Origin of the sequence: Corallococcus sp. CA041A (assembly GCF_003612075.1) — a bacterium.
GTDB classification, from domain to species: domain Bacteria; phylum Myxococcota; class Myxococcia; order Myxococcales; family Myxococcaceae; genus Corallococcus; species Corallococcus exiguus.
The window spans coordinates 1-56,174 of record NZ_RAWF01000014.1 but is presented as its reverse complement, the minus strand read 5'-3'; the positions used below and the strand labels follow the sequence as shown (position 1 = coordinate 56,174).

Below are 56,174 nucleotides of genomic sequence, written 5' to 3'. Positions count from 1 at the left end.
AGCGACGGATGCTGACGGCCAGGACTCCCGCGCCGACGTCAGCGGAGGAGGGGTCCTCCCAGCCTCCTGCTCCGCGTCCGGCGCGCGCAATCGAAGCCACCCCCCAGGAGTTGGAGACCCACCTGCGCGCGCACCAGGGAAAGGTCGCGGAGGTCGCCCGGCACCTCGGGTGCTCGCGGCAGCAGGTGTATCGGTGGATCGAGGACTTCGGGCTCGAGCTGGACCACTACCGCGTCCCCCCGCCGCGTCCCGGTTGAGACTTCCCAGAGGGTCCCATGCGTTCTCTGCTTCCCCTGTCGATGATGGCCTTGATGGCGGCGCTGAGCGGCCAGGACTGTGCCGTGCCCATCGCCTCCGGGCCGCGGGCCCAGGCCTCCCGCCCGGCCACGCCCCTCCAACCGGATCACGTCAACCCCCAGGCGCCCAGCCCTACCGGCTGGACTGGAGTCGATGGCGGCAGCGTCTTCTTCCGGAGACGGTTCGACGGTGTCGTCGGCATCTGGACGGGCAGCGATGAGCGGCCCTATCGAATCACCGAGGTCCCGCCCGTGGACCCGTGCCTGCCCGCGGTCCTTCAAGACGCGGGCGCCAGGCTCAAGTTTTATACCGTGACCGATGTCGCCCTGAACCGCAACGTCTGCGCCGGCAAGGGCTATCGCACGCAGAACCCCAATGAATGCTCACCGGACGCGGGCGACTTCTATCAAGGGAAGGCCGTGATCATCCCCGGCTGCTGGATGCCGGATGGAGGCTTCAACGACGGAGGCGGCGACGCGCCCTGTTTCACGGCGAGCTGCACGACGGGCGCGGTCGGCGTCTGCGCGCACTGGGGCTACCTCCCGGATCAGGAGTGGGAGGGAGGCCCCCCGCTCGCGCGGCTGTTCCAGGCGTGTGTGCGGGCCGCGCGCGCCGACTACAACGGTGACGGCGAGCCCTTCACGTGCCAGGGCACCTACGTCGACTTCGTCGACGGCCATGGCATCCAGACCCAGGACACCTTCGACGGCGGAGGGCTCCCGCCGCTGCTCTTCGAGGCCGCCTGGAACGAGCAAGGCGCCCTGCCCTTCGGGGTGATGCCAGGCGGGGGAAGTTGTCTGCGGCCGCGTTACGCCCCCGCCCCCCTCTCGAGCATCCACGGGGCGCCAGGAGCGCACCTGAAGGCGAGCTACGACTGCCAGCAGCCCGGCAAGGCGGGGACCCCCTTGAGGGAGTACTTCGATGGGGGCGTGCCCTTCCTGTTGCTGACCCAGACCTGGAAGAACGAGTACTGCGTCACGGACGATGGGTCGGGGGGCGGGCTCCGCACCCGTTGTCCCGCGTGCGGCGGGGATCCCCTCGGGCCGAAAACCTGTGAGGGTGGGAACTGCGCGTTTCCTCCAATGCCTTGAGCGCCTCCGGCCCGGAGGGCTGGGAGCCTCCCCCAGCGTTCGACGAGTACCGCCTCATCCGCCTGCTGGGCCAGGGGGGAATGGGCCGCGTCTACCTGGCTGAAGACACGGCACTCCAGCGGAGGGTCGCCATCAAGTTCATTGGCGCGGAGCGGTCCGGCCCGGGCCAGCGCGACCGGCTCTTCGCCGAGGCCCGGGCGCTCGCCCGCCTCCGCCATCCGAACGTGGTGACGGTGTACCGGGTCTCGGAAGTGGGCTCCCACCCCTATCTGGTGCAGGAGTTCCTCCCCGGTGACTCCCTGGGGAGCCTGTCCACGCCGCTCCCCCCGGAGCGGGTCCTGGCCATCGCGCTGGGACTGGGACGGGGACTGGCCGCCGCCCACCGCGCGCAGGTGCTCCACCGCGACGTCAAACCAGACAACGTCATGGTGCTCCCAGATGGCGAGGTGAAGCTCGTCGACTTCGGGCTCGCCCTCTCCTGGACGGCGGCTCCGGGGGACGCCGCGCCCGCGGCCCGGCTCACCGTCCCAATCGCAGGCACGCGCGGGTACATGGCGCCGGAGGTCTTGCGTGGCGAACCGCCCGGCCCGCGGGGAGACGTCTATGGCCTGGGCATGGTGCTTCATGAGCTGCTGGCGGGCCAACGCCCCTTCGACGAGCTCACCGCGAGCGGATCGGTGGACGAACCCAGGGCCCCCGAAGCGCGCGCACCCAACCCGGAGCCGGAGCCCTCCGGAAGCGGGCTCGGCGTCCGCCTGCGCGCCATCATCCTCCGGTGTCTGGAATACGATCCGGCACGGCGCTTCGCCTCCGCCGACACACTGTGCACAGAGCTCGAACGCCTGAAGGAGGACGGCGCCCCGGTGCCGGTCCCCCCTGGCAATCCCTATCGCGGGCTCCAGGCCTTCGAGGCGGAGCACCGGGGGTTCTTCTTTGGACGCGGAGCGGAGATCCGCGCCATCCATGAGCGGCTTCGCGCCCAGGCGCTGGTGCTCGTCGCGGGGGACTCGGGCGTGGGCAAGTCCTCGTTGTGCCGGGCGGGAGTGGCGCCGCTCGTCACGCAAGCGGGGCTCGAGGACGGCTGTGCCTACACCGTGCTGTCGCTCATGCCCGGGCGCCGGCCCCTCACGGCGTTGGTCGCCGCGGTGGCGAGCCGGCTCGGCCTGTCCGAGGAGACGCTGGCCGCCCAGGTGCGGCGTGAGCCCGCGGCGATGGCACGGACCCTGCGCGCCGCCGGGCCCATGCGGGGCACCCTGCTGTTCATTGATCAGCTCGAGGAGCTGTTCACCCAGAGCGAGCCGGACGAGGCGTCCGCCTTCACGCAGGTGCTCGGGCACCTGGCCATCCTGGCCCGGGGGGTGCGCACGCTGGCCACGGTGCGAGGGGACTACTTCACGCGTCTGGCGGCGCTGCCGGGGCTGGAGGATGAAGTGGCGCGCGCCCTCTTCCTCGTCAAGCCGCTGGGCCCGGAAGGGACGCGCGAGGCCGTGGTCGGTCCGGCGCGCGTGACGGGCGTCGCGTTCGAGACGGAGGCCCTGGTGGACACGCTCGTGGCGTCCTCCGCCCACGCCCCGGGAGGACTGCCCATCCTCCAGTTCACGCTCGCCGAACTGTGGGATGCCCGCGACCGGGTGACACAGCACATCCGGGAGGCGTCGCTGGAGGCGCTCGGGGGCGTGGCCGGGGCCCTGGGACGTCACGCGGACGGAGCGCTGGCGGCGCTGGCCCCCGATGCGCGCCTGGCGGCTCGCGGCCTGCTCTTGCGACTCATCAGCCCGGAAGGCGCCCGGGTCCGGCGGACCACCGGGGAGCTCGGTGCGGAGACCTCCGCGAATCGCATCGCGCTGGAGGCCCTGGTCCGGGCGCGGCTCGTCGTGGTCCGGCAGGACGGCGAGTCGCACGTCCACGAGGTGGCGCACGAAGCCCTGCTCGCGGGCTGGTCCACCCTGCGCGGATGGCTTGAAGCGGCCCACCAGGAGCGGCAGGTGCTCGAACGGGTGAGGCTCGCCGCGGCCGGCTGGGAGCGCGCGGACCGCCCCGCCTCGGCGCTGTGGAGCCGGCGTGAGCTCGACGCGGCGGTGACCGCGGCCGGCAACCTCGCGCTGACGCGGCGGGAAGCTGCATTCCTCAAGGCCTCGCGGCGGGCGCTCCGGCGCACCTTCGCGCGGCGCCTGGGTCTGGCGCTGGCCCTGCCCCTCACCGCGATGGTGGCGGGGGGGACGGCCTGGCTGAAGGGCCGCCACGCACTGGAGCGCACGGTGCAGGAGCACCTGGATGAAGCCCGGGCGTCCATCACCGAAGCCCGGGCCCACCACTCCGCGGCGAAGGCCTCGCGCGCGGACGCCTTCCAGACATGGGACGCGCGAGGGGAGCGCGCCCTCACCGGTGCTCCGGCCGTGGCAGAGGGAGGGCCGCCGGAGGAGACCTGGGCCGAGGCACGAAAGAGCGATGGCCGCGCGGACGAGGCCTACCAGCGCGCCACGCAGGCGCTCGACACCGCCCTGCTGCTGGACGGCTCGCGGCGGGAGGCCCGCGGACTGCTCGCGGAGGTCCTGATCCGGCGCATGGAGCTGGCGGAGTGGTTCTTCCGTCCCGGACAGCGGCGCGAAGCCCTGCGCAGGCTGGCGAGCCTCGATGACGACGGCACCGGCCAACGCCAGCTCCTCGCACCGCCGGTCCTGGACCTCGCCACGGAGCCACCGGGCGCGGAGGTGCTGCTCCAGCACGACACGGGCGTGCCCGGAGCGCCCAGGCTGTCCGAAGGCATCTCCCTGGGCCCGACGCCCATCGCGTCGCACGCCCTCGCGACGGGCCCGGGGTCCTATGTCCTCACCTTCCAGGCGCCGGGCCTGACGCGCGCCGTCCTGCCAGTGGTGCTCGCATCGGGAGAGGACCTGCGGGCGCGCATCCCCCTGCCGCGGGCGGCCGACGTCCCGGAGGGCTTCGTCTACGTCCCGCCGGGCCGGTTCCTCTTCGGAAGCAGCGACGACGAGGCCCTGCGGCGCGAGTTCCTCCAGGCGCCCCCGCTCCGGCAGGTGACGACCGGGGGTTACCTCATCGCCCGCCATGAGGTGACGTTCGCCGAGTGGCTCGCGTTCCTTGAGGCGCTGCCACCGGACGAGCGGAGGCGACGGACGCCTGGAGTGCGTTCCACGGCCGGCGCGCTGGCGCTCACCCGGGAGAAGGCGGGCTGGCGGCTCATGCTGCAGCCCACGCAGCACCCCCTCTCCGCGAGCAGCGGCGAGCCCATCCGTTACCCGGGCCGCGCCCACAGGGCCGTGCAGGACTGGTTGCGCTTTCCCATCTCGGCCATCTCGCTGGAGGACGCACGGGCGTACCTCGCATGGCTGGACCGCTCCGGGCGCGTTCCGGGAGCCCGGCTGTGTTCCGAATACGAGTGGGAGCGCGCGGCGCGTGGCGCGGACGCCCGCCTGTTCCCCATGGGCGACCTGCTCGCGCCGGACGACGCGAACTTCGATGAGACCTATGGCCGGCAACCGCTGGGCTTCGGTCCAGACGAGGTGGGGGCCCACCCTGCTTCCGCCAGCCCCTTCGGGGTGATGGACCTGGCCGGCAACGTCATCGAATGGGTGCGGTCGGTCCGCGAGCCCGGAGAGGCGGTGGCCCGCGGCGGGTCCTGGTACTACGACCGGATCTCCAACCGCTCCAATTCGCGCATGCCCAACGAGCCCTCGTCGAGGGACATCCGCATCGGCCTCCGCGTCTGCGCGCCCGCCCCGGTTCCGCGACACGCCCCCTGACGAGGCTGAAGCCGCCCGCGTCCGGACATGTCCGGACATGTCCAGGACAGGCGCGCGCACGCGACAGCGCCACCACCGCCACGGCTGTCACTGCCGTCACCGCGTCAGCGTGGGCTGGCACGACGCGTGCTCAAGGGGACGCCCGAGCCCACGCTCAACCCCCTTGAACATCCTGTTCAGACACACCCACCAACAGCAGTCCCCCCACCGGAGAGAAACCCATGATGTTTGCCATGGACGTGTCGCCCGAGATGACGCTCCCGCAAGATGAGAGCGCTTACGTTGCCAAGGTGGATACACAGGCGCGTGGAAGAGACAATCCCTATGGCTTCGAGGCGGGGGCTGTGAATTCGGCCGCCGACGGCACGACCTACTCCCTCACCATGGTGAATCAATCCGCCGAGCCGTGGATTTTCTATGTGTATCAGACGTTTCCGGAGCAGACGAACGACATCTTCTCGCTGGCGTGGCTCGCCAGCCCGTACATGATCGTGCCGAAAGCACAGATCACCTTCAAGTGGACGATCAACTACACCTTCCTCTGGGGACAGACGGGTGTCCTGCAGCCCGGCGTGCCGTTCGTGGCAGGGATGTCAATCGATGCGGATCCCTCAGTCGGGGACACGACCGAGTTTTCGGTGACGCCTGGCCCGAACCTGACTCCGGCGAAGGCCGGCGGCGGCCTCGGGACCTTGACCATCTACGATCAGTCTGACGTCCCCAACTCCCAGTTCTCGGTGGGCATCGGAATGGGGGATGCCGGGACGTTCGCGACCCAGGCCGGCACCAACCTCAAGCATGTCTTTACGCCCACGCCCTCGTATTGGGTTGCGGCCGGGGTTGACCAGAAAGTGGGGACGGTGCTGGACATCCAGACCGTCACCCAGACGGCTCCGGTCGTCTACCCGGACAATGTCTACTCACTCACTGCGACACTGCAAGACGACAACACGTGGAGCGTCAAGCCCTGAACCCGCGCCCATGACTCTCGAACGACCTCGGGAGGTGCGCCTGAGGTCGGTTCGGCGCTCCCCCATTCCTCGTGAATGCATGGGGCAGCCCCATGAGGGCGGCAAGGTCCGCTTCGCCTCCTTCAACAGGGTGGAGCCGGAGGCGCTGGTGGCGCGCTATCCCGTGGGGGCCACCCTCCCCGTGTATCCCCGTCCCGGTCAGCCCTCGGAGGCCGTGTTGGAGACGGGCCTGGGGAACCCGTCGCCAGCTTCCCCAGCGAGGAGAAGGCAGAAGCGCTGGCACACTGGCTGCGAATGCACCTGGAGGTTGGCGAGGCAGCTCCGGCAGGACGGCGTCCCGCGCGCGCTCGCGCCACGTCAGCAACTCCGGGTCCGCCACCGAAGACTGGCTGATGCCCTCCATCGCAGCATCCGTCCAGGGTGACGTTGATGGAGTAACGAAGGGGGCGCATTCCGTAGCACTCAGTCGCAGGCACGGCGGCACTCGCCCACACACTTCGACTTGTTCCTGGCGCCCTTGCAGTTGCTGTTGCACGCGCGCTTGCACTGGGTGACCGCCGCGGAAACACCGCCCCGGTGCCCTCCCCTTCGTCGCCTTCGGAGAACTTCTCGCCTGCGAGGTCCTCCGCCGGGAGTTCGGGTCGGGCATGGCTCGGCGACCAGGCCCAGCGCCAGCCTCAGGTCCCCGGCGCCGGTGCCGGCGTCTCGCCGCGCGGCAGGACGCCCTGCATCACCAGGCTCAGCACCATCACCAGCGCACAGCCGATGACGTTGAACCAGAGGTAGCCCACGTCGGAGAGGAAGAAGAGGGCAATCACCGTCGCCTGGGAGATGACAGCCGCCGCGAACACGGCATGGCCGCGCACGTGCTTCACGAAGAAGGCCACCAGGAAGAGGCCCAGCACCGTGCCGTAGAAGATGGAGCCCAGGATGTTGATGGCCTGGATGAGGTTGTCCAGCAGCGAAGCGAAGGTCGCGAAGGCCACCGCGACCAGCCCCCAGAACACGGTGAACAGCTTGGACGCCACCAGGACATGCCGGTCCGAGGCGTCGGGCCGGAACACCCGCCGGTAGAAGTCCACCGTCGTGGTGGTCCCCAACGCCACCAGCTCGCTGGAGATGGAGCTCATGGCCGCGGACAGGATGACGGCGATGAGCAACCCGAACAGGCCGCTGGGCAACCAGCGCTTCACGAAGGCGATGAAGATGTAGTCCGAGTCCTTTGTCTCCGCGCCCGGAAGCGCGCGCGCCACCATGGCCTTGGCCTCCTTGCGGACCTCGCTCGCCTGCCGCTGTGCGCCCTGGAGCAGCGCCCGTGACGCCTCGCCGGCCGCCACGTCGCCCGACTCGACGGCCGACAGGTAGCGCTCCACCTCCGCGCGCTTGCCGGACTGGACCTGCTCCCACTTCGCTTCCAGGTCGGCGTACTCGGCCGCCTGCGCCGTGCCCTGCACGCGGGTGCGCAGCGCGTCGTTGAAGAGCAGCGGCGGCGTGCTGAACTGGTAGAAGACGAAGACGAGAATCCCGACGAAGAGGATGAAGAACTGCATCGGGATCTTCAGCACGCCGTTGAAGAGCAGCCCCAGCCGGCTCTCGGAGATGGAGCGGCCCGTCAGGTAGCGGCCCACCTGGGACTGGTCCGTGCCGAAGTACGACAGCGACAGGAACAGACCTCCCGTGATGCCGGACCAGAAGTTGTAGCGGTCCTGCATGTCGAAGTCGAAGCTCACCACGTTCATCCGGCCGAACGCGCCGGCGACATCCACCGCCTTGCCGAACGACACGTGCTCCGGCAGGCGCCAGAGGATGACCGCGGCGGCCACCACCATGCCGCCCATCATCACCACCATCTGCTGCTTCTGCGTCTGGCTCACCGCCCTGGAGCCTCCCGTCACCGTGTAGAGGATGACGAGCGCACCCATGACGATGACCGTGGGCTCCAGCGGCCAACCGAGGATGGTGGAGAGGATGATGGACGGCGCGTAGATGGTGATGCCCGCGGCCAGCCCGCGCTGGATGAGGAAGAGGAAGGCGCCCAAGAGCCGCGTCTTCAGGTCGAATCGCGACTCCAGGTACTCGTACGCGGTGATGACGTTCAGCCGGTAGTAGATGGGCACGAAGACCGCGCTGATGATGACCATCGCGATCGGCAGGCCGAAGTAGAACTGCACGAAGCGCATCCCGTCCTCGTAGGCCTGCCCGGGGACGGAGAGGAAGGTGACGGCGCTTGCCTGCGTGGCCATGACGGCCAGGCCAATGGTGGGCCACCGCAGCTCACGGCCTCCACGCATGTACTCGTCGCTGGTGGCCTGCCCCCGGGACTTCCAGAGGCCCCACACCACGATGAACGCAATCGTCCCGCCCAGGACCAGCCAGTCGAGCCCCGTCACGCGTACGCCTCGGTGAGTCCCCAGAACACGGCGACGAACAGCACGAAGGCGCCCAGCACCAGGATGTAGATGTTGCGCCAGGAGCCCAGCAGCGGCGGCGCGTCATCGAGCTCGGGCCGGCGCACGGGGGCGACGGCGGCGGGCTCGGGAGGGGTCAGGTTGGGAGCGGTGCTCATGGAGAGAGGATGTTGGCCAACAGGCGGTAGGCGCCGGGAACCCCGGCGGGGAGCTGACGGAAGAAGGCGAGGCCCGTGTAGATGAAGGTGCCCTTGCCATGACGCGCGACCAGCAGCGCGCCCTGGAGCGGCGCCTCGCCGGCATCGTGCATGGCGAACACGGGCTGATAGCGGGCGTCCCACGACGACGCGAAGTAGAGGCCACGCTCCTGCACCCAGCCCTCGAAGTCCGCGGCCGTCAGCGCATTGGGCGCGCGCAGCAGCGGTTCATTGGCGCGCAGCGGCGTCATCACCGCCGTCTCATCCGTCACCCGGTCGCGGCCAATCTCCAGCGGATAGGGCCCGACGAAGGACGTGAGCGGCCCCACGCGGCTGTTGGTGTTGTACTGCACCACCAGCCGCCCGCCGCCTTCCACGTACTGGAGCAGCCGCTCCCGGTGGACGGCCAGGTGCGTGTTGGCGTTGAAGGCGCGCACGCCCACGAGGATGGCGTCGAAGCGCTCCAGCGGCTCCCGGGCCAGCCGCTCCTCGGGGAGCAGCGTCACGTCGTAGCCCACCGCGCTCAGGCTCTCCGCGACGCGGTCGCCCGGACCGGGGATGTAGCCAATGCGCTTGCCCTTCATGGCCAGGGAGAACGGCACCCCCGTGGCCGTGGAGGGCTGGCGCACCGTCAGCGGCGGGATGTGGGGATGGGATACGGGACGGGCACTCCACGACCAGGCGCGGCCTCCCACGTCGACCTCCACGGAGAGGACTCCCTCCTGCTTCGAGCCCGGGGGCGGTGTGACATGGAAGGTGACGGTGCGCTCGTCTCCGCGCGCCGCGAGCTTGAACTCGACCGACGCGGGCTCCACGCGCCAGCCGGGCGGCGCCACCATCCGCACCGTGCCCGGCACCTGGTCCATCCCCGCGGCCAGTTCCACCGGCACGGCACGGGACTCGCCGTTGGGGAACATGAGCACGTCCTGCGCCAGCGTGGCGGTGACGGGCGGGACGACCTCGAAGTCACGGTAGAGCTCGCCGCGCACCGGGTCCGTCCAGGCGTGGACCACCGGACGCACCGCGCGGAAGCGCCGGCCCGCGACCTGGTACTCGAACGCCACCGACAGCGCGGGAACGCCCTCTGGCTGGCCGGTGAGCGCGCGGTCCTCGCCCTTGAGCGTGTAGAGCCCTCCGGTGACAGGCTCCCGGAGCCAGTAGGGCGTGGAGATGGGCGCCGTCACCGGCAGCGTCACCGTGCGCGACAGCTTCAGGGGCACGTTCGCGGCCAGCGCCTTCCCCACGGCTTCGGGTTTCCCGCCTGGCAGTGTCAGCCCCACCCACTCGACGGCGGCGGGCGAGCGGTTCAGCGCCACCACGTCCAACGCCACGGGCAGCCCCGGGATGCCCGTGGGCGCGGCGGCGCGCACCTCCAGGAACAGCCCCGCGCAGTGGGCGATGAGCGCCTCCACCTCACGCAGCTTGGGCGCCTTCCACGGGTGGGTGTCCGGCAGCGCGGTCAGCGCCTCGTGGACGCGGACGAGCGCGGGCAGGGAAAGGTGAGGGGCGCGCGCATCGAACGCCTTCGTCGCGGCGGCCACCGCGCGGGCCACCGCCTCCGAGCCCGTCCAACGCTTCCAGGAGAAGTCGAGCCCCTCGAACACCTCGCGCTTCGGAAGCGTCCCCGCCAGCGGCGTGAAGTACTCGGCGGCGGGGCCCCGGTCCGCGGCCTGGCCGAAGCCCTGGCTCTTGTGCTGGCTGCGGCTCTCCGCGGCGACCTCGCCCCACGAACGCCCGAGCAACGCGTCGTAGCCGCCCACCTCCAGCTTCACGTAGCGGGACAGGTCCTCATCGGGCTTGAACGACCACGAGGAGGCGTTCTGCAGCAGGCGGTCCGCCTTCCACGGCTTCACCTCGGACAACTGCTCGGGAAAGCGCTTCGGGTCGGCGGCGGCGATGAAGGCCTCCGCCGCCAGCAGCGCGGAGGCCGTGTGGTGGCCGTGGTTCGGAGGCTCCGTGGTGAAGCGGGTGATGATGACGTCCGGCTGGAAGCGCCGGATGGCGAGCACCACATCCGCCAGCACCGCTTCATGTCCCCAGATGCGCAGCGTCTCTTCCGCGCTCTTCGAATAACCGAAGTCCCGCGCCCGCGTGAAGAGCTGCTCCGCGCCGTCCACGCTCCGCGCGGCGAGCAACTCATGCGTGCGGATGAGGCCGAGCAGGGGGCCCTGCTCGGTGCCGATGAGGTTCTGCCCACCATCCCCGCGCGTCACGGACAGGTAACCCGTGCGCAGGCCGCGTTCTCCCACCAGCCATGCGAGCAGGCGCGTGTTCTCGTCGTCCGGGTGGGCCGCGACATAGAGCACACTGCCCGTCACTCCGAGCCGCTTCAGGCCCGCCGCGATTTCACCCGCGTGGGGCTGCCGGGCTGGCCGCGCCACCGCCGTCGACCCGAATCCAAGGCTCATGGCCAGCATCATTCCGAGGAGCAGGTTCCGCATCCGGACGGACCCTATACCAACCCGCGCGGTCCGCATTCATTCCGGGATGACGCCCGCCGTCACGCCCGAACGCGGCGTGCGAGCACGCACTTCGGGTGGCGGGCCCGCCGCGACCTGTTATCACCGCAGGCCGTGACGTCCTCCTTCTCGACCGCGTGGCTTCGCGGAGATGCGTCCGCGCTCTCCTTTCTTTCGGATGACTATCGGCACAGTGAAGCGCGCGCCCGGGCCGTGGCCGCCGCCGCGTCGCGCACGGTGTCGCCCGCGCTGCTGGACGTCCTCGCCGCGCAGAACGCGCGCCTCGCGCCGAGTCCCGCCCGGGAGCGAAACCTCGCGCTGCTCGCGCGGCCCGGCACCGTGGCGGTGGTGACGGGACAGCAGATGGGCCTCTTCCTGGGCCCGCTGTACACGCTCTACAAAGCCGCGTCCGCCATCGTCACGGCGCGCGCGCTCCAGGAAGAAACCGGCCGGCCCTGCGTTCCCGTCTTCTGGCTCCAGACGGAGGACCACGACCTTCCGGAGATCGACCACTGTGTCATCCCACGCCCGGGCAAAGGGCCCTGTCGCCTGGCGCTCGAGCTTCCGGATGCGGCAACGTCTCGAGCGCCCATCGCCCACCGCCACCTGGGCCCGAGCGTCCTCCCTGCCCTGGCCACCCTCCGCGCCGAGCTGGGAGCAGAGCCCCACGCGGAGGAGTTCCTCTCCCTGCTGGAGCAGGCCTACCGTCCCGAAGCCACGCTCGCGGGTGCCTTCACCGACGTGCTGTCGTCCCTCTTCGCCGACGAGGGCCTGGTCTTCCTCGACCCGAGAGACGCACGGCTGGCGCCACTGGCCGCGCCCGTGCATCGCTTCGCCCTCCGGGAAGCGGGAACACTCTCCGCGGTGCTCGCGGCCCGTGCGGAGGCGCTCACCCGCGCGGGCTACGCGGTGCAGGTCCATGTCCGCCCCGGCTCGCCGCTCAGCTTCTTCTCACCGGATGCGCTGGATGGCCCGCGCTACCGGCTGGATCCGGCGGAAGCAGGCGCCTGGAGTCTGGTGGGCCACCCGGAAGGCAGCGCCATCCCCCAGGACGCGCTGCACGCCGCCCTGGAGCGTGAACCGCTGCGCTTCACCACGTCCGCGCTGCTGCGCCCCTTCCTCCAGGACACCTGGCTCCCCACGGCGGCGTATGTCGGCGGCCCGGGCGAGCTGGCCTACTTCGCGCAACTGGCGCCGCTCTACGCCCACGCGGGCCAGCCGATGCCGCTCGCCATTCCCCGGGCCCGCTTCCGCGTGCTCGATGACCGCGCGCGCCGGTGGCTCGGCAAGGTGGGGCTCCAGCCGGATGAGGTGAACGTGCCGCGCGACACGCTGCTCACGCGGCTGGCCACGCGGGATGCCCCGGAGCCGGTGGAGACACCCGAGTCCCTGGAGGCCCGCCTCTTCAACGCATTCTCCTCCGAGCTGGAGCGCGTCGCCGGACAGGTGTCGGCGGTGGACGCAAGCCTCCAGGATGCGCTGCGCCGCACCCAGGGCACGGTGCGGGTCGCGGTGTCCCGGCTGACGGGCCGCTACCGCCGCGCGCTCGCCCGGCGCGATGCCACGGCGGCCGGACAGGTGGACCGCCTGCGCACGTTCCTCTTCCCGGAGGACGCGCCCCAGGAGCGTGTCCTGGGGCTGCCCTACTTCGCCTGCCGCATCGGGACGCGTGCCTTCACGAAGCAGGTGCTCGACGCGTGTGTCCCCTTCTCCGGTGACTCGAAGGACCTGACGCCATGAGCGCGACCAGCACCGCCTACGACATCGACGTCCTCGCGTTTGGCCCACACCCGGATGACGTGGAGCTGTTCTGCGGCGGGCTGATGGCGAGCATGGCCGCCCGCGGCTACCGCACCGGCATCGTCGACCTGACGCGCGGCGAGAAGAGCTCGCGCGGCACGCCGCAATCCCGCGCGGAGGAGACAGAAGCCGCCACCCGCGCGCTGGGGCTGGCCCACCGGGAGAACCTGGAGCTGCCAGACGGCTGGCTCAATCCCTGGGCGGGCTTCGACACGCCCGAGCCCGAGCGCGCCCGCACCGCCGCCGTGGTCCGCGTGGTGGAGGCGCTGCGCCGCCTGCGTCCGGAGCTGGTCGTCGTGCCCTGGGAGCAGGAGCGACACCCGGACCACGAGGCGGCCAGCGCGCTGGTGACGCGCGCCCTCTTCTTCGCGGGCGTGCGCAAGTTCGACGCGCAGTCCGCCGCGGAGCCCTTCACGCCGCGGCAGGTCCTCTACTATCCGCTGCGGCACCTGGCCGAGCCTGGCGTCATCATCGACGTCTCCGCCGTCTACGAGCGCAAGCTCGCGGCGGTGCACTGCTACGCCAGCCAGGTGATGCCCCGCCCGGACGCGCCGCCCACGCTGGTGGGCTCACCGCTGTCGCTGTCCTCGCTGGAGGCCCGGGACCGCTTCCATGGCGCGCAGATTGGCGTCACCCACGGCGAGCCCTACATCCTCCGCGAGGCGCTGGGACTGGCCGACCCGCTCGACCACTTCCGCAGGAATAGCTTCGCCCGGCCCCTGTTCTTCCCAGCACGCACATGAACGCCCCGCTCAACGTGGCCATCACCTGCTTTCCGACGTTCGGTGGCAGCGGCATGGTCGCCACGGAGATTGGCCTCGCGATGGCGGACCGGGGCCACCGCGTCCACTTCATCGCCCGGGACCTGCCGGTCCGGCTCCATGGCGCGAACCGGAAGGTCGTCTTCCACGAGGTGACGGAGAGCGACTACCCGGCGCTCCAGCAGTCCAGCACCTATCCCATCGCGCTGGCCTCCAAGATGATCGAGGTCGCCAGCTACGAGCGCCTGGACATCCTGCACGTCCACTACGCGGTGCCGCACGCCACCGCCGCGTGGATGGCGCGCGAGGTGCTGGGCCCCAGGGCGCCGCGCGTCGTCACCACGCTGCACGGGACGGACACCACGCTGGTGGGAATCGACCCCAGCTACCTGCCGATTACGCGCTTCTCCATCATGCGCAGCGACGCGGTGACGGTGCCGTCGGCCTACCTGCGCCGCGCGACGTGGCGGGGCTTCGACATCCCCGAGAGCGTCCCCATCGACGTCATCGCCAACTTCGCGGACACCGCGCGCTACGCACCGGTGCGCGACCGCGCCTGCCTGCGCACGCTCTTCCCGGACCTGCACGACGACGAGCCGGTGCTCATCCACGTCTCCAACTTCCGGCCGGTGAAGCGCATCGTCGACGTGGTCTCCATCTTCACGGAAGTCCACCGCCGCCGTCCCTGCCGGTTGGTGATGGTGGGAGACGGTCCAGAGCGCTCGCCCGCGGAGCGGATGCTGCGGGAGATGGGCCTGGAGGCCCGCGTCGCGTTCCTCGGCAAGCAGGACCGCTTCGAGGAGCTGCTCGCCGCCTCCGACGTCTTCCTGCTCCCCAGCGAGCAGGAGAGCTTCGGGCTCGCCGCGCTGGAGGCGCTGAGCTGCGGCATTCCCGTGGTGGCCAGCGACCTGGGCGGAATCCCAGAGCTTGTCACGCACGGAGAGACGGGCTTCCTGGCGCCGCTGGGGGATGTCCCCGCCATGGCCCGGCACGTGCTCACGCTGGTCGAGGACGCGGAGCGCTGGCGGGGCTTCTCACACCGCGCGCGGGCGCGGGTCCTGGAGCACTTCCAGATGGCCCCCGCCATCGACCGCTACGAGGCGCTCTACCGCCGGCTCCTCACGGAGCCCCTCGGTCGCTGAGGGGCCCCGGGAGCGAAAGCGGGCTACTTCTTGTTCTTCCACTCCGCCAGCGACTGGGTGACCTGATCACGGGCGTAGAAGTTCTTGTCCTTCTGCCCCAGGTCCCACGCGGTCTGCGCGGCCTTGCGGGCCTCGGCGTACTTGCCCATCTGCGACAGGACGTTCGCGCGGGTCCAGTGGGCGTACCACGTGGGGTTGGCGGCCACGGCCGCGTCGGCGTGCTTCAGCGCGGCGGGAAGGTCCTGGGGGGTGCCCGCCAGGTAGGAGGCCGCGCTCGCGTGCATGCTGGCCGCGCTCTTCTCCGCCTGCTCGATGTTGGCCTTCGCGAAGGCGGCGGTGTCCACCGTGATGGGCACGGAGACGCGCAGCTTCTCCCACTCCAGGTCCAGCCGCGTGCTGGTGTCCGTGGTGTCGGTGAAGAGGTACGTCAGGCGCTCGCGCGCCGGAATCGCCGCGGTGGTGGCGCTCACCGAGGCCACGTCCTTGGAGGCGTCATAGGGCGCGGCGCCGCGCCACAGGCCCAGGTCCGTGTTCAGCATCACCTTCCAGCCCTTCTGCGAGGGCAGGCTGACGATGGCATAGGAACCGGCCGGGACGGCCTTGTCGCCGAAGGTGACAGGGTGGCTGAAGGTGATCTTCGTCGCCGCGTTGGCGCCGCTGCGCCACGCCTTGTCATTGGGGACCAGCTCGCCCCAGACCTTCCGGCCCTTCACTCCCGGGCTGGAATATTCGACGGAGATTTCGGAGACACCCACCGCCTGCGACACCTTCGCCGCGGGACTGGGGGCCGGCAGTTGGAGCTGAGCCAGCGCGGGCGTCGCCGCCAGGGTCATGAGCGCGGAGGCCATACAGCCGAAAAGCGGGTTCCTCATCGTCTTCACTTCGTCCTTTCCGACCCGCGAAGGGTCGCAGTGCCCGCGGAGTGTAGGGACGCGCAGTCGGATGTCCACCACCACCACCCGTCGTAACGCGCCCTTCCCAGTCGACCCGAAGAACGAGATGTTCGACCCTTCCTCCTTTTCCCCCTCTGGAGTGAGTCGCATGCGCATCCTGACAACGTCCCTCATCGTCGCCACCCTCCTGGTCGGTTGCCAGGAGGATCCAGAACCCACACCCCAGGACTCGGGCGTCACGCAGCAGGACTCGGGCGTTCCCCCACAGGACGCGGGCGTCACTGAAGACGCGGGCGTCACTGAAGACGCGGGCGTCACTGAAGACGCGGGCGCCCCGGAAGATCCGCTCCCCAGCGGCCCCCCGGTTCCGCGGGGCCCGCCCAACGTGCCTGAAAACACGCCGGCCTTCCCCGGGCAGACGCGCGTCCCCGCCATCCAGACGAAGACGCCCTTCCAGGTCACCGAGATTGCCTCGGGCTTCAGGAACCCCTGGGCCATCGCCTTCCTGCCGGACCAGCGCATGCTGGTGACGGAGAAGGCCACCGGCTCGCTCTACATCGTCACGCAGCAGGGCGCGAAGTCCCCCGCCGTCAGCGGCCTGCCCGCCGTGGACGCGCGCGGTCAGGGCGGCTTGCTCGACGTGGAGGTGGGCCCGGACTACGCCGAGAGCGGGCGCATCTACTGGACCTATACCGAGCCCCGCACGGGCGGCAACGGGCTGGCGGTGGCGCGCGCGCGGCTGGTGGACGGAGCGCAGCCTCGCGTGGAGAACGTCCAGGTCATCTTCCGCATGATGCCCACGCTCGAGTCGACGCTGCACTCCGGGGGACGGATGGTGTTCACCCCGGACGGCAAGCTGTTCGTCACGCTCGGGGAGCGCTCCATCCTCGCGGGCCGTGTCCAGGCCCAGGACGTGAAGAGCCACTTCGGAAAGATCGTCCGCATCAATCCCGACGGCAGCGTCCCCCAGGACAACCCGTACCTGAACAACCCGGAGGCGAAGCCGGAGATCTGGTCCATCGGTCACCGCAACGTCCTGTCCGCGGCGCTCGACAGCCAGAACCGGCTGTGGACGGTGGAGATGGGGCCGCAGGGAGGTGACGAAGTGAACCGCCCCGAGGCGGGCAAGGACTACGGCTGGCCCACCATCGGGTATGGCGAGGAGTACTCCGGCGCGCCCATCCACCAGAGCACCCAGGCTCCGGGCATGGAGCAGCCCGTGTACTACTGGGACCCGGTGATCGCGCCCTCCGGGATGACCATCTACTCCGGGACCCTGTTCCCCGAGTGGCGGAACAACATGTTCATCGGCGGCCTGGCCGCCCAGACGATGGTGCGGCTCATGGTGCGCAATGACCGCGTGGTGGGCGAGGAGCACCTCCTCAAGAACCTGAACGCGCGCATCCGCGAGGTGGTGCAGGGCCCCGAAGGCGCCCTCTACCTGCTCACCGACGCCACCAACGGCAAGCTGCTCAAGGTCACGCCGGAGTGAAGCATCCGTAGGCCACGCGCTCCCCACTCCCCGAGAGAATCAAACCTCGGGGAGCGAAAGGGGCGCCGTGGCGACTCCGCGGGCATCCAGGCCAGCCCCAGGTTCCTGGCGCTGCCCGAGCTCACGGTCTGGATATCCCCACCGTCCGCCAGATTGGCGGCATGGAGGCTGCTGCCTCGGGGCGACTGTAGAAGACGGTACGGTTGGGCGTACCTCCACGAGGCGTTCTACCCCGGCAAGCGTGCGTGGGCCGTGGCGTGCGAGGAGTTGATGACAAGCCCAACCCCGCAGGGACGGGTTGAAAGCAAACCACGGCCACCCTGATTCGGGCACGGGCTCGGGTTCGCCTCGGCAGCCCTCTCCGCTCTTTCCACAGCCAGCAAATGCCAGACCCCGGGTGTTGCCGCAAGCCCCCCCGGCCATGCTCCACCATCGCCCGTTTCGGTCCACGAGCGGGAGGTCGGAGAGATGCACACGGACAGGGTGACGCAGCACGCGGTGGTGATTGCAGGAGGAGGCCCGACCGGGCTGATGCTGGCGGCGGAGCTGGCGTTGGCGCAGGTGGACGTGGCCATCGTCGAGCGTCGCGCCAGTCAGGAGGTCGCCGGCTCTCGCGCGCGCGGCCTGCACGCGCGCAGCCTGGAGGTGCTCGACCAGCGCGGGGTCGTCGAGCGCTTCACCTCGCAAGGGCAAGCGGTCCAGAACGTCGCGTTCGGGCAGGCGCCCCTGGACCTCAGCGACTTCCCGACGCGTCACAACCATGGGCTCGCGCTCTTGCAGGAGCGCTTCGAGCGCATCCTGGCGGAGTGGGTGGCCCAGCTGGCGGTGCCCATCTACCGTGGGTGCGAGGTGACGGGCTTCGCGCAGGACGACACCGGCGTCGACGTCGCGCTGTCCGACGGCCGTGCGCTGCGGGCGAAGTACCTCGTCGGGTGCGACGGGGGTCGCAGCCTCGTCCGCAAGCAGGCGGGCATCGGGTTCCCGGGGTGGGACGCGTCCATCAGCTACCTCATCGCCGAGGTCGAGATGACCGGAGCGCCGACGTTCGGCATCCGCCGGGACGAGAAGGGCACCTACGCCATGGGCAGGCTGGAGGACGGACGCGTGGGCGTCGTGCTGAGAGAGGAGCAGGTCTGCACGGGCGACGCACCGACCCTCGAAACTCTGCGCGAGGGACTCGTCGCGCTCCACGGGACGGACTACGGCCTGCGCGGCGCCACGTACCTCTCCAGGTTCACCGACATGACGCGGCAGGCAGCGTCCTACCGGGACCGGCGGGTGCTCCTGGCCGGTGACGCGGCCCACGTGCACTCGCCCATGGGCGGACAGGGGCTCAACCTCGGAGTGCAGGACGCCGTGAACCTGGGGTGGAAGCTGGCCCAGGTCGTGCGCGGCGTCTCACCGGAGGACCTGCTGGACACGTACCAGGCCGAGCGGCACCCCGTCGCGGCCCGTGCGCTGCGCAAGACCATGGCGCAGACCGCGCTGAGCCGCGGTGACGCGCGCATGGACGCCGTGCGCGAGACGCTGTCTGAGTTGCTGCGGATGGACGGGCCACGCAAGGAATACGCGGCGATGATGTCGGGGCTGGACGTCCGCTACGACCTGGGCGACGGACACCCGCTGCTCGGGCGCCGCATGCCGGACCTCGACCTGGTCACCGCCGACGGCCCCCGGCGCGTGTTCCACCTGTTGCACGACGCGCGGCCGGTGCTGCTCGACCTGGGCGAGCCCGGCACGCTCGACGGCACGCCCTGGGCGGACCGGGTTCGGTGCGTCGCTGCGCGCTACACGGGGGCGTGGGAGCTCCCGGTGCTCGGCTCGGTCACGGCGCCCGTCGCGGTGCTGATCCGACCGGACGGACACGTCGCGTGGGTCGGGGAGGGCACGGGTCAGGGTCTGCGTGAGGCCCTGACCCGATGGTTCGGCCCGGCGCTTGCCGCGTAACGCGTTTCGCTTGCCGCTAGCCCGGCGTCAGAAGTGGCAGGTCCAGTCCGAGCCGCAGTAGCCCGCGACGCCGTTGCAGCTGCACTCCCAGTTCTCGGTGCAGATCTGCTCGGTGCAGAACGGACCACCAGGGCCACCGCCACCGCCCGTGTAGGTGAACTCGCAGGTGTTCTGGACGCAGGTCGCGGTGCGAGCGCTGGGGCAGGAGTTCCGGCAGTCCTGGTCCGTGTCGCAAATGCTCTCATGACAGATGGGGCCGAGCATGGCCTGGCTGGAGGAGGATTCCTCGTGGCTCGCGTTCGGGGCTTCCGCGGAGGCCACGGAGGCGGCGAGGAGGGTCGCGGCGAACAACTGACGGAAGAAGGACATGGGGCTCCTTGAGGGAAAGGCGCGACATCCGGAGATGTCGCGCCTCGATAAGCATACAGGCCCCACGTTGTGGATGAACGGGTTCAGCCCGCCTCCCTCAACGGGGCCCCATGCGTTCTATCCTCAAGACAACTCTCGAAGTGTGCTCGCTGCGCATCGCATCAACTCGACAGTCCACCCGCTCCGGCTGACGCCAATCGCAGACGGCGGCGCTACAAGAACTCGTCCCCTCCCCCAGTCTCCGGATCCTGGGCGGAGAGGAGGACATCCCCGGGCCGCTGCTCCACGCGGAGGCCCAGGCCCAGGGCCGTCAACTCCTCGAGCGCGGCGAGGGCCTCCATGACGGGCGGGACATCGGCGACCCTGGCCGGCACGGCGATGCGCTCGAGACGCGAGCCCACCTGTTCCAGCAGCGCGTGCGGAGGGAGTGCCTCGATGTATCGGCCATACAGATAGGCGGGCGCGGTCAGATGGGCGACGCCGGAGGGCGAAACGGTCGCGACATACGCATCGAAGCGCGCCCTCACTTCCTCCACCGGAGTGTCCTGACGCCACAAGCCGAGCAGGGAGCGCAGGAAGTCCATCAACGGTTGCGACCAGGACGAGCCCATCTGGGCCGAGGCGACCTCCAGCGCCCGCTCGGCGCGTGCGGGGTCGGGCTCGACGAAGAACAGCGGCAGCACCTCCTCGATGCCTGGAGTGTAGAGGGGCTCCGCGAGTTGCTCCGGCGCGCCCGCGAACGAGCGCAGCGTCTCGGGTTCGAGCGGCTCACCCGCCAGCCAGCGGCACCACAGCGCCTCCAGCGAGCCCGCGGCGAGCGACGCGCGGCGCAGCAGATGGGGGCGTGCCTGCTCCACGCCTCCGAACAACAAGACGGTCACCAGGTCCCCGGCGGGAGGCCCCTCGGGAAACTCGAGCGCATCCGCCCCCGTCCAGCGCGCGTACCGCTTGCGCTTCAGGTCGCGCTGGACCTCGCTCGCCACCTCGCTCCACGCGGACCAGGGCACACCGAGCGCCGCGTAGTCCTTCCGGAGGCGCTCATCCGCGGGGGCCGAGACCTCGTTGGGGCGCTTCTTGAAGTCGGCCCGCACGCGCTTGAGCTCCTTCGCGAGCGCGGGCAGTTCCTCCGCCGGACAGCCGCCGGTCAGGAGCCGGAGGTGGGAGATGGGAACGCCGTGCAACTTGAGCAGCCAGGCCTTGAACGCCGACCAGGCGGGTGCGGAGAGGTGTCGGATTTCCACGGTCTGTCCTCGAACAGGCTGCGCCTGAGGCATTGGCGAATGGCACGAATGGCCGGCGCGCATGGAACTCCGCCATCAGCGTGCCTCCGGTGAGCTTCTCCACATGGGGCCCGCCGGTGATGAGCTGGTTCGCCGCGCACGGCGCCAGGGCCTCGACGCGTGCCGCGCACGCCCGCGACACCCGCTGCCTGCCCCAGACGAACGCCCCGCCCAGCAACAAGGCCACGCCACCAACGAGCCATTTCAGGATGCGCACCGAGAACCCCTCGTCTTCGACCGCCCATGGGAAGGCGCTGTGCCCGGCCAGAATTTGTTCGCGGCATCAGGAGTGCGTCAAGGAGAGGCCGCTTCGTTCATTCCGGAGCCGCCCTGTAGACTGAGGCCATGTCATCTCGCGCGACATCCTCCGCCTTGTGGCTCCTGGTCCTGTTGCCGCTGACAGCCGGCATGTTGGCCGCGGATTTCTTTGTCGTATCCACCGCGGTCCTCCAGGCGCAGTCCTCGAGCTGGCCGACCGTGCAGGGCACCATCACCCGGAGCGAGGTGGAGACGGTGCGCTCGAACAAGAGCACCACCTATCGCCTGAAGCTGGCCTACACCTACTCCGTCGCCGGACAGTCCCATGAGGGCGACAAGCGCCGCTTGTACTCATGGAGTACGGGGGACCTCGAGCCCGTGGAGGCGCTGGTGACGCGCTACCCCGTGGGGGCCAGCATCCCCGTGTACTACCGCCCCGCTCAGCCATCGGAGGCGGTGTTGCAGCCGGGCCCCGGGAGCGCGGAGCTGTTCATGCTCATGTTCCTGCTGCCCTTCAATCTGCTGGCGATCTGGCCGTGGATCATGGTGTCGCGAAGCTGGAGGCGAGAGCCGCCGCACGTGCCCACCTTCGTCCGGGAGGACGGCAGCGAGTGCGTGACGCTCACGGAGATGGGGACCACCATCTGGGTGTTCCTGGCCTTGGGTGGATCCGCCTTCCTTTGCGGCGTGCTCGGAGGAGTCACCGGGGGACACAACGCACCGGCGATCGTGGGCGTGGGGGCCTGGGGGGTCGTCATCGCCTGCGGTGTGCTCACCGGACGGCTGTCGAGCGCATGGCGGAAGGCCGGGCGCTACGATCTGCGCCTCCACGTCCAGGCGCGCAGTCTTTCCCTGCCGCCCGTCTCCGGACGGAAGCACCGGCTCGACCTACGGTGGCGCGACGTGCGGGCGATCCGCGTCGACCCGCCGGTTCGCGGGAACCAACGGGGAAGCGTCAACCGCTACCCTCTCACGCTCGAACACGTCACCGCCGACGGCGAAGCGCGCCGGGAAACCATCGACTCCTTCCTCCGCGAGGAGCAGGCGGAAGCCATGGCACACTGGCTGCGGACGCACCTCGACGTTGGCGAGGCGGCTCCGGAAGAACGGCGCGCCGCGCAGCCTCGCGCCAGGCCTCCAGGCCGCCAGCGACTGTCTTGAATGTCAGCTCCACGGTGTCGACTTGATGAAGTCGACGAACGTGCGCAGCGGCACCGGCAGGTGCTTCCGGCCTGAATAGTAGAGGAAGGGCCCCGAGAAGCTCGGCCACCACCGTTCGAGCACGGGCTCCAGTTCTCCCCGGTCCATGTACGGGCGCAACCAGTCCTCCAACAGATAGACGATTCCACCGCCCGCGACCGCGGACTCCACGGCGAGGTCGGTGCTCGTGTTGAGGCTGAAGAGCAGCGGCCCCTTGGGTTCGACGTGGATCGTCTCTCCACGACGCTCAAACTCCCACGCATACACCGGTCCGCTCAGCAAACGCCCGCGCAGGCAGTCGTGTTCGAGCAGCTCGCGAGGATGCTTCGGTCGGCCCCGACGCTCGAGGTATGCGGGCGAGGCGGCAGCCGCGTAACGCTGCGTGCGTGGCCCGATGGGCACCGCCACCATGTCCTGCTCGAGTCGCTCCTCGTAGCGGATCCCGGCGTCATAGCCTTCCGCGACCACGTCGATGAGCCTCTCTTCGGCGGTCACCTCCATGGAGATGTCGGGGTACTTCGCGAGGAACGGCTGCACGATGCGAGGGAGGATGAGGCGCGCGGCGGCGATGGGCACATTGAGCCTCAAGCGCCCCGCGGGCCGGTCACGGAAGGTGTTCACCACGTCCAGTGCGGACCGCACTTCCCCCAGCGCTGGCGTGAGCCGTTCGAGCAAACGCGCCCCCGCGTCCGTCGGCGTCACGCTGCGCGTGTTCCTGTTGAGCAGGCGAACGCCCAGACGGGACTCGAGGCGGCGGATCGCATCACCCAAACGGGAGGCGCTCGTGCCCGACGCGCGAGCCGCGCTGCGGAAGCCGCCCTCGCGAGCGACCGCCAGGAACGCCGTGAGATCAGAGAGGTCATCCATCACCGTGCGGATTTTCGCACGACCTGTGCGGATTGCCACCGATAGTCGCGCAGTGATTCCTTGCGTAAACGAGTGGGAAACCTCGAACAACGAAGGAGCCTCGCCGTGGCCCACCATCACATCTCCAACAGCTATCGCATTGGCACACACACCGTTCGCCGCGTGGGTTACGGCGCGATGCAGCTCTCCGGCCCCGGCGTCTTCGGCCCGCCCAGGGACCGCAAGGCGGCAGTCGCGGTGCTGCAAGAGGCCATCGCCCAGGGCGTCGACCATCTGGACACCAGTGACATCTACGGCCCCCACGTGACCAACCAGCTCATCCGTGAGGCGCTGCACCCGTATCGCGATGGTCTGGTGATCGCCACGAAGGTCGGCGCGGTCCGCGGGCCCAACGGTTCGTGGGAGCCCGCGTTCTCCCCCGCTGACCTCGAACGCGCGGTCCACGACAACCTGCGCAATCTCGGGCTCGAGGTGCTCGATGTCGTGAACTTCCGTGCGATGTTCAGCGCCGCGGGCCCGGTGGAAGGCTCCATCGAGGCGCCGCTCACCGCGCTCGCGGAGCTTCAGCAGCGAGGCCTCATCCGCCACATCGGCTTGAGCAACGTCACGCCGACGCAGGTCGCCGAGGGCCGCAAGGTCGCCGAGATCGTCTGCGTGCAGAACCACTACAACCTGGCGCACCGGAGTGACGACGCCCTGCTCGACCAGCTCGCCGCCACGGGTACGGCCTACGTGCCGTTCTACCCGCTGGGCGGTTTCACGCCGCTGCAGTCGAGCGCGCTGAACGACGTGGCCGCGCGGTTGGGCGCGACACCGATGCAGGTGGCGCTGGCCTGGCTCCTGCACCGGTCCCCCAACGTGCTTCTCATCCCGGGTACGTCGTCAATCACACACCTCCGGGAGAACCTCGCCAGTGCGGAGCTCACCTTGAGCGCGGAGGACATGGACACCTTGAACCATCTTGCAGAGCGGACCTGACCGCATGCGAGCGGGCCCCCATTCCGCCTATCCTGGGCCAGCGGACTCGAAGCGTGCATGGGGGGCAGCATGGACAAGCACCGGCTGGAAGCGTTCAGCGACGGCGTCATCGCCATCATCATCACCATCATGGTGCTGGAGCTCAGGGTACCGCACGGCAGCCAACTGGCCGACCTGCGGCCGCTGATCCCTGTCTTCCTCAGCTATGTGCTCAGCTTCATCTACATCGGCATCTACTGGAACAACCACCATCACCTCCTGCACACCATCACCCATGTCACCGGCGGCGTGCTGTGGGCGAACCTGTACTTGTTGTTCTGGCTGTCGCTGATCCCCTTCGCCACCGGCTGGATGGGCGAAAACCATTTCTCGGCCGTGCCGCTGGCGCTCTATGGTTTCGTGCTCCTGATGAGCGCCTTCGCCTGGAGGCTGCTGCAAACCCGCCTGGTGGTGATGCAAGGCCAGCAGTCGGCACTGGCCCTGGCGGTCGGGCGCGATTTCAAGGGCAAGATTTCACCGCTCTTCTATCTGGCCGGCATCGTCAGCGCCTTCTTCAACGGGCATTTCTCCGAGGCAATCTATGTGCTGGCCGCGATGATGTGGCTGGTGCCGGATCGCCGCTTCGAGAAGGCGACGCATGCAAGCTAGGCCTCGGACCGCTACCGGCTCAGCATCACCTGCTCGCCGAGCCGGCCCATCTTTTGAGGGTTGCGCATGGCATAGATCCGGGTAATCCGGCCGCTCTCGACGACGACGCTGATTGCTGTGTCGAGGTTTCCATCGATGTCGACACGGAGCGAGGGCGCTCCGTTGAGCCACATGGTCGCGATCCGGGCGCCAGGCGCGAGCGTGGGGAAGCGGGACAGGAGCCGGGCCACGCGATCGCCGCCGACAATCGGGGTCCGGACCGCAGTCACCACGCCGCCGCCGTCCGCGACCAGCACCACGTTGGGCGCGAGCACGTCGAGCAGGCTCTTCAAATCGCCGGAGTTGACCGCGGCCATGAACCGCTCCAGGACCGCCTGCTGCTCTGCCCGGCCGACCTGCATCCGGGGTCGACGCGCGGCCACGTGCTCCCGCGCCCGGTGGGCAATCTGCCGGACGGCGGCGGGCGTCTTGTCGAGCGCCGGGGCAATCTCGTCGTACGGCACGTCGAAGACCTCCCGGAGCACGAACACCACCCGCTCGGCCGGAGTCAGGGTCTCCAGCACGGTGAGCATCGCGATGGAAACGCTCTCCGCGAGCGCGAGGTCCTCGGCGACGTCGGGGCTGGTGAGCAGCGGCTCGGGCAGCCATTGGCCGACGTACTCCTCCTTGCGGCGGGTGAGCGTGCGCAGCCGGTTGAGCGCCTGGCGGGTGACGATCCGGACCAGGTAGCTGCGCGGGTCGCGCACCTCCGCCCGGCTTGCATCACCGATGTCCGCCCACCGCAGCCAGGTCTCCTGCACGACGTCCTCGGCGTCGGCCGCGGAGCCGAGCATCTCGTACGCGATCGTGAAGAGCAGGCTGCGCTGGGTGACGAAGAGGTCCTCCGAGCCTGGCGGAGCGCCGGCCGCATCGGGAGAGGACGTCATGACGTGGACGCCTCCCCCGGCCTTGCGCTCGGCTGGGCCATCGGCTTCAGCCCACACGAGGCGGCGAAGCCCTCCGACTCGATGCCCAGGGCGGTGTTGGAGCGGGTCGTCAGGTTGGCGAACCCAATGACCGTGGTGAGCTCGATGAGCGCCGCGGCCCCCAGCTGCGCCCGCAGGCTCGCGACCATCTCATCCGTCACCGTGGGGGGCGTCTGGCTCACCGCCTCGGCATACTCCAGCACCTCCCGTTCCAGGGAGGTGAACACGGCCGACTCCCGCCACCGCGGAATCTCCCGCGCCTTGGCGACGTCCAACCCCTGGTTGTGGGCCATGAAGTAGTTGAAGTCCAGACAGAACGAGCAGCCCACCAGCGAAGCCACCACCATGTGCGCATACGACTTCAGGCTCTCATCGCACTGGTCCCACTTCTGGAGCTTCTGCCCGAAGCCCATGCTGGCCTTGAGCACCGGCAGGTGGTGCCACATCACGCCAAGTGACTTGGGGACCCGGCCGAACGTCCGGCTGGCGAACAACTTCGCCATGGCGCCATGGAGTCCGGTGAGCTCCTTCGGGGGAATCCTGGTCGAGGTCATGTCTTCTCCGGTGTCAGCATCGGGTGCCGTCGGCCTGAAGACACCGGTCCTCCGCGGGATGTGACATCCCCCGAAGAGGGCTCCACCGTTTCATCGCTCCCGGCCGCCCAATGCCCGCAGATGCTCAACCGTAGCCGTGACGCCACCGCAGACGATCACCGCGATGCGTGACGCGGCGGCAAGCGCCGGCGACGCCGAGTCGAGCGCGGCCAGTGCGGCCCCGCACGCGGGCTCCACCAGAATCCGGTGTTCGTCGAGAAACCGCAGGGAGGCCGCCACGGCTGCCGCATCGGACACAACGATGGTGTCGATCGCGTGGCGCGTCGCCCACTCAACCGCGGCGTCACAAGGCCTCTTCGCGCCGAGCGACGTGGCGACGCTCGAAATCCCTGGCAATTCGACGGGTCGCCCCTGCGCGACCGAACGCGCATAGCAGTCCGCGCCCTGGGTCTCGGCCGCGACGACCGGCACATCGCCCCAGCCGTTGCGCGCCAGCCCTTCGAGCACGCCGCACAGCAACCCGCCGCCGCCAACCGCCAGCACGACTGCGTCCGGCTTCGGCCCGGCTGCCGCCATCTCGTCGATCATCGTTGAATGGCCCTGCCACAGCACGGGATCGTCGAAGGGATGCACGAACGCGTCGTGCGAGCCGATCACGGATTGCGCGAACGTGTTCGCCTCTGCCCACGAAGCGCCGTGGACGATCAACTCCGCGCCTTCGAGACGGATCAGCTCGCGTGCGCGCGCGGACGTGCTCTCCGGAACAACGACGAGCACGGGCACGCCGAGCTCGCGACCGGAATAGGCGACCGCAATGCCCGCGTTGCCGCCCGAAGACGACACGAAACGACGGGCGCCTGCCGCGCGCCGCGCGTCGCATACCGCACCGACGCCGCGCAGCTTGAACGACCCGGACGGCTGCATCGCCTCGAGCTTGAGCAGGACGTCTTTGCCGAGCCGGCGGGACGCGGCTTGCGAACGGAGGTAGGGAGTCTGGATATGGAGTGGCATGCGAAGAAGTGCGGCAAACGTCCGCGACGCGCGGACAGGTGTCACGACGCAGGCCAACCTAGACCGGGCCACCCATACCTCCCAATACCATTCACGGCAGCATGCTATACCTTCCAGGCATATCCACGGAACGGACAGACACTGCATGCGACAGGTCGAGTTGCGCCATCTACGCTACTTCGTGGCGGTCGCCGAAGCCGGCAGTGTGATGGCCGGCGCCCGCGCAATCGGGATTGTGCAACCCGCGCTTTCCCGCCAGCTCCGCGAGCTTGAGGAGGCGATCGGCACCCCGCTGTTGATCCGCCGCTCGACGGGCATCGCGCTCACCGCGGCCGGCGCGAGCTTCCTGCAGGACGCTACGCGCATGCTCGCCGAGCTGCAGGGCAGCCGCGAACGTGCGCTGCGCAGCGCGGCTGGCCAACTCGGCGAGCTGCGTCTCGGCGTGCTGCCGAACTATTTCCCATTGCCTGTGGTGTCGAACGTTCTCAAGGCCTTCCGGAACGCCTGCCCGGACGTGATGCTGTCCATCTCGCCAATGCTGTCGGCCGAGCAGGCGACCGCGATCGCACACGGCGACCTCGATGGCGGCATCATGGCGTGGCGGCAGGACGAGGCGCCGCATCTGTCAGGCACGCGGCTGCTACGCGACCGGTTCGTGCTCGCGATGCTATCCACGCCGGGCCAGCGCTTCCGCGCCCCCCGTCAACTGGCCGAACTCGCAGGCGCGCCGTTTGTCTGGTTCGACCCGCTCCGGTCCGCCGCGAATCACCGGTTCTTGCTCGAGCAGTGCCGGCGGGCTGGCTTCACGCCTCGCATCGCGCAGGTCGGCAGCGACATCCCGACGCTCATCGGGCTCGTCGCGGCTGGAATGGGCTACGCGTTCGTGCCGGAGAGCACTTCATCGACGTGCCCGAGCACGGTGCGACTGGTCGCGCTTGACGAACTCGACGGCCGCTTCGACGTCGAATTCGTGTATGACGGCCAGGCGGGCTCGCCGGTCGTGCAGCAATTCCTCGCGGCGCTGCGCGCGACCGCCAACGCATGAGCGGGACCGCGCCGGAGGTCGCAACATCGACAGCGCGTGCGGGGCTGCCTTGCCGCACGCAGCGTGCGCCAGTCCGCGGCTCACTCCCCAGGACGGCGCAATCCAAACGCCTCCGGCCGGTGCGTCGCGGATGGCGTTCAGCCGCCCGATCCCGTCTTGCGCGACAGGTAGTAGGCGTTCCCGCCCGGGTCCGTGTGCGTCGCTTCCAGCGAGAGCCCGTGCGCGCGCAGCAGGTCGCGATACCCGTCGACGCTGTACGAGTGATAGCGGAACGGGACGCCATTCATCGGCTCGCCGTCGATGGAGCCGTGGGCGTCGCCCGAGGTGAAGAGGAACGCGGCGCCAGGTTTCAATGCCCGCGCGATATGGGTGATTGCCTGTTCCTGCTCTTCGTGGCGCAGGTGGAACAAGACGCCCCACGCGATGGCGGCATCGAACGCCTGCTCCTGAAGCTCACAGGACTGGATGGGCGCGCACTTCACCGGCACGTGGGGGAAGTTCGCTTGAAACCGCGCCAGCAACTCGCGGGAGCTATCCACGCCCATCACATGGCAGCCATGCTCCAGCAGCACCCGCGTCAGCGGCAGTCCCGTGCCGCAGCCGACGTCCAGCACCGAGGCACCGGCCGGCAGTGAGACTGCGAGCGCCGTCACTTCCGGGACGCCCATGGGGCCCGCGCGGTGGGATGCATACCAGTCCGCGATCAAATCGTACTCGTGCATGCGTCAGTCTCCGCTATCGGAGCCGAAGTCGCGAGCCACGTGCGCCCTCAGGACTCGCGCGAAGCTCTCACGCTGCCTTGCCCCGGAACGACGCAGGGAGTCCTGTTCGGAAATCCAAGACGATTCAAGCCGCCTCGAATCCTCGCTCACCACCTCGACGAGCGCTCCGAGGAAGTGCCGGACACGTTCCGGCTCCAGTCGTGCGGAGGGTGGCACGGCATTCCACTCCTGCTCCTCCACTTGGGTGAGCACCTCCTCTTCAAAGGTGACCACCCGGAACGTGATGGAGAGAGCGCCGTCCGGACGCTGCTGGGTGTCCACCCAGTGGAGGGCGCTCTCAAGCGGTGAACGCACCACTTGGGTGCTTGCCATGGCACCCTGCTCGACGGGAGGCACTGGGTGCGAGCCCGAGGTGTACACAGCGATCGCTCCTGGAATCGACATGGCACGCTCCCACCCGATGCAGGGCCCGGCGTCATCCACCGGGAGCCGTTCGGGTAGGCCGCACTCTTCCCACATTGTAGACCCGGCATCCATCCAGGACGCCCGGAGCCGAGAAGCTCCGGGCGCTGACTGCGCGGAGGGCTAGCGACTGACCCAGAAGGACCTGCTGCCGCAGGAGACCGCCCGTTTGAAGAACGCAACGTCGAGTGCCGCCCCCTTGTCGTCGACCGCGGCCACCAGTTGCACGGTGTCGCTGAGTCTGTTCGCGGGAATCCTGACGGTTGTCCCAGCCGCCACACCGCCACGGACCTCGAAGACGACCACACGCTTCGTGGGGTCAAAGACGACGATCCCTCCCACCCTTCTCGTGATGTTCACCAAGACGTAGTCCGCCGAGCTATTGATGTCGCCCATCGTTTCGCCCTGGCCCCCCGAGCTGTCGCCCCTGGGCGTGTAGGTCGACTCGTGCCACTTCCCTTCCTCATCGAAGTAGCCAGCCCAGACAGCCTCGTGATTTTGATCGTAGAGGATGACTCTGTTGCCCGTCTCCCCCATGTGCCAACCGCCGGGAAGGGCTTCGGCCTTGCCTCCAACCAGAAAGACACTGACAGCCAGAATGCATGCAAACAGTTGATTGCGCATTGACTCTCTCCTTGGCGTACAGCGGGGTTACCACCGTGAGCACCGGCCCACGGGCAAGCTCGGTTCAGTCACTGGCATTCGCATGAGTTCCACTCGACGACGGAGCTCGCGGAAAGTACGGGAACCCGTTGAAAGCGGGCATCACCCATAGGGGTGACGCTGTCCCGCATGGTAAAACCATCCCAAACGTCGTGCTTACGCTTGAATCCAGACGTGGAGGAAAGTCATGCGCGTGAAGGGCCAGCCGGATTCCATGCAGCGGGAGCAGGTGCTGTTGGATGTCATGACAGCGCTGACCAGCTCACTCGACATGAAAGAGGTCTTCTCCGAGTCCCACAGGATTCTGTCGCGCGTGCTGGCCGCGGACTTTGGCGGGCTCTGCGTGTCCAGACCCGGTGAGCCCGGCCAATACGACTGGCCCATGATCCAGGACATGCCCCAGGTCTTCTTTGACCGCTACCCGGAGATTTCACACGAGTGCTTCGTGAGCGCCGCGGTGGTCCAGCAGCCCAACACCGTGCTGCGGGAGTCCGAGATGCTGTCGCGCCTGGAGATGAGGAACAGCGCCATGTACGCGCACTGCCGGGAGATGCACATGCCGGTGGAGCGCATCCTGTCTGTGTCACTGGACATGGGGCTGGGCTGGCACAGCGGCTTCACCCTGTACCGGGAGAACCGGAAGGCCTTCTCGGAGCAGGAGCAGGCCTTTCTTCAACGCCTGACGCCCATCCTGGCCAGAACGGTTCGCAACTGTCTCATGCTGGGAGACCTGGTCCGTCAGGGAGACCTCCTGGACCAGCTCTTCCGCCATACAGGGCTTGAGAGCATCGTGCTGAGCCCACCGGCCATCGAGCTGATGCGCACGCCCCGCTCCACGGCGCTGCTCCATCGCTGGTTCCCGGATGAGCCCTGTGGCCGCTTCGGCCTGCCCCAGGTCCTCCTGGACGCCTTGGAGCGGCTCAGTCGCTCCGGACAGCGGATGCTCGCCGGGCAGGACGTCCTGACGTTCCGGCGGCTGGGGCGGAGCTTGAAGGTGACGTTCCTCCCGTTGCCAGCCCATCCCGGGAGAACGCCCTGGGCGCTGTTGTTCCAGGAGGTGTCTCACAGCGTTCAGGTTCCCACCGAGTGGCGCAAGCGGCTCACCCCTCGCGAGCTGGACGTGGTTCAGCGCGTCTTGAATGGTTGGGACAACCGAACCATCGCGGAGGACATGGGAAGCTCGCTGAACACGTTGAAGACGCACCTGAAGCGGGTCTTCGTCAAGCTGGCCGTGCCCAGCCGCGCCAAGCTGATCCTCCTCGCGCAGGAGCAGAGCGCCGAGGCAGCAGGGTAGGCTCCCCGTGTCGGACGCGCCACCAGCCTCGCCTCTATCGGCGCGAGGAGCTCCCTCCCGCGCTGAGACCTGTCAGTCGTTCCGGGAGTTTCATCGAGGCCCCGAGGGCACGGGGTTGACGGTGGTGAGCGCGGGCGGCGATGCGGTCAGAGAACCCAGGTAGAGCCGGCCATGGAATCCGTCAGGCTGCTGGGACGTGAAGAGCTTCAGTCCCTCGGCCTGCTTGGAGGACTGCCATGCCTCGAGCGCCGGGCTGATGCCGAAGACGTTGCACTCCACGCCCTCGTTCCAGACGTTGTAGCGGCAGGCGAACTGGGTGCCTCGCTGGAAGCCCACGTCCAGGACACGCACCGAGGGCAGGACACGTGCCACGCGAGCGCCCATGGGCTCGAAGTCGCCATCCCAGCTCGCCTCCGTGGTGCGCGCGTGGACGCTGCCCGTGAGGACCAGCGTCCAGGCCTGGGGACGCTCCGATCGGGCGTTCAGCAGGTGCTGGGCCATCTGCGCCTCGCGCTCATTGCCGTGGGCCCTGTCGGCGTCGATGGCGGCCACGGCCACATCCTTTCCGGAGACGCGCAAGCGGCGGGCCTGCTCGCGAGCCACAGGCGCATGGATGCCGCGACCGTCCGCAGCGAGCCCCTCGCCCACCCAGACCCTGGTTTCGCTGTCGCGCTCGAACTCCTTTGACGGGATGCTTCAGGGCCCACCGGAGTCCCTCACCCCTGAACAGAAGAGCGACTTGATCGCGTTCCTGCGCCGGCTCTGATTCATCTCACAGGGAACCCCCGTGCGGGCCCAGACGTCCACAGGCGCATGGTCCCCATCCTGCTGCTCCTCGCCCTGCCCCCTGTCGACGCGGAGCCCGAGCCCCCAAGTCCAGAGCGTCCCTATGCCGAGGTGGTCGCCGGGTTGGAGGCCCGACGACAGGACTTCGGCACACGGTGGCACCAGCCCGGCGTCAAGCGCACATCCCTGCGGGACGAGGCCCGTTCAACCGTACTGGATGCCATCACCCGACAGCTGATGCCGGCCTGGTACGGCACGCCCTGGGATTTCTACGGCCACAGCCAGACTCCCGGAACCGGGAGCATTGCCTGTGGCTACTTCGTCTCCACCGTACTGCGGGACGCGGGCTTCCGAATCGAGCGCGTACGGATGGCCCAACAGCCCGCCGAGCACATCGTGAAGACGCTGGCACCCGCGCTGAAGACCTGGCGGTTTCGCGACCGTCCTGTGTCCGAAGTCATCGACCGGTTGAGGAGCGCCGGTGCCGGGCTCTACGTCGTCGGACTCGACTACCACGTCGGGCTCCTCTGGAACGACAGCGCGAAGGTATGGATGTGTCACTCGTCCTACCTGGGCGAAGCCAAGGTCGTCTGCGAGGACGCGCTCACCTCCCCGGCGATGGTGTCGCGCTACCACGTCGTCGGGAAGCTGCTCGAGGACGGGATGATGGACGCCTGGATGAAGGGGCGGGCTCTCCCGACCTTCATCCCGTAGCCCAGGTGGAACCCAAGACTTCCGGAATGACACGGCACCTCAGGCATCAGGACTGCCCGCGGGATGACGTGCTCTCCCGGACCGGTGCGGCGCCGCCGGTCAGCAGGTTGATCAGCCCATGCGGTGCGTTGTCATCGTTGAAGCAGAGCGTGTGGATCCTCGCGGCCTCGGCTGAGGCATCCACGCTCCTCAGGAACATGGCCTCCTCGTACTCGGCGACCGCGGCATCGAAGTCGCCCCGGTGCGCGGCCAGGGCCTTGCCCAGCTCGGCGCCGTCGTACATCGCGAGGTTCGCGCCCTCACCGTCGGGCGGGTTCAGATGCGCGGCGTCGCCGAGCAGTGTCACACCGGGCACGTGAGTCCACCGATGTCCTGGCGGGAGCGCATGGATCTTCCGGAGGACGGGGGCTGTCTCACCGTCGGTGATCAGCGCGGTGAGCTCTGGCGCCCAGCCGTCGAACTCCGCCGCGACTCGAGCCTTCACCTCCTTCGGGTCGGAGAAGTCGATGTCCGTGAACCACTCCTGCGGCCGGCTGAGCGCGACGTAGGTGTGCAGGACGCCGTGGGGCTCGCGGTGGGCGAGGATGGCCTTGCTGGGTGCGAGGACGTAGAGGGCTCCTCCTCCGACGAGCTTCGCGCTGGCCGGGTGGCGTGCGTCGGCGTCGAGCAGGTAGGTCTCGACGAACGAGGTGCCGACATACGCGGGCTTCGCGTCGGACAGCAGCGGCCGGACCTTCGACCAGGCGCCGTCCGCGCCCACCACGAGGCTCGCCGTCACGCTCGCCCCATCCGCGAACGTCAGCGTGTGCTGCCCGCCGCCGAGCGAGCGGATGGACGTGACCTTGCGTCCCCACTGCACGGTGCCGTCAGGCAGCGAGTCGAGGAGGATGCGCCGCAGTTCGCCGCGCGGCACCTCGGGGCGAACGCCGCTGCCGACGTCGTCGTCGCCCGCGCGATGCCCGAAGTCCCCGCCTCCGCCACGCCCCAGGAATCGCTTCGCGGGCTCGCCGTCGCGGTGTTCGAGACGGTCGATGCGCATCCGTGGGTGGGCGCGCAGCTCTCTCGCGCCCCGTGGGAGTCTCCGATGCTGCGGATCTTCGAGCGCATCGGGCACCAGCTCCAGGCGATGGGGCTTTCAGACAGAGCCTGGTTCACGGCGGGGTCGACGCTGATGAGCTACATCGTCGGCGTGAGCATCCAGAATGCCGCGAACGGCCGCATGCTCGATCCGTCCGTGGACCGCGTTGAGTTCCTCAACACGGTGTCGGCCCGGTGGAAGGAGCTCGACGCGAATGAGTATCCGTTCACCCGCAAGCTCGCCGCCCAACTGCCCGGGCACGACGACCTCGCCGAGTTCCTGGCCGGCATCGATCTCATCCTGAAGGGGATCGCGGCCTCCCGCTAAAGGCGGTTCCCCTGGCGTCCGCGGGAACCTACTTTGGCGGGATCGTGTCGAACCGCGGCACCCCGTCCGCCACGTCGTAATAGTCGCCCTTGTTGGCCATGTAGACATGGACGGCGATGCGGGTGTGGGTAGGCGTGTCGAAGGCTCCCAACGCGATTCCCATCCAATCGCGTTGAAGCGGATCCCAGAACAGCGACGAGCCGCAGACAGAGCAGAACCCGCGACGCGCCTTCTCGGACGACTGGAACCAGCCGACCTTGTCCGCGCCCTCGATCGTGACGGCGGAGCGCGGCACGTCGGTCGAGACGAAGTAGTGGCCCGAGTGCTTGCGACACCGGGTGCAGTGGCAGGCGTCAGGGGCGGGCAGCTCGCCCTCCACGGTGAAGCGGACCGCGCCGCACAAGCAGGAACCGCGATGCATGGACGACCTCCTCTCGACACCCGCTTCGGTCAGCGCATGTCCTCCGGCCACTTGCGCTCCACGCCGGTGGGGTTCTGATTGTACAGCTCCGCGAGCCGGGCCTTCACCTCCTCCACGGTGCCGACGATGACGTAGCTCCGCGTCTTGATGTCCTCCGGCACGCCGCCCGACATCCCGAAGGTGACGCTGAGCTTGGAGCAGTCGTCCGTGGGGTTGTTGAGGTCGAACTGGTGCAGGCGGTACTGGAGGTCCGGCAGCGCCTCGTCCGGCGACCAGATGGCCATGGCATGCTTGCCGTCCTCCGTGGCGACGATGAGCGGCACGTTGCCCGCCTCATCCTTGAAGCCGCCCGGCTTCGGGTCCTCCGAGTGCACCCGGGGGTACTCGCGCGACTCGCCCGTCGCCGGGTCGAAGCGGTAGTGCTTCTCGAACTCGCGGTTGACGTAGGTGGTGGGGGCCTCGACGTAGGCCGTGTCGTGGGGCGCGGCGAGGTGGATGTGGCTGTCGTACTGGATGACGTTGTCGTGACCGCCCACGCCGACGGTGATGTCCTTGGTGATGAGATCCTCGGAGACCAGGGTCGTGTTCTTGGCGTGGGAAACGCCGTTGTACGGGCCCGCCTCCTCTCCCGGCTCCAGCCAGTAGGCGGGATGCACGGTGCTGGTCATGTGGCCCGGCTGCGCGCCGTAGCCCACCACCTGCGTCGTGGAAATGGGGTCCGTGCCGTTCCGGTGGCTCCCCGCCTCGGTGGGCATCAGGGCCTCGTTGTAACCGTCCAGGGAGAAGGCCACCTGCATCTGCCGGCCATGGTCCTTGTTGTTGATGTACTCCTTGCCGTCGTAGACGAGGCGGGTCACAGCGCCGCCGTGGCTCGCGGAGGTGCCCATTTGCACCGTCGCGTTGCCGAAGGAGGTGTCCCCGTTCAACGGGCCGGTGGTGCCGTAGGGGCCCGTGGGCTGCTGGACGCCCCCTGGGTCCTGCGTCGGCGCCGCGGTCATGTCCCCGCCGGGCCACGTGGTGCCCAGGCGCTGTCCATCCTTGGAGAAGGCCTGCACCTTGCCGCCAAGGTCGGCGAGGTAGCCGTTCTGGAACTCCTGGAAGGGCACCGCGTCGGGCTTGCCGGAGGCGACCCGGGCGTCACGGAACGCCTTCACCATCGGATCATCGAGGAAGGGCGGACGGGTCTTCACGGCGTCCTCGAGGCCGGAGTTGGGGTAGCCCAGGCGGGAGTTGGTGCCCTGCCGGCCATGGGTGAAGGTGTTGTCCGAGTAGGCCTTGCAGATGTCGCCGTGCACCTCGAAGGACACCCACTGGTTGCGGTCCTCGGGCTTCAGGGCCTGGCCTGGAGGCGGACGGCAGAAGGTGTAGAGCTGCATCTGCCGCTCGCCGGTGGCGGGGAAGTCCTGGAAGAAGGCGGGGACGTTCTCGTTGCCGGACACGGTGGAGCGGCCCGCGGCATACATGGGCGAGCGGGAACCATGCATGGCCTGGTCGGCGGCGAGGTCCGGCAGGGTGGTGCCGCGCTTGCGGGTGAGCTCGGCCTCCGCATTGCCTTTGAATTGTTCGCACCAGGCCTGCCAATCATCCACGGACGGGTTGGACACGTCCGGAGGAGGCGTGCTCTCCGCCAGGGCCCTGTAGGACGAGGATGTCGAGGGCCGGGACCGCGGTTCGAAGCTGCTGTGGAAGAACAACTCCCGGAGCGTGCGCTCGGCGGTGGAGTCCTGGGACGTCGTTGCCTGCGACGCCGGCTCCGAAACCGAAGACACGCGGATACCGTTCTGACCCGATTGGAAACGAGAAACACTGTCCATGTGAGCCTCCCCCCTGAGGCATGCCGCGATATCCGCTGCACTCATGACGATGGCCGGGGGAATCCATTGCCGAACTGCTGAATCGGCCCCGGCCGAACGGGACTTCAGTGTAAAAGCGGGAATCACCACCCGCAGTTCGACCGGGATGAGCAGCGATGACAGGAACGAATGTACGAGCCGTCGTGTGCGCGGTCTTCTCCCTCCTCGTGGGCTGCTCGACGCAGCCCCCCCCGGAGCTGGCGGAAGCGCGAGCGGCCGCGGTCATGCAAGACGCCAATTTCGCCGACTCGGTCTTTGTCAGTGGCCTCCAGGGCCCCACCACCATGACCTTCGCGCCTGACGGGCGCCTGTTCATCTCGGAGAAGAATGGTTCGCTGCGTGTCGTCGTGAACGGCCAGCTTCTGGCGACTCCGTTCATGACGCTCGCCGTGGACAACGACAACGAGCGTGGGCTGATGGGCGTCGCGTTCGATCCCAACTTCGCCAGCAACCACTATCTCTACGTCTATTACACGTCGGTCGCCGGCAGCATCCACAACCGGGTCAGCCGCTTCACCGCCAACGGCAACGTGGTGGTTCCCGGAAGCGAGCTGGTGCTCGCCGACTTTCCGACGCTCGACGCCGCCAACCACAACGGCGGCGCGGTCCGCTTCGGACTCGACGGCAAGCTCTATGTCTCCGTCGGAGAGAACGCGGTCTCCTCCAATTCGCAGAGCCTGAACACGCCGCTCGGCAAGCTGCTGCGCTTCAACCCGGACGGCAGCATCCCCACGGACAATCCGTTCTATGCGACCGCCACCGGGCTCGCGAAGGCGACCTGGGCGATGGGACTGCGCAACCCCTTCACCTTCGACGTTCAACCCGGCACGGGCATCCTGTTCATCAACGACGTGGGCGAAGGCGGCTGGGAAGAGATCAACCGCGGCCAGGCCGGTGCCAACTACGGCTGGCCGATGACGGAGGGCTATTTCACGAACCGCCCGGAGCTCACGCAGCCGTTCCATGCGTACCCGCATGGCTCCGGCACGGCCGCCGGCAACTGCATCGCGGGCGGTGCCTTCTACAATCCACCCGTCTCGGCCTTTCCCAGCGCGTATGTCGGTCAGTACTTCTTCGCGGACTACACCAACAATTGGATCGCGCGCATCGACCCGAACACCGGTGCGAATTCGCTCTTCGCGACGGCCGCCGCGGGACCCGTGGACCTCGATGTCGGGCCCGATGGCGCGCTCTACTACCTGGCGCGCGGCTCGGGCCAGGTAGGCCGCATCGCCTACACGGCCTCGCTGCCGCCGAGCATCGCGCAGCAGCCGGCGAGCACGTTGGTATCGGTCGGCTATCCTGCCACCTTCACGGTGTCGGCGAGCGGCGAGCCGCCCCTCACCTACCGGTGGCAGCGCAACGGCGTGGACATCGCTGGCGCGACCTCGCCGAGCTACGAGCTGACCGCCGCGCAGCTCTCCGACAGCGGCGCGCGCTTCCGCGCGGTCGTGACCAACGGGCTTGGCTCGGCCACCAGCGCCGAGGCCGTGCTGACGGTGACGTCCAACAAGCCGCCGGTGGCCACGATCGTGACGCCGGCCACGGGCGCGACCTACATCGCCTCCACCAACCTGACGTTCTCCGGCTCGGCCAGCGACCTGGAGGATGGCGCGCTGCCTCCGAGCGCGATGACCTGGAACATCACCTTCCATCACGACACCCACACGCACCCGGCCATGGCGGATACCACCGGCATCGCGAGTGGGAGCTGGCCCGTCCCGAGCATCGGCGAGAGCTCAGCCAATGTCTGGTATCGCCTGCGGCTCACGGTGCGCGACTCGATTGGCCTCACCCACACGACGTATCGCGACGTCCACCCCGTCACGGTCCCGCTCACGGTGACCAGCGTGCCGAGCGGCCTGCAGGTCCTGATGGACGGGCGGCCGGTCGCGGCGCCGCACGAAACGACGGGCGTGGTCGGTGTCGTCCGCTCCGTGGGCGCCGAGTCGCCGCAGTATGCGGGCGGTAGGTTCTGGGCGTTCTCGTCGTGGTCTGACGGAGGCGCGCAATCACACACCTTCATCACGCCTGGCAGCGCGGCCACCTACACCGCCTGGTTCGTCGAGACCTCGGGCGGGAGCTGCTATCAGATTCAAAGCGAGCGCACCGACAAGTGGCTCACCGTCAACGTCGCGGGCAAGGTCATCGCCGGCAGCACGACGCAAGCCGGCGGGCAGGTCTTCCAGCTCGTTCCGAGCGGCACCCAGTACAAGCTCAAGGGCTCGGGAGACGCGTTCCTGACGGTGGTGGCGAACCAGCTCACGATGGGCGCCAACTTCACCAGCGGGGAGTCGTTCACCCAGCTGGCCTGCGGCTACGGCGGGCGCACCCGCGTCGGCTTCCGGGCCTCCGTGGGGAGCGCGCCCCATTGGAAGGAAACCGCGCCGGGCGAGCCCATCCAGAGTGGTGACGGCGGCAATGGCGGCGCCTGCAATCCGGCCGATGGTGGGGCCTGGGAGGCCTTCTACCTCGAACCGGTTTCCTGCCCGGGCAGCGGCGGCGGCCCCGTGTGCGGCAACGGCACGGTCGAGAGCGGCGAGCAGTGCGACGATGGCAACACCCAGCCGGGCGATGGCTGCGATGCGACCTGCCATACCGAGGCCAGCGGCAGCGCGGGCTGCTTCCGCATCCAGAGTGAGCGCACCGACCAGTGGCTCACCGTCGACGGCGCGGGCAAGGTGGCTGCCCTCGGCACGACGCAGACCGGTGGCGAGGTCTTCGAGCTCGTCACCAGTGGCGCGAAATACAAGCTCAAGGGAACCAGCGGCGCGTACCTGGCGGTGGTCGCGGATCAGCTCACCCTGAATGCCTCGCTCGGCACGGCGGAGTCGTTCACCCGCCACGCATGCGGCGTCTTCGGCGGCCGCAATCGCTATGGCTTCGAATCGACGACAGGCACCGCGCGCAACTGGAAGGAGAACACCCCCGGCGCTCCCATCCAGAGCGGCAATGGCGGCAACGGAGGCATCTGCAATCCCACCGACACGGGCTCGTGGGAAGCCTTCTACCTCGAGCCCGCGACCTGCCCCCAATCGGGTCCGTAGTCGAAGGCCTCCAGCACCGCCCGCGGGTCTTCGCGTTGGGGGCGTGCCGTCGCATGCGCCCCCAGGGCCCGCTCGCCCTCGACCGCCCTCAGCGCCGGATGCCGGTCAGCGCGAGGCGCAGCACCCGGCGCGCGGTGACCGGATCATTCTCGTTCGCGACGGCGATCGCGTTCGCCAGCATCATCAGGTCCTGTGCCGTGGCGCCCGCTTGAAGCGCCCCCACGGATGACGCACGCGCCACCAGGACCTTCAGCACTTTGAGCAGCATGTCGGTGCAGCAGATGTCTTCGGCGGAGAGGCCATCCGGGCCGGCCAGCAGCGCGGCGGCGAGCCCGCGGTGGGTCGCGGTGTAGACCGTCACCTCCTCGAGCCAGTCCGCCAACTCGGCGGCGGGCGCCTTGCCCGGTTGCGCGGCGGCCCGCGCACAGAGCTGCGCGACGCCGTCGCGGAAGACGACCTCCAGCAGCGCCTGCCGCGACGGAAAATGCCGGTGCAGGGTCGCCGAACCGACCCCCGCCTTCCGAGCGATCTCCTCGAGCGACACCTGCGCGCCCTCCTTGGCGACGAGCGCCGCGGCGACGGCGACAATCCGCTCCCGGTTGCGTTGCCCGTCCGCGCGCAACCGCTTCATCTGCTCCACGGCGAACTCCTCCTCACGAGACCCTTCTCTTTGACAAACGGGGGGCCCCTCCGTATTTAACACGAACAATAAACGGTGGGGTCCCCCACTTAGCAAGGAGCCGCCGATGAGCCGAAATGATGCCGTTCTCGTCACCGCCGCCACAGGACGTCAGGGGGGCGCCACCGCCCGGGCGTTACTGGCCGAGGGCCGCACGAAAGTGCGCGTCCTGGTGCGCAATCCGGAGGCGGCGAACGCCAGGGCCCTCGCGGCGGCTGGCGCGGAGGTGGTCGTCGGGGACCTGGACGATCCAGCGTCGTTGCGCGCCGCCTGCGCCGGGACGCGGGCGGTCTTCTCGATGCAGTCACCCATCGTCTCCGCGACCGGCGTCGACTTCAGCAAGGAGCGCCAGCAAGGGAAGAACCTCGTCGAGGCCGCGCTTGCCGAGGGCGTCGAGACCTTCGTGCACACCGCGACGACCGGCGTCGGCGCCCACCGCGACGTCGAGGGCTGGGCGGAGGGGCGCTGGAAGTTCCACGAGGAGTACTGGGAGAACAAGCTGGCCACGTGCGACCTGGTCCGCACCGCGGGCTTCAAGCACTGGACCCTCCTCCTGCCCGCCACCTTCATGGACCACGCGATGTTGGATCCCTCCGGCTTCGTCGACGGGCGCCGGTTGCTCACGGTGGTCAGGGCCGACAAGCCCATCGGGCTCATCGCCCCCGAGGACATCGGCAAGGCGGCCGCGGCGGCGATCAACAATCCCGTGAAGTTCCATGGCGTGACGCTGGAGCTCGCGGGTGACGTGCTCACGCTCCCTCAAATCACCGAGGTCCTCTCGCGCGTCGACGGCAAGGAGTACGTGGTCCAGTCCTCCACGATCGAAGAGGCCGTCGCGGCCGGCCTGCATCCCGGCGTGGCTCAAGGCATGACGTACATGAACGTCGCCCCGGTGCTGGCTCGGCCTGAAATCGCGCGCGCCTACGGCCTTTCGCCCATGAGCTTCGAGGCCTGGGCGCGGCTGCGTCGTGAAATGACATGACGCGTCCATGTGTCACGGTCGTGCTCAAGCCAGACACTGTCGCATGTGTGTCTTTAATTACCCATCTTCCGCGCGCCCGTTTCTCGTGGTCTTGCAAGAGTGCCGTGACGTCAGATCTCCCTCCCTGACGCCGCGGTGCTGTTCCCCCCACTGAGAAATGGAGTTCGTGATGAAACACCTTCTCTTGAGCATGTTTGGGTTCGCGGGCGTCGTCGGCGCCGCGGGCGTCCCCTCCGTCGCCGCGGCCCAGGTTCCGTCCCCCTCCTGGGTGGCCCAGCTCGGCGCCAACCTGGATGAGCAGGCCAACGCCGTGGCCGTGTCAGGCTCGAGCGTCTACGTGGTGGGTCAGACGACCAGCCAGCTCGGCTCCGACCCGAAGGCCGGCGGTCAGGACGCGTTCATTGCCCGGTACGACACCGCCGGCAACCTCCAGTGGGTCCACCAGCTCGGCACCACCGGGTCGGACCGCGCCACCGCCGTGGCCACTGACGCGGACGGCAACGCGTATGTGGCTGGAACCACCTTCGGTGGCTTCGACTTCTACACCAACGCGGGCGGCATCGACTTCTTCATCGCCAAGTATGACTCAGCCGGCAACCGCCTGTGGTTGCGCCAGAACGGCACGCAGATGGATGACTTCGCCACGGGCATCGCCATTGGCGCGGACGACACCCTCTACTTCACCGGTTACACCGGCGGCAGCTTCGCCAACGGCGGCAACCCCAACAACTACGACATCATCGCCGGGCTCTATGACACGGCGGGCAACCCGTACTGGCTCCAGCAGTTCGGCAGCGCCGCGAGCGACATGGCGCGCGGCATCGCCGTCACGCCCACCCACGAGGTCTACATCGTCGGGAACACCTACGGCAGCCTCGACGGCACCACCTCGCCGGTGAACAGCGACATCTTCCTGCTCAAGCTCAACATCCTGGGCGCCCAGCAGTGGGTCCGGCAGATTGACGCGGGCGACCTGGATGACGGCAAGAGCGTCGCCGTGGGCCCCGATGGCGGCGTCTACATTGTTGGCGAAACGTTTGGCGGCCTGGACGGCAACACCAACAACGGCACCATCGACGTGCTGCTCGCCCGCTACGACAGCGCTGGCAACCGCGACTGGAGCCGCATGCTCGGAGGCGGGCAGCCCGACTACGCGTTCGGCGTCGCCGTCTCCTCGAACAACGTCGTGCAGGTGGTCGGCTACACGGGCGGGCTCGCCGGCATCCCGTATGCGGGCGCCTCCGATGCCTTCCTCACCCGCTACGACGCGCTCGGCACGAAGCTGGGCACCCAGACCCTGGGCACCTCGCGCCAGGACGTCGCCCGCGGCGTGGCCGTGGACGCTTCCGGCAACGCCTACGTCGCGGGACAGACGGGCGGAAGCCTTGGCGGCAATACCAGCGCCGGTAGCAACGACGCCTTCCTCGCCCGCTTCTGAGCAAGGCCTCTGACGAAAGCCCGGCAGGGCCCATCGCGTTCTGGGCCCTGCCGCGGTTCGCGCGTGACTAGCGCCGGTGCTTCGCGATGAGCGCGTTCGCCGCTTCCGGATGGCCCTGGCACTCCAGCAGCGCGCGGAGCATCAGCGGGACGACGATGGTGGCGTCCGACTCGATGACGTACATCGGCGTCGTCTCCGTCAGCTTGTCCCAGGTGATCTTCTCGTTGGGCGTCGCGCCTGAGTACGAGCCGTAGGACGTCGTCGAGTCGCTGATCTGGCAGAAGTAGGCCCACGGCTTCACGGGCTTCTGCATGTCGTACTTCGTCGACGGCACGACGCAGATGGGGAAGTCACCGGCGATGCCGCCGCCAATCTGGAAGAAGCCCACGCCCTTGCCCGCGGACAGCTCCTCGTAGCGGTCGTAGAAGTCGGCCATGTACTCGATGCCGGACTTGGCGATGCTCGCGTTGCAGTCGCCCGTCTTCACGTAGGACGCGAAGATGTTCCCGAACGTCGAGTCCTCGTAGCCCGGGACGACGATGGGCAGCTTGCGCTTCGCCGCCTCCATCAGCCAGCAGGCCTCCGGGTCACCCTCGTATGCCGCGGGCTCCAGCACCTGGATGAGCTCGTAGAAGTACTCGTGCCAGAAGCGGCGCTCGCCCTTCGCGGAGGCGTTCTTCCACATGGGGACGACAATCTTCTCCACCGCCCGGAACGCCTCGTCCTCGGGGATGCTCGTGTCGGTGACCCGGCGCATCCGCTGCTCGAGGATTTTCGTGTCGTCCTGCTTGGTGAAGTAGCGGTACTCGGGGAAGTCCTTGTACGCCGTGTGCGCGACGAGCCGGAAGAGCGACTCCTCCAGGTTGGCGCCCGTCACCGACAGGCCGTGAATCAGTCCCGAGCGGATGGCGGGCGCGAGCGTGATGCCGAGCTGCGCGGACGACATCGCGCCCGCGACGCTCCAGAACATCCGGCCACCGCTCGACACATGCTCCCAGTAGGACAGGAGCGCGTCGCGCGTCGCGCGGGCGTTGAAGTTCTTGTAGTTCGTGAGGATGAACTCGAGGACGGGCAGTTCGGACGTGGACATGGGGGCCTCCAGAAACAACGGGGTCATGACCCGGGAGGCGCCAGCCGACGGAATGCCACCCGAGGACACCCTACGGTCGCGACAGAACGTCGCACCGCCATCGGAGCGTCAAGTGGCTGCCGGCTGGGTACCACGGAAGGGGGCTTGCGGCTATCGCTTCCCCACCGGCGCGGCCAGGCGGTTCGCCATGTACCGCGCGGGTGACGTTCCGAGCGCCTTTCGGAACATGGTCACGAAGCTGCTCGCGTTCTCGTAGCCCAGGTCCAGCGCCACGTTCTGCACGGTCGCGTCCCGGGAGAGCTTCTGGATGGCCAGGATGATGTGGAGCTGCTGGCGCCAGCGGCCGAAGCTCAAGCCCGTCTCCTCGACGAGGACGCGGTTCAAGGTGCGCTCGCTGACGCCGATTCGCTTCGCCCACGTCTTCGTCGTCACGCCGATCGCCGGCTCGGCGGCCATCGCGTCCACCAGACGCCGGAGCCGGGGGTCGCTCGGCATCGGCAGGCGGTGCTTCTCGATGGAGACCGTCGCCAGCTCGTCGAGGAGCACGGCCACCAGGCGCGCGTCCGGCCCCTTGAGGTCGTAGAGCGCGGGACGCGTCGCCAGGCGCAGCAGGAGCTCACGGAAGAGCGGCGTCACCGACACCGCGCAGCAATCCTTCGGAAGGTTCGGCGCCGAGCGCGGCTTGAGGAAGACACTGTAGCCTTCGAGCGGCGCGCGACCCCGGATCCGGTGCGTCACGCCCCCGGGGATCCACAGCGCGGATTGCGGCGGGACGATCCAGAGGGCGTTCGACGCTTCGCAGATCATCTCTCCGCGCACCAGGTACATGAGCTGCGATTCGCGGTGCTCGTGGGGTTCGCTCTCGATCCCCCCGCTCGCCATGCGGATCCCGATCGCGTTCGCCGGCCGCTCGACCGCGGTCTTCAACCGTCCACGCGCATCGAGCGTGAACCGGCTCCCGAGCGCCTCGAGCGAAGCCACCGCGCCAGGAGGTCCGTTCGCCACCTGGACGTCTCCGCTGAACGTCCAGCTCGTCGGATCCACGGGCCGTGTCGCCTTCGATTTCCGCCGCTTCGCCGCCATGACCGTTTTGATAAACAAATTGTCCTGACTGCGCAATGCGGCCAGGGGCGCGACTCCCTATCGTCTCCCGCATGCCGTCGCCATCCACCGCGCCTTCGGGCGTCGTCGAGTCCATGTTCCATCGCCTCGTCTCGCGCCGCGCCAGGGTTCGCGAAGTCGAGTCCGTGGGAGATGCGTTCCGCCTCGTCACGATTGAGGGAGAAGACCTTGAAGGCCGCCGCTGGACACCCGGCGACATGATCCAGATCGGCTTCGCCGGCCTGGCCGGGCGAGCGTACACACCGCTCTCCTTCGAGCCTCGAACCGGCACCGCCACGTTTCTCGGGTTCGTTCACGGCCAGGGCATCGCGTCGAACTGGCTCGCGTCGGCGACCATGGGAGAGCCGCTCTTCCTCGTGGGCCCGCGTTCGGCGCTGGACCTCGCCTCCGTCGGGCGGCCGTTGTTCTTCTTCGGCGACGAAACCTCGTTCAGCACCGCGGCCGCGCTTCGAGCGACACCCGAGGGAATCCGGGAGGTGGCGTTCTCGTTCGAGGTGGAATCCACCGAAGCCTCGCGCATCGCACTCGAACGGATTGGCGTCACCACCGGTGTGACGCTGACCGCGCGCGAGCCGGAGGCTGTTCACCTCGATCGCATCGAGAACGAACTCATGCGCGCGCTGCTCGCCGAACCGCGGACGCGGTGTGTCTTCACCGGGAAGGCTCCGTCAATCCAGCACCTCTACAAGGCAGTGCGGCGAGCAGGCATCTCCGCGAAGCAGGTCACCAACGTCGCCTATTGGGCGCCAGGCCGAAAGGGATTCTCCGGTGTTCAGCGCTAATGACCATGACAGGGGTCCCCTGTCCGTCCTGCCCGACGAACGGGTGCGCGCCGTGCTGCGGCGACTCCACGGCGAGGCCGAACGGCAGATGCCGGGCGTCCTCCTCCACCTCCTGCCACAGCTGCCGCGGATGCTCCTCGGCCGCCCCATTGACAAGCCGGGCACCGAGCACGTCTTCGCGGACAAGTACCTCGCGATCGAGCGCGCCCAGGGCGCCTTCTGCTACCTGACGGCGCGGGCGCTCCGCGCCAGGACCGTCGTCGAGTTCGGCACGTCCTTTGGCGTCTCGACGCTGTGGCTGGCGGCGGCGGTGCGCGACAACGGCGGCGGCCGTGTCATTGGCACCGAACTCCTGCCGGAGAAGGCGCGGCGCGCGCAGGCGAACCTGGAGGAGGCGGGGCTCGCGTCCTTCGCGGAGATTCGCGTGGGTGACGCGACGGAGACGCTGCGAGCGGACCTCGGCGAGGTGGACTTCATGCTCAACGATGGGTTCCCCGTGCGGGCGCTCGACGTGCTCAAGCTCGTCGCCCCGGCCCTGCGTCCGGGCGCCGTGGTGGTGACCGACAACGTCGGTGTCTTCAAGGCCGACTACCGCGACTACGTCACCTGGGTGCGCGACCCACGCCACGGCTTCGCGTCCATGACCGTCCCCTTCCGCTCGGGCACCGAGTACTCGGTCCGGCAGTAGGCGCGGCCGGGCCTGTGCGGATCCAGCCACACCTGTGGCTGCTCACCCGCGGGCGAGCGCATGGAGTCGGGACCTTGCCTCGAACATGCCGTCCGTAATGCTGGCATGCACCCTGCTTCCTTGCTCGGGTATGACTCAGCGCTCTACGCGGCGAGAGGTCCTGCTCCAAGCACTGACGGGCTATGCCCTGATCCCCATGCTCCTGCGGCAGGACGCGCTCGCGGGGCCCGTGCGCAAGGAGGTCCAGGCGTGGCTCTCCCGTACCCATCAACTCTGTTCGGAGGTCCATGACCGGAAGCTCGAGCCACGGGAATGGCAGCAGCAGGTCGAGGCGCTCTTCGCCCGGGTCCCTCTCTCCGAGCTGGTTCGGGCCATCGACGCCGACCGACTGAAGCCGGGCCTCGAGCTGCCGGATGACCGAGCCGGTGCGATGTCCGCGCCATTGCCCAGGGTCGAGGGGTTGCCGCGCGTCTTTGGCACGAAGCTCTTCGGGCTGGCTCAAGGCAGAGCCATCGTGCCTCACGGACATCAGAACATGGTGTCCATGCACGTGGTGCTCGCCGGAGAGTTCCACCTGCGCCACTTCGAACGCGTCGAAAGTCAGCCCAAGCACCTGGTGCTGCGTCCGAGCATCGACCGCGTGTCCGGACCCGGGGATCTCTCAAGCATCTCGGACCAACACGACAACGTGCATGGGTTGGTGGCCACGAAGGGCCCCGCCTATACCTTCGACCTCATCGTCGACCGGCTCGACCCGTCACTCGGCTTCGCCTGGAAGCTCGACTACGTGGACGTCGACGGAGCAGAGCCCCTGGCGGGTGGACTGCTGCGCGCACGCCGAATTGAATTCGACGAGGCCGTGCGCCGCTACGGGAAGACCTGACTTCGCACCGTGTCATTTGCACTCACCCATCAAAATACATCCACACTCAACACCCCCGAACGCCAAACAAAGCCAGACTCCGGAGTCTTGGATTGCGGGACACATTGGGAGTACCATCCCAGACGCCTCTCAACCCAAGGAGCATCAGATGCTGCGGACGCTTGTTTCCGGAGTTGCCCTGAGTTTTGCCTTCGTGGTGGGAATGGCTGTTTCCTCCTCTCAGCTCGCCCCGAGCGAGGTCGTGCCGAACGAGGCCGTGCTCGTTTCGACCAGCCCCAGCAGCGCGGTTCCGGACGAGACCACGGACGAGTCCTCGCGTTTGCTCGGGTGCTGCACGGGTGATGGCTTGTTCTGCATCAACACGGCGGCATGTCAGGCCCGTGGAGCGGGCACCTGCGGCGCGCCCTGTAACTAGCCTTCGCTTCGGTTGATGTCGCTGGACCGGCCTGGAAGCAGGCGCTGGACGCGAGATACGTCCAGCGCCTGTTCTGCGTCGCGTGGCGGAGTGGCGTGCCCGTCACCGCATGAAGCCTCACAGACGGAAGACGATCACGTCCTGGTCCGCGGGGCTCATCCACACGATGGCGTCGAGGCTGGGGAAGTAGATGGCCCGGCGCCGCGCGATGCCGCTCGGCAGGACGGGAGCAGCGTTGGCGAAGGTCTTCGGCCGCAACGTCGCGGGCGTCGTCTTGAGGTCGAGCTCCAGCCAGGCCATGCCGCTGTTGAGCTTCGTGTACACCCAGTAGACGCCCTCGGTCGGCACGTAGACCATGCCGTGACCGTCGGTGGCATGCTCGGTGTCTGGGAATGACGCGAGCGACAGACCGCCTTCGTAGTTCCACGTCGAGCCCGACGCGAGCACGGAGTGGGTGGCCACGTCGTAGCGCTGCCAGCGGCCGGGAGAGGCGTAGTTCCCGGAGCTGTGCGGCGGCATGAAGATGGTGACGATGTCGCCATCCTGCGTGTAGGCGGCGCCGGTCCAGTCCCAGCTTCCCCAGCTCGCACGCGGGGCGAGCCAGGTGTCGGTGCGCAGGTCGTAGTCCGCGGCGAAGGGGCCACCAGAGCCGCAGGAGCCAATCACCAGCTTCGACTCGTGGTCGAGCACCGCGATGACGTCCTCCGTGAAGGCATATTCGTCACCGTTCGCGCGCGGATGCGTCTTGATGGTCCACGTGTGGCTTTCGAGCGAGTACCGCCACAGCCGGCGGCAGGCGACGACGAGTTCGTCACTCTCCGGCACGTAGATGAAACCGTCGTACACGTGCCGCGCCGTGGGATTGCCCATGGGATTGCTCGCGGTGCGGTCCCAGAAGATTTCGTCGTAGTACCAGTGGTCGCGCTGCGCCCAGGTGCCCGCGTCGACCTCCGCGTGGTAGGCCGCACTCGACTCCGGGCAACCCGCGAAGGTGGCGGACTGGCGGTACGCCTGACTCCAGAGGTGGGTGTCGCTCGGCATGTGTTCAATCGACCAGCGCATCGAGTCCAGGTCGAAGCGGTAGATGCCGTTGTTGCTCGAGTCGCCGTGACCGCCGCCGTGACGCCACAGCCTGCGGCCGGCGAGGTCGAAGGCCGGCGCGTTCCACGCCTCGGTGACGCCGCCCCACCCCTGGCTGCCGTAGTCCCGCCACCCGGGAATGGCGGCCTGCACCTGCGCCCCCAGGACGTCGAGGTTCGTGTCCGAGACGCTCACCCACCGGCCATGCGGCACCAGGTCCCAGCTCGCTTCGTTCACGCGGCCGTCATTGTCACGCCCGGGGGTCCAGACGTCGTTGACGACCGTGCCGACCTCCGGGCCCTGCCCCCAGCCCGGGGAGACGCCAGCGTCGCGTATGCCCGCGTCGCTGGACACTCCCGCATCGGACGGCGAGACAGAGCCCGTACATCCCGAAAGCATCAGCAGCGCAATCAGCCATCGTGACATGACTGCCAGTGTAGAGGATTCGGCGGCTGCCTTTCACCTCATGTGCTGGGTATTGGCCGTCACGATGTCACACCCGCCGCCAATGCCTATCTCCGCCGGGCAGCACCCTCGAGGTAGGTCCGGAAGCCGGCACCGGGAGGGGCGATCTCGAACTTGACGTTGAGTGTGCCGTCTGTGTTCAGCAGATACGACAGACGGAACCGGGGCGTGCCAGCGGCCTCGTCGGTGACGAACTCCGCGCTCGCCGGGGAACTCTCCGCACGGGCCGAGTACTGAATGACGTGCCCTTCGTTGTCGAAGTAGCTCGCACGCACCGCTCCAGGCGCTCCCGGATACAGGACCATCAGGTCCTCGTGCCGCCCACCCGGCGTGGAGGATTCGTTCCGGCGGATCAGCACATGACCCTGCACATCCGGCTGGAACGTGAAGGTTCCGGCGGACGCACCGGGCGTACCGCCACCCTCCGCGTCCCACGTCCCCATCAGGAAGGAAAAGGGCTTCAGTGCCTCGGTCAGCTCCGCCGCGGGAGGAGCGGTATGCGGCGGCTGCTCGTGACGCTGTGGGGCCGTGGCGCAGGCGGAGAGCGCCTGGAGAACAAAAACACCGAGGAGGAGGGTTCGGAGGATGGACGTCGTCATGGAGTGCGAAGCGCTCGAAGGACTGGGGGAGCGCAACCTACGAAGTGGCCCATGACGACGCCAGGGAGGAACACCCGGACGGGGGGTATGCCCCCAGCGGGTCACTCCTTGCCGAAGGCCTTGGCGAAGAGCTTCTCGATGCCCGACTTCTCGGGCTCGATGGCGATCGCGGGCGCGGGCACGCCCATCGCGGTGCCGAGGGCGGGGCGCAGGCCCGACGCGATCCCCGGCTTGATGTGGTGACGCAGGTCGACCGCCACGTCCGACTTCACGTGGGTGCCCACGCCCAGGGCGGTGTTCACGTCCGCGGACTGCTTGAGGAAGCCATTCTCCAGGCCGAACTTGCCGCCCGCCTGGGCCGACGCGCCCGCCACCGCGCCGGCGGTGACCGAGCCGTGCACCCGGCCCACGTGCCCGCCCGCCGTGGCGTACGCGCCCGCCGTGGCACCCGCGCCCACCTGCCCGGAGACCATCGCCGTGGCCGTCTTCGGGTCCAGGGTGGCCACGCCTTCCGCGAAGGCGGAGGCGCCGGCCTTCGCCTCACCCTTCACGTAGCCGCCCACGTGCCGGTTGAAGTCGTGGCTCGCGCTCGCCGTGACGCCCACGCCCGTCTCCGCCTTGGCCGTCAGCGCGGCGGTGTAGGCGTGCGAGCCCGTGTCGGCCGACACGCCGGCCTGGGCCTGCGCCTTGAAGCTGTTGGCCTCGCCAGTGAGCTGCGCGCTCGACACGCCCAGCCGGCCCGCGTGCGTCTTCTGCATCCCGAAGGAGGCGTTGGGACCCTGGACCTCGGCCTGAGCCGAGTAGTGGTGCACGCCACCGCCGCTGTGGCTGGTGGTGGAGGCCTGCATCGAACCCATGTTGGCGCTCAGCTTGCCGCCGCCGAAGGTGTCCTTCTGGTAGGGCGTGGCCGGCTTGTCGATGAACATGGTCTGCTTCGCGGCCGCGGGCGCCGTCAGCTTGTTGTCACCGCCGCTCACCGCCACGTCCGAGGCGCCCGAGGTCAGCTCCCAGGGGCTGTAGGAGGGCTGCCCCTCGGGAGCCGCCGCGTGCTTCGGCGGCGTCGCCGTGTTCGCCGTGGCCGTCGTCGCCGTGGGCTTGGTGGCCGTCGCCGTGTTCGCCGTGGCCGTCGTCGCCGTGGGCTTGGTGGCCGTCGCCGCGGGCGGGGTCGCCGTGGGCTTCGCGGCCGTCGTCGAGGCGGGGAGCGTCGACGCGCGCGCCGGGGGCTTCGGCTGGGACACCGTGGAGGTCGGGAGGCTGGAGGTGCGGGGCAGGGACGAACCGATGCGACGGGCCATGGCGGGAACCTCGGGAAGGCGACGAAGGGGGAGCAGTACAGCGATGCCCTGCCCTACTGCACCCGGCATGCCGGGCCCATGTCGACCGGTGTGGTCCCATGCCCGCCTGTGGTTTCAACGAGTTGGCGGAAGGTGCTTCACGGGAGGAGCCCGCGGGCTGGTGACTGCGGTCACCAGGAGGATGGCGCCAGTCACCATGGGCCCGCGCTTGCCGCCCGGTGTGATTGCCCGGAAGCTGCCTGGGCATGATCGACCCACGCTTTCCCGCCAGGCTCCTGGAAGACCTCTCCGAGCCGCGCACCATCGCCGGGCCGAGGACGCGCCTCAACCTCGACAGGTGGGGCGATGAGAGCGACGAACTGCCCCCCGGACTGGTTCCCTTCGCCATGGATGGGGGCGGAGGCGTCTGGTACCTCGACGTCGAGGACCGGCTGAAGAAGGGCGTGGGGGCTGTCTTCTACCTCCACATGAGCGAGACGTACGGCGACACCCGCTACATGGCGTCGTCCTATGACGAGCTCCTGCAGCGCGTAGCGGAGGGTTTGCACCCGGATGACATGCCCTCCTTCGACACGCTCGCGTCGCGGCAGGCTCCGAAGGGGGTGCGCGTGCCGGGCATCGAAGGCCTGGTGGACGTCGAGCGCATCCATGCGAGCACCGGCAGACCCGCGCTCGTGACCGTGCATGAGAACGCGCGCTGCGAGGGAGGCTTCGTGGCTCGGGCGGGCACGTCCGTCTACATGACCGACGCGGGCCGCATCCACTTCGTCACCCTGGCGGAACACGCGGTCGTGGACGGCATCCCGTGCGCTGGGGACACGGTGCTCGCCCCTCATCCGATGACGGGACGCCCGCTGCGCTTCACCCCGGCCGAGCCCATCGTCGTCGACGGCATCCCGCTGGCCCCCTTCCACGAGGTCATGGTCGAGGATCCCATCTACTCCCCCGGAATGTCCGGCGTGCTGGCCCGCGACCACGACGTGGAGGGGCTCCCCCTGGCCGCCGGCACCCCGGTGCATTTCCTCCACGGGAGTCTCTTCAACGGCACGTTGCGCGCCGACGCGAACGTCGCGGGGACCCCGCTTCCCGCCGGCACCTCGTTCGAGCTCGCGAACGGAGTTCTCTACCGCACCCGCCCGCCGGCGACGTGACGCCAGCGGGCGGAGCTCCTGCTCAAGCGGCCTGCGAGTCCGAGCGGTGCGCCTTCATGAACCGGTGTCGTCCCAGGTAGCGCTCGAAGGCCTCCAGCACCGCGTCCTGCTCCTTCAGCTTGCTCAAGCAGATGGCGCGCCCGCCCTTGAAGCGGCCCTCGCCGGTGACCTTCAGGTCCAGGTACTTCTTGAACATGCGGTCGGCGGTGGAGGCGGTGGAGATCCGCTCGAACTCGACGGGCTCTTCCCACTCCGAGCAGCTCACCTGCGCGTAGTCCATCCGCACCTCGTAGCCGGCCTCCTTGCCCCCGAAGACGAGCGCCGGGAAGAACTTCTCCACGTGCTGCCGCTCCTCGTCCGTGGACGGCTCGTAACGGCAGGCGAGCGCCAGGTCATGGGCCTGGGAGAAGCGCGCCTCGTAGGCGCCCCACAGCCGCGCCTCGATGGCCTCCGCGTCCTCGAAGGCCTCCGCCCACGAGGACTCCACGGGCTCCAGGAGCACCTGCGCCATGTCCGCGGGCTTGAGGTGGACGCCCACGTTCTCCATGCGCGCGCCCAGCGGCGGGTGTGAGTCGAACGGATGGGGCGTCACGGCGCCCTGCAGGTCGTCGTGCACCGCCTCCGACTGGGCGTATTCGGAGAAGCCGTGCGCGACCCGCTGGGAGATGCCCACCGACTGGTGCTGCTCGTCCTGGGCGAAGAGCTTCGCCTCCACGCGGTCCCGGAAGCTCGAGTACGCGCCCACCTTCACCAGCGAGCGGGCGATGTCCTGCCCCGACGTGACACCCGCCGCCAGCCGGTCCGCCGCGAGCTCGCTGGCGCGACGGCTGCGGCCCAGGGACAGCTCGAACAGCCCGCGATAGGCCGCCATGAAATAGAAGACAGGGCGCGTCACGCCGCCCTCGTACAGCGTCTCCAGGTAGTGGCCGAAGTGCGAGAGCATGGGCGCCAGCCGCTTGCCGTGCCCCGTGTCGCCGCCCAGCAGGTGCCCCATCTCGTGCGCCAGCACGGCCTCCGCTTCGGAGCGCTCCAGCAGGCGCAGCAGGGACAGGCTCACGAAGAGGGTACGGCCGGAGAGGATGCGCCCGTCCACGCGCACGTCGTTCTCCGTGACGAAGAAGTTGGTGTCGATGCCCGCGAGGATGTGGTCGGGCGGCGTCGTCTGGAGCCGCTCGCACAGCCGGCGCACGCAGGCCCACAGCTCCGGGGCGCGCGCTTCGGGCACCTCTTCCGCCTCCACGTCGAAGTCCATGGGCGGGCGGCGGAAGATGGCCACCACCACCAGGAAGACGGCGGCCGCCGCCATGAGGGCCATGATGCCGATGAGCTTCGGGTAGTAGCGATCGGCCCAGAGCGCGGTCACCCAGTAGGAGAGCCACACCAGCAGCACACCCTGCCCCAGCACCTGGAGCGCGCTGGCGACCCGGAGCACGAGCCAGCCCACCACGAAGCTGCCGTACTGGAAGGGACGCGAGATGAACGCCGCCAGGCCGCACAGGAGCGCGACCGCCGTGGAGGCAAGCCCGAGCGCCAGCAGGACCCAGGAGGCCAGGTACGCCCACCCGAACTGCTTCGCGTCCGAGCACGCTTCGCCCAGGCTGTTGCGGTAGCGCGCCAGGTCCTCACTGTCGCTCGTGCAGGCCGCCGACGCGGGGACCTCGCGGTAGAAGGCGAGCGCCTCCTGGCGGTCCTCCGCGCTCAACTCCGTGTCGCGTCCAATCTGCTTCTCGATGACTTCGAACACCTGCGCGTCGAAGCGGTCGGAGGCATGACCGGAGAACCAGAGCCCGAACAGCGGCAGGGCGAAGAGCAGCAGCGCGGGCAATACGAGGCTGCGGACGAAACCAGGGGATTTACGAGAGGAGGCCATGGGAATTGTCGAACCAGCATAGCGCGGCGCACGCCCTGCCCCATCCCCTGCTCCGTCTCTATCGCGACATGGCCGACCTCGAAGCCATGGAGCGCCTCATGGCGCGGGCGCATGCACGGGCTGGGCGCCAGGCGCGCCATCGTGCACGCATTCGAAGACACCCCGGCGTCCGCTACCAGTCCCCCGAATTCACCGTGGTGGACCGCGACCTCAGCCACATTCTGGAGTCCCCCTGATTGATCCCCCCTGCGAAATAGCCCCCACTGAGAGTTCGTTCTCCCGATAGGAGAGCAATCGACCCTCAAGCGGGAGCAGAACCCATGAGCCGCCTGGCCATCCCTTCTCGTCGTACGTGGCGCATGCGGGCACTCTCGCTCGCGGTGATGGGGGCCCCAGCCAGCCTTGGCGCGTGCGCCACGCCGTCCGCGCTCGCGGTGTCTGCGTCCGGGGTGCCGGCGTTCAGCGAAGACATGCTGTCGCCTGAGTTCTGGATCCGCCGCGCACCGTCTCCCGATGCGGTGCTGCTCGATGCCAGCCAGGTGGCGGCGAAGCGCGAACTCGCGTTCGGTCCGAAGGGCGGCCTGTTCGATCTGAGAGGCATTCCCGCCACGCTGACTCGGGCCCAGGTCGCCGGTTGGATCAGGGATGCGCAGCAGACGCCCATCAAGGCGGTCATCGACGACCAGGGCCATCCGGTGACGGGGGCGATGCTCGACGAGCTTCGCCAGAACGCCGCGGCCGAGCACATCCCCGAAACCTCCACCGCACGCTACGGCCTCAGCGTGCGGCGCACGCCCTTGCGGTCACTGCCGTCCGGTCGACTGTTCTTCGCCTCGCAGGACCTGCGCGACTACGAGAGCCTGCAGGCCGGCATCCTGTTCCCGGGTGAGCCGGTCGTCATCGCGCACCAGAGCGCGGACCAGCAATGGCTGTTCGTCCAGACGACGCAGGGGCCCGCGTGGGTCAAGCGCGGCGACATCGCGGAAGGCACGGCGGACGCGGTGTTCTCCTACGTGGCGAAGGCACCCGGGCGCGTCGTCACGGGCGACCAGGTGCGCACGGTCTTCACTCCGGAAGCGCCGGGAGTATCCGAACTCGAGCTCGACATGGGGGTCGCGCTGCCACGAGCCGACGTGTCGCCCGGCGAGCCCGTCAACGGCGCCAGCAGCTATGCCTCGTGGCCGGTGCAGTTGCCGGTGCGCGAGCAGGACGGCTCACTGGCCTTCCGGAGCGCCCTGCTGCGCCGGACCGCCGACACCGCGCCCGGCTATCTGCCGCTGACCCGCGCCAACATCCTCCGCCAGTCCTTCAAGTTCCTCGGCGAGCGCTACGGCTGGGGGCACCAGTTCAACGCGCGCGACTGCAGCGGCCTGACCAGCGAGGTGTACCGCAGCATGGGGCTGTTCCTCCCGCCCAACTCCGGGATGCAAGGGAAGAGCGCGGCGCTGAACCACCGCCTCTTCACGGCGCACGACTCACACGCCGAACGGGTGCGCGCGCTGGAACAGGCGGAGGTGGGCGACCTCGTCGTCGTCCCCGGCCATGTGCTGATGATCATCGGCCACGTGAACGGCGAGCCCTACGTCATCCAGGATGTCCCGTATGCCGTGTTCAAGGACCCGGCCACGCAGCAGGTCCGCAAGACGAAGCTCAACCAGGTGTCGGTCACCCCGCTGCTGCCGCTGTACGCCGACGACACGACCCTGTACGTGGACGCGATGACGAGCCTCGTGCACGTCACGCGGCCCTAAGTAGGTCGCCAGAAGTTCTCTAACAAATCGCGCAGCCAGAAGCCCTCGGCGAGGCAGCCCGCCTTGCGGAGGGCGTCCTGGGGAGAAAGGCGCACTACCCAGCGGATGGCAGCGGCGACGTGC

The 56,174-nt window shown here is 68.8% G+C and carries 49 protein-coding genes (1 of these 49 running past the window's edge); 24 read left to right on the top strand and 25 right to left on the bottom strand.

The annotated features are described in order from the left end of the window. From D7V77_RS04785 to D7V77_RS04770, 4 genes are all read left to right on the top strand, one after another. On the top strand, positions 1-257 hold the end of the coding sequence (locus D7V77_RS04785) for a sigma 54-interacting transcriptional regulator (RefSeq protein WP_255424549.1). It extends 1,129 nt beyond the left edge of the window; only the last 257 of its 1,386 coding nucleotides appear in the window; its start codon lies off the left edge, out of view; its stop codon occupies positions 255-257. 18 nt (positions 258-275) lie between these two features. After that, positions 276-1,388 carry an ADYC domain-containing protein gene (locus D7V77_RS04780; protein WP_233596694.1) on the top strand — a complete coding sequence of 371 codons (1,113 nt, stop codon included), beginning with the start codon at positions 276-278 and terminating at the stop codon, positions 1,386-1,388. Next, positions 1,385-5,149: a bifunctional serine/threonine-protein kinase/formylglycine-generating enzyme family protein gene (locus tag D7V77_RS04775; protein WP_120575081.1), complete on the top strand. Its 3,765-nt coding sequence runs from the start codon at positions 1,385-1,387 to the stop codon at positions 5,147-5,149. Before D7V77_RS04780 ends, D7V77_RS04775 begins: the two co-directional genes overlap by 4 nt. Before the next feature lie 221 nt (positions 5,150-5,370). After that, positions 5,371-6,120 carry a hypothetical protein gene (locus D7V77_RS04770; RefSeq protein ID WP_199733733.1) on the top strand — a complete coding sequence of 250 codons (750 nt, stop codon included), beginning with the start codon at positions 5,371-5,373 and terminating at the stop codon, positions 6,118-6,120. Between the two features lie 677 nt (positions 6,121-6,797). On the opposite strand, the gene D7V77_RS04765 is transcribed toward D7V77_RS04770, so the two are convergent. The 3 genes from D7V77_RS04765 to D7V77_RS04755 are packed head-to-tail and all read right to left on the bottom strand — an operon-like array spanning position 6,798 to position 11,166. After that, complete coding sequence (locus D7V77_RS04765) at positions 6,798-8,510, bottom strand: sodium:solute symporter (protein WP_120575080.1); 1,713 nt, start codon at positions 8,508-8,510, stop codon at positions 6,798-6,800. Next, a complete protein-coding gene (locus tag D7V77_RS04760) occupies positions 8,507-8,686 on the bottom strand; it encodes a hypothetical protein (protein WP_120575079.1) in 180 nt (59 codons plus the stop codon). The genes D7V77_RS04765 and D7V77_RS04760 overlap by 4 nt, the downstream gene beginning before the upstream one ends. Beyond that, positions 8,683-11,166 (bottom strand): PIG-L family deacetylase, encoded by a 2,484-nt coding sequence (locus D7V77_RS04755; protein ID WP_120575078.1) that lies wholly within the window; start codon positions 11,164-11,166, stop codon positions 8,683-8,685. Before D7V77_RS04755 ends, D7V77_RS04760 begins: the two co-directional genes overlap by 4 nt. A 132-nt stretch (positions 11,167-11,298) precedes the next feature. Between D7V77_RS04755 and bshC the strand changes: the two genes are divergently transcribed. From bshC to bshA, 3 genes are read left to right on the top strand one after another with little or no spacing between them, the layout of a single operon-like run. After that, entirely contained in the window at positions 11,299-12,924 is a 1,626-nt protein-coding gene (gene bshC, locus D7V77_RS04750; protein ID WP_120575077.1) for a bacillithiol biosynthesis cysteine-adding enzyme BshC, read from the top strand. Further along, complete coding sequence (gene bshB1 / locus D7V77_RS04745; protein ID WP_120575076.1) at positions 12,921-13,727, top strand: bacillithiol biosynthesis deacetylase BshB1; 807 nt, start codon at positions 12,921-12,923, stop codon at positions 13,725-13,727. The genes bshC and bshB1 overlap by 4 nt, the downstream gene beginning before the upstream one ends. Continuing rightward, complete coding sequence (bshA, locus tag D7V77_RS04740; RefSeq protein WP_120575075.1) at positions 13,724-14,887, top strand: N-acetyl-alpha-D-glucosaminyl L-malate synthase BshA; 1,164 nt, start codon at positions 13,724-13,726, stop codon at positions 14,885-14,887. Before bshB1 ends, bshA begins: the two co-directional genes overlap by 4 nt. A 23-nt stretch (positions 14,888-14,910) precedes the next feature. On the opposite strand, the gene D7V77_RS04735 is transcribed toward bshA, so the two are convergent. After that, positions 14,911-15,768: a DUF2911 domain-containing protein gene (locus D7V77_RS04735; protein ID WP_120575074.1), complete on the bottom strand. Its 858-nt coding sequence runs from the start codon at positions 15,766-15,768 to the stop codon at positions 14,911-14,913. 160 nt (positions 15,769-15,928) lie between these two features. On the opposite strand from D7V77_RS04735, the gene D7V77_RS04730 reads away from it, so the two are divergent. Both D7V77_RS04730 and D7V77_RS04715 read left to right on the top strand, forming a co-directional pair. After that, positions 15,929-17,272 (top strand): PQQ-dependent sugar dehydrogenase, encoded by a 1,344-nt coding sequence (locus D7V77_RS04730; RefSeq protein ID WP_120575073.1) that lies wholly within the window; start codon positions 15,929-15,931, stop codon positions 17,270-17,272. A 468-nt stretch (positions 17,273-17,740) separates the two neighbouring features. After that, positions 17,741-19,219: an FAD-dependent monooxygenase gene (locus tag D7V77_RS04715; RefSeq protein ID WP_120575071.1), complete on the top strand. Its 1,479-nt coding sequence runs from the start codon at positions 17,741-17,743 to the stop codon at positions 19,217-19,219. A gap of 27 nt (positions 19,220-19,246) precedes the next feature. Here the strand turns inward: D7V77_RS04715 and D7V77_RS04710 are convergent, their stop codons facing one another. Together D7V77_RS04710 and D7V77_RS04705 are read right to left on the bottom strand one after the other, a co-directional pair. After that, positions 19,247-19,588, bottom strand: a complete 342-nt coding sequence (locus D7V77_RS04710; RefSeq protein WP_120575070.1) for a hypothetical protein — start codon at positions 19,586-19,588, stop codon at positions 19,247-19,249. Positions 19,589-19,800: 212 nt separating this feature from the next. After that, entirely contained in the window at positions 19,801-20,829 is a 1,029-nt protein-coding gene (locus D7V77_RS04705) for a hypothetical protein (protein ID WP_120575069.1), read from the bottom strand. A 384-nt stretch (positions 20,830-21,213) separates the two neighbouring features. Between D7V77_RS04705 and D7V77_RS04695 the strand changes: the two genes are divergently transcribed. Beyond that, positions 21,214-22,287: a DUF3592 domain-containing protein gene (locus tag D7V77_RS04695; protein WP_120575067.1), complete on the top strand. Its 1,074-nt coding sequence runs from the start codon at positions 21,214-21,216 to the stop codon at positions 22,285-22,287. Between the two features lie 3 nt (positions 22,288-22,290). Here D7V77_RS04695 and D7V77_RS04690 read toward each other — a convergent pair whose 3' ends face one another. Beyond that, entirely contained in the window at positions 22,291-23,193 is a 903-nt protein-coding gene (locus D7V77_RS04690) for a LysR family transcriptional regulator (protein WP_169819575.1), read from the bottom strand. Positions 23,194-23,298: 105 nt separating this feature from the next. Between D7V77_RS04690 and D7V77_RS04685 the strand changes: the two genes are divergently transcribed. Both D7V77_RS04685 and D7V77_RS04680 read left to right on the top strand, forming a co-directional pair. Further along, positions 23,299-24,171 (top strand): aldo/keto reductase family oxidoreductase, encoded by an 873-nt coding sequence (locus tag D7V77_RS04685; RefSeq protein ID WP_120575065.1) that lies wholly within the window; start codon positions 23,299-23,301, stop codon positions 24,169-24,171. A 69-nt stretch (positions 24,172-24,240) separates the two neighbouring features. Then, on the top strand, positions 24,241-24,819 hold the full coding sequence (locus D7V77_RS04680; protein ID WP_169819574.1) for a TMEM175 family protein: 579 nt from the start codon (positions 24,241-24,243) through the stop codon (positions 24,817-24,819). A gap of 11 nt (positions 24,820-24,830) precedes the next feature. Here the strand turns inward: D7V77_RS04680 and D7V77_RS04675 are convergent, their stop codons facing one another. The 3 genes from D7V77_RS04675 to D7V77_RS04665 all read right to left on the bottom strand — a co-directional run bounded on the left by D7V77_RS04675 (position 24,831) and on the right by D7V77_RS04665 (position 27,349). Further along, positions 24,831-25,745, bottom strand: coding sequence for an RNA polymerase sigma-70 factor (locus tag D7V77_RS04675; RefSeq protein WP_120575063.1), 915 nt, complete (start codon positions 25,743-25,745; stop codon positions 24,831-24,833). Beyond that, positions 25,742-26,338 (bottom strand): carboxymuconolactone decarboxylase family protein, encoded by a 597-nt coding sequence (locus D7V77_RS04670; RefSeq protein WP_120575062.1) that lies wholly within the window; start codon positions 26,336-26,338, stop codon positions 25,742-25,744. The genes D7V77_RS04675 and D7V77_RS04670 overlap by 4 nt, the downstream gene beginning before the upstream one ends. 90 nt (positions 26,339-26,428) lie before the next feature. Continuing rightward, positions 26,429-27,349, bottom strand: coding sequence for a pyridoxal-phosphate dependent enzyme (locus tag D7V77_RS04665; protein ID WP_120575061.1), 921 nt, complete (start codon positions 27,347-27,349; stop codon positions 26,429-26,431). 145 nt (positions 27,350-27,494) lie between these two features. On the opposite strand from D7V77_RS04665, the gene D7V77_RS04660 reads away from it, so the two are divergent. Next, positions 27,495-28,394: a LysR family transcriptional regulator gene (locus D7V77_RS04660; protein WP_120575060.1), complete on the top strand. Its 900-nt coding sequence runs from the start codon at positions 27,495-27,497 to the stop codon at positions 28,392-28,394. A gap of 137 nt (positions 28,395-28,531) precedes the next feature. Here the strand turns inward: D7V77_RS04660 and D7V77_RS04655 are convergent, their stop codons facing one another. From D7V77_RS04655 to D7V77_RS04645, 3 genes are all read right to left on the bottom strand, one after another. Beyond that, on the bottom strand, positions 28,532-29,116 hold the full coding sequence (locus tag D7V77_RS04655) for a class I SAM-dependent methyltransferase (protein WP_120575059.1): 585 nt from the start codon (positions 29,114-29,116) through the stop codon (positions 28,532-28,534). A gap of 3 nt (positions 29,117-29,119) precedes the next feature. Continuing rightward, entirely contained in the window at positions 29,120-29,488 is a 369-nt protein-coding gene (locus D7V77_RS04650) for a hypothetical protein (RefSeq protein ID WP_233596690.1), read from the bottom strand. A gap of 213 nt (positions 29,489-29,701) precedes the next feature. Beyond that, positions 29,702-30,202, bottom strand: coding sequence for a hypothetical protein (locus D7V77_RS04645; protein WP_126932851.1), 501 nt, complete (start codon positions 30,200-30,202; stop codon positions 29,702-29,704). 226 nt (positions 30,203-30,428) lie between these two features. Here D7V77_RS04645 and D7V77_RS04640 point away from each other — a divergent pair, with 226 nt between their 5' ends. Next, positions 30,429-31,535, top strand: a complete 1,107-nt coding sequence (locus D7V77_RS04640) for a helix-turn-helix transcriptional regulator (RefSeq protein WP_120575057.1) — start codon at positions 30,429-30,431, stop codon at positions 31,533-31,535. Positions 31,536-31,625: 90 nt separating this feature from the next. Here D7V77_RS04640 and D7V77_RS04635 read toward each other — a convergent pair whose 3' ends face one another. Continuing rightward, positions 31,626-32,087 carry a hypothetical protein gene (locus D7V77_RS04635; protein WP_233596689.1) on the bottom strand — a complete coding sequence of 154 codons (462 nt, stop codon included), beginning with the start codon at positions 32,085-32,087 and terminating at the stop codon, positions 31,626-31,628. A 261-nt stretch (positions 32,088-32,348) separates the two neighbouring features. Here D7V77_RS04635 and D7V77_RS44580 point away from each other — a divergent pair, with 261 nt between their 5' ends. Beyond that, a complete protein-coding gene (locus D7V77_RS44580; protein WP_233596688.1) occupies positions 32,349-33,035 on the top strand; it encodes a hypothetical protein in 687 nt (228 codons plus the stop codon). A gap of 46 nt (positions 33,036-33,081) precedes the next feature. On the opposite strand, the gene D7V77_RS04625 is transcribed toward D7V77_RS44580, so the two are convergent. Further along, a complete protein-coding gene (locus tag D7V77_RS04625) occupies positions 33,082-34,074 on the bottom strand; it encodes an NAD(P)/FAD-dependent oxidoreductase (protein WP_120575056.1) in 993 nt (330 codons plus the stop codon). Between D7V77_RS04625 and D7V77_RS04620 the strand changes: the two genes are divergently transcribed. After that, the gene (locus D7V77_RS04620) at positions 33,991-34,440 is read left to right on the top strand and encodes a TetR/AcrR family transcriptional regulator C-terminal domain-containing protein (protein WP_120575089.1); all 450 of its coding nucleotides are present in this window, start codon (positions 33,991-33,993) and stop codon (positions 34,438-34,440) included. The two genes, D7V77_RS04625 and D7V77_RS04620, sit on opposite strands and share 84 nt — an antisense overlap. A gap of 28 nt (positions 34,441-34,468) precedes the next feature. Here the strand turns inward: D7V77_RS04620 and D7V77_RS04615 are convergent, their stop codons facing one another. Both D7V77_RS04615 and D7V77_RS04610 read right to left on the bottom strand, forming a co-directional pair. Continuing rightward, positions 34,469-34,861 (bottom strand): GFA family protein, encoded by a 393-nt coding sequence (locus D7V77_RS04615; RefSeq protein ID WP_120575055.1) that lies wholly within the window; start codon positions 34,859-34,861, stop codon positions 34,469-34,471. Positions 34,862-34,890: 29 nt separating this feature from the next. Beyond that, entirely contained in the window at positions 34,891-36,630 is a 1,740-nt protein-coding gene (locus D7V77_RS04610; RefSeq protein ID WP_120575054.1) for a hypothetical protein, read from the bottom strand. A 200-nt stretch (positions 36,631-36,830) separates the two neighbouring features. Between D7V77_RS04610 and D7V77_RS04605 the strand changes: the two genes are divergently transcribed. Further along, complete coding sequence (locus tag D7V77_RS04605; RefSeq protein ID WP_120575053.1) at positions 36,831-39,761, top strand: PQQ-dependent sugar dehydrogenase; 2,931 nt, start codon at positions 36,831-36,833, stop codon at positions 39,759-39,761. A gap of 88 nt (positions 39,762-39,849) precedes the next feature. Here D7V77_RS04605 and D7V77_RS04600 read toward each other — a convergent pair whose 3' ends face one another. Continuing rightward, positions 39,850-40,392, bottom strand: a complete 543-nt coding sequence (locus D7V77_RS04600) for a TetR/AcrR family transcriptional regulator (protein WP_217275937.1) — start codon at positions 40,390-40,392, stop codon at positions 39,850-39,852. 115 nt (positions 40,393-40,507) lie between these two features. On the opposite strand from D7V77_RS04600, the gene D7V77_RS04595 reads away from it, so the two are divergent. Together D7V77_RS04595 and D7V77_RS04590 are read left to right on the top strand one after the other, a co-directional pair. Continuing rightward, the gene (locus tag D7V77_RS04595; protein ID WP_120575051.1) at positions 40,508-41,422 is read left to right on the top strand and encodes an NmrA family NAD(P)-binding protein; all 915 of its coding nucleotides are present in this window, start codon (positions 40,508-40,510) and stop codon (positions 41,420-41,422) included. A gap of 169 nt (positions 41,423-41,591) precedes the next feature. Next, entirely contained in the window at positions 41,592-42,860 is a 1,269-nt protein-coding gene (locus D7V77_RS04590; protein WP_233596686.1) for an SBBP repeat-containing protein, read from the top strand. A 67-nt stretch (positions 42,861-42,927) separates the two neighbouring features. Here D7V77_RS04590 and D7V77_RS04585 read toward each other — a convergent pair whose 3' ends face one another. Both D7V77_RS04585 and D7V77_RS04580 read right to left on the bottom strand, forming a co-directional pair. Continuing rightward, entirely contained in the window at positions 42,928-43,950 is a 1,023-nt protein-coding gene (locus D7V77_RS04585) for a deoxyhypusine synthase family protein (RefSeq protein ID WP_120575049.1), read from the bottom strand. A 150-nt stretch (positions 43,951-44,100) separates the two neighbouring features. Beyond that, positions 44,101-44,994, bottom strand: a complete 894-nt coding sequence (locus D7V77_RS04580) for a helix-turn-helix transcriptional regulator (RefSeq protein WP_233596685.1) — start codon at positions 44,992-44,994, stop codon at positions 44,101-44,103. Between the two features lie 152 nt (positions 44,995-45,146). Between D7V77_RS04580 and D7V77_RS04575 the strand changes: the two genes are divergently transcribed. From D7V77_RS04575 to D7V77_RS04565, 3 genes are all read left to right on the top strand, one after another. Continuing rightward, positions 45,147-45,854 carry a siderophore-interacting protein gene (locus tag D7V77_RS04575; protein ID WP_158624320.1) on the top strand — a complete coding sequence of 236 codons (708 nt, stop codon included), beginning with the start codon at positions 45,147-45,149 and terminating at the stop codon, positions 45,852-45,854. A 52-nt stretch (positions 45,855-45,906) separates the two neighbouring features. Next, positions 45,907-46,542, top strand: coding sequence for an O-methyltransferase (locus D7V77_RS04570; RefSeq protein ID WP_233596684.1), 636 nt, complete (start codon positions 45,907-45,909; stop codon positions 46,540-46,542). A gap of 130 nt (positions 46,543-46,672) precedes the next feature. Beyond that, complete coding sequence (locus tag D7V77_RS04565) at positions 46,673-47,425, top strand: hypothetical protein (protein WP_147451978.1); 753 nt, start codon at positions 46,673-46,675, stop codon at positions 47,423-47,425. Positions 47,426-47,644: 219 nt separating this feature from the next. Here D7V77_RS04565 and D7V77_RS43580 read toward each other — a convergent pair whose 3' ends face one another. The 4 genes from D7V77_RS43580 to D7V77_RS04550 all read right to left on the bottom strand — a co-directional run bounded on the left by D7V77_RS43580 (position 47,645) and on the right by D7V77_RS04550 (position 51,279). After that, positions 47,645-47,788 (bottom strand): hypothetical protein, encoded by a 144-nt coding sequence (locus tag D7V77_RS43580; RefSeq protein WP_158624318.1) that lies wholly within the window; start codon positions 47,786-47,788, stop codon positions 47,645-47,647. Positions 47,789-47,957: 169 nt separating this feature from the next. After that, positions 47,958-49,346 carry a hypothetical protein gene (locus D7V77_RS04560; protein WP_147451977.1) on the bottom strand — a complete coding sequence of 463 codons (1,389 nt, stop codon included), beginning with the start codon at positions 49,344-49,346 and terminating at the stop codon, positions 47,958-47,960. An 86-nt stretch (positions 49,347-49,432) separates the two neighbouring features. Next, positions 49,433-49,984, bottom strand: coding sequence for a hypothetical protein (locus tag D7V77_RS04555; protein ID WP_147451976.1), 552 nt, complete (start codon positions 49,982-49,984; stop codon positions 49,433-49,435). 101 nt (positions 49,985-50,085) lie between these two features. Beyond that, complete coding sequence (locus D7V77_RS04550; RefSeq protein WP_120575043.1) at positions 50,086-51,279, bottom strand: hypothetical protein; 1,194 nt, start codon at positions 51,277-51,279, stop codon at positions 50,086-50,088. Between the two features lie 245 nt (positions 51,280-51,524). Here D7V77_RS04550 and D7V77_RS04545 point away from each other — a divergent pair, with 245 nt between their 5' ends. Continuing rightward, positions 51,525-52,430 carry an SMI1/KNR4 family protein gene (locus tag D7V77_RS04545; protein WP_120575042.1) on the top strand — a complete coding sequence of 302 codons (906 nt, stop codon included), beginning with the start codon at positions 51,525-51,527 and terminating at the stop codon, positions 52,428-52,430. A 22-nt stretch (positions 52,431-52,452) separates the two neighbouring features. On the opposite strand, the gene D7V77_RS04540 is transcribed toward D7V77_RS04545, so the two are convergent. Further along, positions 52,453-54,300, bottom strand: coding sequence for a M48 family metallopeptidase (locus D7V77_RS04540; RefSeq protein WP_120575041.1), 1,848 nt, complete (start codon positions 54,298-54,300; stop codon positions 52,453-52,455). A 320-nt stretch (positions 54,301-54,620) separates the two neighbouring features. On the opposite strand from D7V77_RS04540, the gene D7V77_RS04530 reads away from it, so the two are divergent. Next, entirely contained in the window at positions 54,621-56,051 is a 1,431-nt protein-coding gene (locus D7V77_RS04530; protein ID WP_233596683.1) for an SH3 domain-containing protein, read from the top strand. Positions 56,052-56,174 lie beyond the last annotated feature (123 nt).

What these genes read in the sequence shown, in the direction of transcription:
- D7V77_RS04780 (WP_233596694.1), top strand. Translation starts at nt 276, where the DNA reads ATGCGTTCTCTGCTTCCCCTGTCGATGATGGCCTTGATGGCGGCGCTG.
- D7V77_RS04770 (WP_199733733.1), top strand. Translation starts at nt 5,371, where the DNA reads ATGATGTTTGCCATGGACGTGTCGCCCGAGATGACGCTCCCGCAAGAT.
- D7V77_RS04760 (WP_120575079.1), bottom strand. Translation starts at nt 8,686, where the DNA reads ATGAGCACCGCTCCCAACCTGACCCCTCCCGAGCCCGCCGCCGTCGCC.
- D7V77_RS04755 (WP_120575078.1), bottom strand. Translation starts at nt 11,166, where the DNA reads ATGCGGAACCTGCTCCTCGGAATGATGCTGGCCATGAGCCTTGGATTC.
- bshB1 (WP_120575076.1), top strand. Translation starts at nt 12,921, where the DNA reads ATGAGCGCGACCAGCACCGCCTACGACATCGACGTCCTCGCGTTTGGC.
- bshA (WP_120575075.1), top strand. Translation starts at nt 13,724, where the DNA reads ATGAACGCCCCGCTCAACGTGGCCATCACCTGCTTTCCGACGTTCGGT.
- D7V77_RS04730 (WP_120575073.1), top strand. Translation starts at nt 15,929, where the DNA reads ATGCGCATCCTGACAACGTCCCTCATCGTCGCCACCCTCCTGGTCGGT.
- D7V77_RS04715 (WP_120575071.1), top strand. Translation starts at nt 17,741, where the DNA reads ATGCACACGGACAGGGTGACGCAGCACGCGGTGGTGATTGCAGGAGGA.
- D7V77_RS04710 (WP_120575070.1), bottom strand. Translation starts at nt 19,588, where the DNA reads ATGTCCTTCTTCCGTCAGTTGTTCGCCGCGACCCTCCTCGCCGCCTCC.
- D7V77_RS04695 (WP_120575067.1), top strand. Translation starts at nt 21,214, where the DNA reads ATGTCATCTCGCGCGACATCCTCCGCCTTGTGGCTCCTGGTCCTGTTG.
- D7V77_RS04690 (WP_169819575.1), bottom strand. Translation starts at nt 23,193, where the DNA reads ATGGATGACCTCTCTGATCTCACGGCGTTCCTGGCGGTCGCTCGCGAG.
- D7V77_RS04680 (WP_169819574.1), top strand. Translation starts at nt 24,241, where the DNA reads ATGGACAAGCACCGGCTGGAAGCGTTCAGCGACGGCGTCATCGCCATC.
- D7V77_RS04675 (WP_120575063.1), bottom strand. Translation starts at nt 25,745, where the DNA reads ATGACGTCCTCTCCCGATGCGGCCGGCGCTCCGCCAGGCTCGGAGGAC.
- D7V77_RS04670 (WP_120575062.1), bottom strand. Translation starts at nt 26,338, where the DNA reads ATGACCTCGACCAGGATTCCCCCGAAGGAGCTCACCGGACTCCATGGC.
- D7V77_RS04665 (WP_120575061.1), bottom strand. Translation starts at nt 27,349, where the DNA reads ATGCCACTCCATATCCAGACTCCCTACCTCCGTTCGCAAGCCGCGTCC.
- D7V77_RS04660 (WP_120575060.1), top strand. Translation starts at nt 27,495, where the DNA reads ATGCGACAGGTCGAGTTGCGCCATCTACGCTACTTCGTGGCGGTCGCC.
- D7V77_RS04655 (WP_120575059.1), bottom strand. Translation starts at nt 29,116, where the DNA reads ATGCACGAGTACGATTTGATCGCGGACTGGTATGCATCCCACCGCGCG.
- D7V77_RS04650 (WP_233596690.1), bottom strand. Translation starts at nt 29,488, where the DNA reads ATGGCAAGCACCCAAGTGGTGCGTTCACCGCTTGAGAGCGCCCTCCAC.
- D7V77_RS04645 (WP_126932851.1), bottom strand. Translation starts at nt 30,202, where the DNA reads ATGCGCAATCAACTGTTTGCATGCATTCTGGCTGTCAGTGTCTTTCTG.
- D7V77_RS04640 (WP_120575057.1), top strand. Translation starts at nt 30,429, where the DNA reads ATGCGCGTGAAGGGCCAGCCGGATTCCATGCAGCGGGAGCAGGTGCTG.
- D7V77_RS44580 (WP_233596688.1), top strand. Translation starts at nt 32,349, where the DNA reads ATGGTCCCCATCCTGCTGCTCCTCGCCCTGCCCCCTGTCGACGCGGAG.
- D7V77_RS04620 (WP_120575089.1), top strand. Translation starts at nt 33,991, where the DNA reads ATGCCCGAAGTCCCCGCCTCCGCCACGCCCCAGGAATCGCTTCGCGGG.
- D7V77_RS04625 (WP_120575056.1), bottom strand. Translation starts at nt 34,074, where the DNA reads ATGCGCATCGACCGTCTCGAACACCGCGACGGCGAGCCCGCGAAGCGA.
- D7V77_RS04615 (WP_120575055.1), bottom strand. Translation starts at nt 34,861, where the DNA reads ATGCATCGCGGTTCCTGCTTGTGCGGCGCGGTCCGCTTCACCGTGGAG.
- D7V77_RS04605 (WP_120575053.1), top strand. Translation starts at nt 36,831, where the DNA reads ATGACAGGAACGAATGTACGAGCCGTCGTGTGCGCGGTCTTCTCCCTC.
- D7V77_RS04600 (WP_217275937.1), bottom strand. Translation starts at nt 40,392, where the DNA reads ATGAAGCGGTTGCGCGCGGACGGGCAACGCAACCGGGAGCGGATTGTC.
- D7V77_RS04595 (WP_120575051.1), top strand. Translation starts at nt 40,508, where the DNA reads ATGAGCCGAAATGATGCCGTTCTCGTCACCGCCGCCACAGGACGTCAG.
- D7V77_RS04590 (WP_233596686.1), top strand. Translation starts at nt 41,592, where the DNA reads ATGAAACACCTTCTCTTGAGCATGTTTGGGTTCGCGGGCGTCGTCGGC.
- D7V77_RS04585 (WP_120575049.1), bottom strand. Translation starts at nt 43,950, where the DNA reads ATGTCCACGTCCGAACTGCCCGTCCTCGAGTTCATCCTCACGAACTAC.
- D7V77_RS04575 (WP_158624320.1), top strand. Translation starts at nt 45,147, where the DNA reads ATGTTCCATCGCCTCGTCTCGCGCCGCGCCAGGGTTCGCGAAGTCGAG.
- D7V77_RS04565 (WP_147451978.1), top strand. Translation starts at nt 46,673, where the DNA reads ATGACTCAGCGCTCTACGCGGCGAGAGGTCCTGCTCCAAGCACTGACG.
- D7V77_RS04560 (WP_147451977.1), bottom strand. Translation starts at nt 49,346, where the DNA reads ATGTCACGATGGCTGATTGCGCTGCTGATGCTTTCGGGATGTACGGGC.
- D7V77_RS04555 (WP_147451976.1), bottom strand. Translation starts at nt 49,984, where the DNA reads ATGACGACGTCCATCCTCCGAACCCTCCTCCTCGGTGTTTTTGTTCTC.
- D7V77_RS04550 (WP_120575043.1), bottom strand. Translation starts at nt 51,279, where the DNA reads ATGGCCCGTCGCATCGGTTCGTCCCTGCCCCGCACCTCCAGCCTCCCG.
- D7V77_RS04545 (WP_120575042.1), top strand. Translation starts at nt 51,525, where the DNA reads ATGATCGACCCACGCTTTCCCGCCAGGCTCCTGGAAGACCTCTCCGAG.
- D7V77_RS04540 (WP_120575041.1), bottom strand. Translation starts at nt 54,300, where the DNA reads ATGGCCTCCTCTCGTAAATCCCCTGGTTTCGTCCGCAGCCTCGTATTG.
- D7V77_RS04530 (WP_233596683.1), top strand. Translation starts at nt 54,621, where the DNA reads ATGAGCCGCCTGGCCATCCCTTCTCGTCGTACGTGGCGCATGCGGGCA.